This window comes from Rosenbergiella australiborealis (assembly GCF_018494035.1).
Classification (GTDB): Bacteria; Pseudomonadota; Gammaproteobacteria; order Enterobacterales; family Enterobacteriaceae; genus Rosenbergiella; species Rosenbergiella australiborealis.
Genome location: NZ_JABBFO010000015.1, coordinates 1 through 54145, shown reverse-complemented (window position 1 = coordinate 54145; position 54145 = coordinate 1). Strand labels below are relative to the sequence as shown.

Sequence of the window (54145 nt, the reverse complement as noted above, 5' to 3'; positions counted from 1 at the left end):
AAAATATCGCGATCGCGACCTTCGGCCGCTCAAAAAGAAGAACCCCTCCAGAAAGATGGGGTTCGTCAGCAATCTGACCCGCTAAAAGCGGGTAGAGAATGGGGTGATGGCACATCGATAAAATAGAAAAGACTATTACTTAGACATCACCCTTTAATAGTAGTCTATGATCAGAGGTAAGCAAGGTTTCAAGGAAAAACTTGATCCTATCACGACGAAATGTCGACGGTGTTAACTTATTATTTAGCTTAGTGAGAATAACCTATACTACTATGACCTCTCCCCGGAAGGATCGGACATTGTACCGTTTCATCCTATGCCTGAATCACAGCATAGATAGGTACTCCCCCATGATTTAAGGAGAACACTATGACAAAGATTGCGCTAGAAAGTTCTTTTTTTGAAGTGGATATCGTCGATATCGAAATCATTGAACTCTATTCCTATCGCCTTTATGACGAGCAGAATGAAGAAGCCCTTCAGGCACTGTCCGTGACTATCGTCAATAACCTATTGATGAAACTCCTTAACGCCACTGGGTAATTTTTCTCCAAAATAAGTCAGTTCGATTCAGCGTATCGACCGTTCGCCGCAGATTGCCTTATTGTGTTTAAGAGGCTCTCGCCCTACGCCCTGTATAAGGGTTAACCTCTACTCTATCTCCTGTACATCGACTCATTGTCAATCAACATAGTTTTCTTAACGTGACTTCGCTTCCTTACCTCGGCATGAACTAAGCATTCTAGTCAAAAGCGGCTACGCTTACAGAATGCGACACTTTTTGGGTATTAATAATGGAAGAGAGAAAAAACGAAAAACACTACGATCAACATCAGCAACATACCGACCATAATGACGATGAAAACGAGCTTCCTTCTCAAGCCATGGCCACCCATGAACTGATCCGTGAAGAGGGGGCGAAAGAACTCGAGCGTGATATCTGGGCACTTTTATGTTCAGCGATAGCAGCAGGACTGTCGATGAGTGCTTCATTTCTGGCAAAAGGCGTTTTTCATGCTGAAATCGGCCACCTTCCAGGAGGGATACTGATTGAGAGCATCGGCTATACCTTCGGTTTTATTATTGTCATTATGGCCCACCAGCAGCTCTTTACAGAAAATACCATTACCCCTGTCTTATCTGTTATGCAAAAGCCGACGGCTAACAATCTGATCCTGCTGATGAGATTATGGGCGGTCGTCTTATTGGGTAATCTAATCGGCACCGCGATTGCCGCCTGGGCATTTGGTTATATGCCGGTGTTTGATCCTGCCATTCAGCAAGCCTTTCACGATATTGGTATGAAAGTGATGGCCAATAGCCCTACGCAGATGTTTGCAAAAGCAGTTATCTCCGGGTGGATTGTCGCAACGATGGTGTGGATGCTACCTTCTGCAGGTAATACCAAAATTTTAGTGATCTTTGCCATGACTTGGCTTATCGCCGTCGCTGATACGACTCATATCGTGGTAGGCACCATTGAAATCCTTTACTTGGTATTCACTGGTGCCATTCCGTGGCAGGAGTTTATTTGGCCTTTTGCAATTCCTACTTTACTGGGGAATATCTGTGGGGGAACCTTTATCTTTGCCCTGCTCAGCCATGCACAAATTCGTATGGATATGCAAAAAGACTCATCGGTCACTGTCGAAAAATCCTCGTAACGCCGATGTCACTGCTCAGCCTCTACACTGGGCAGTGACATAAACACGGCCACTAACGTAATAACCCCGCCACAACGGGGAGTCAGTCACCGACTTCCTGCGACATTTATCTCTCTACAGTGACGCTTAACCGGCCATAAGTAGTGGGTACGTCGAGCTATCATGGGTTTATCAGCGGATATAACTGAAAATGATAAGAGCCAAGGGCCATGCTGAACAATCATTTAAGCGACTTTGCCCCATCGGGACCCCATAAATTAAAAGCGTTCAACATATAGACATACTAATCAGTGAATTAACGCTCCTACACCGACATATTCATCACTTCATTGTAAGCAGCAATCATCTTATTACGTACTTGCACACCGAGTTGTAGAGAGACTGTGGCTTTTTGTACTGACACCATTAGCTCATCGATTCCAGCCCCACTCTCCCCTAACTCAACACGTCGAATTTGTTGGTCAGCGTGCTCTTGGTAGTGATTAATTGAATCAAACATAGATGAAAAAACATCGGAAAAAGCGGGGCTGTTTGTCTCAAAAGGTTTCTCATGGGCTAGCATCGTTGTCGTCAGGGATGACGGAATGGGTGAGGTACTTATCATAGTGAGTCTCCTTTTCTACTCGTTTATGAGCATGACTGTAGCATGCTAATAAATGCTTAAATCTAAAAATTAGCCATGAAAACACGCCATCATTACGCTATTACTTCCTACGAGAACTCAAATAATAAGGGTGATTAATAGTCATTATTTATTTGTGTCGATGAGGAGAATCATGTGCTGTCACATCACGCCAAGTGTTGGGCTATGTTAGGAGTGTCTGCATGAGCACTGCCACCATGCCAATCACCTTACGGAGTAAGCTCCAACCCTTTCTTGCTCTATTACGCCAGCAACAAAAGGCGGTACTCATCGTATCGGCCGCGTTCTCGATTGCGGTGATCACCGCCCTCGCCCTCTGGGCACGCAGCCCAGACTATCGAACGCTTTATAGCTCTCTTTCAGAAGCCGAAGGGGGCAACATCATTAGCGTATTAGCTAAAATGAACGTGCCCTATCAGCTCGATAGCCATACCGGCGATATTCGTGTTCCGAGTCAACAAGTTCGTGAATTACGTTTACACCTCGCAAGCCAAGGTCTACCGAAAAGCAGCACTAGCGGGTTTGAGCTGTTGGATGATGAGAAGTTTGGGCTAAGCCAATTTAACGAGCAAATCAACTATCAGCGAGCATTATCCGGAGAGTTATCTCGCACCATTGAAACCTTAGATCCTGTCATCAGCGCCCGGGTACACCTAGCAATTCCCCGGCCGAGTGTCTTTGTTCGTGATAAATCCCGCCCCAGTGCAGCAGTGACCCTAAAGCTCCAGCCGGGGCGAGTGCTCGATGCCTCACAAATTAATGCGATTGTGCATCTTATTGCCAGTAGTGTGCCAGGTATGAGCACCGACCAGGTCACGGTCGTCAATCAAGCCGGAGAATTATTGTCTGGGGTTGGCTTGGCAGCCCAAACGCAGAGTACGACTCAGTTAAACTACACACAACGTGTCGAAAAGAGCATTCAACAGCGTATTGAACAACTACTGCGACCGATGCTCGGTCAGCATAATCTTCGTGCTCAAGTTACCGCAGAGATCAATTTCGATCGCCAAGAACAAACTGACGAACGCTATCAGCCAAATAACGATAGCAAACAACAATCAATTCGTTCCGCACAACGTAGCCAAAGTGAGCTCAATCAGCAGACAGCCCAAGGTGTTCCGGGTGCATTATCCAATCAACCCGCACCTGCTGCCCAAGCTGCCATCACCGATGAAAAAACAACTCACGCAAAATCTAAAGACGCGACAGCGACGGCGAAAGCATCGCCCTTACAAGTTAATAGTGAGAGTACCGTTAACTATGAACTCGATAAAACCGTTCGCCATACCCAGTTAAGCACAGGAGGAATCAAGCGTTTATCGGTAGCCGTCATCGTTAACTATCAAGAAAATGAACAAGGCAAAGAAGAGCCGCTTTCAACAGAGCAAATCGAACAAATTACCGGGCTTGTTAAGCAAGCGATGGGCTATTCAGCCGAACGTGGCGATAGCATCAATGTGGTTAATACCCGCTTTACGGCTAATGAGTTAGACGATGATGCGGGACCTTGGTGGCAACAACCAAACCTGATATCGCTAGCCCTTCAAGCCTTACGCTGGTTGGTAGTGATCATTATTGCCACCGTGCTCTATCGTAAAATGATTGCCCCAGCATTACGCCAGCTTCAACAAGCAATAAGCCCACCCGTCATTGAACCGGCGGCAGAAAAGGCGCCCACTGACCCGACTATCAATGAGGTGGCACGCAAAGCACAATTACGGATTAACGCCGAACAGATGAGCCAACGTATTCGAGCAATGTCAGAAAATGAACCACAAGTCGTCGCCTTAGTGATCCGTGATTGGATGGGGAGTGAACTATGAAAATGACCGGCACAGAGCGAAGCGCCGTATTAATGATGACGCTGGGTGAAGAACGCGCGGCAGAGGTGTTCAAACACCTTAACCAGCGGGAAGTCCAGCACTTGGGCAGTGCGATGGCGACAACACGTCAAGTTTCTCATCAACAACTGACCCATGTCCTACAACAATTTGAGCAAGATGCCGAACAGTATGCGGCGCTCTCAATTAACTCTAATGATTACCTGCGTAGCGTACTGGTGAAGGCTCTTGGCGAGGAGCGTGCCAGTAGCTTGCTTGAGGATTTACTCGAAACCCGAGATACCACTTCCGGAATGGATACCTTAAACCTGATGGATCCCCCTTCCGCCGCCGATCTCATTCGCGAGGAGCACCCACAGATTATCGCCACCATTTTGGTCCATTTAAAGCGTTCACAGGCCGCCGATATCCTCGCCCAATTTGATGAACGACTACGCCAAGATGTCATGCTACGTATTGCGACCTTTGGGGGGGTACAACCTGCGGCACTCGCCGAACTCACGGAAGTTCTCAATAATCTTCTTGATGGTCAAAATATTAAGCGGGCGAAAATGGGCGGTATCCGCACTGCCGCAGAGATCCTCAACTTAATGAAATCTCAGCAAGAAGAAACCATTATCGATGCCGTACGCGCGTTCGATGGCGACCTCGCACAGAAAATTATTGACGAAATGTTCCTGTTTGAGAACTTGGTGGACGTGGACGATCGCAGCATACAGCGCCTTTTACAAGAGATCGATGCCGAACAATTACTTATCGCGCTTAAAGGTGCCGATAACGCGCTTCGTGATAAATTCTTAAATAACATGTCAACGCGAGCTGCCGATATCTTACGTGATGACCTTATTAATCGAGGCCCTGTCCGTCTCTCCGATGTCGAAACGGCACAAAAAGGTATTCTTCTTATCGTTAGACGTCTGGCAGAAAGTGGGGATATGGTAATTGGAGGCGCAGATGAAGCCTATGTCTAAACATGACGCAGAGATTGCATGGCAAAAATGGCAGCCACAACACTTTGATGATGCTAAACATGAAGTCGTAGCGGTTCCGGCAGATCCCTTACCGATTAATGAAACGGAGCCTGTACCGGTACGCGATCACCAACAAGAGTTAGAAGCATTTCGGGCCTCTATACGTGAACAAGCCTGGCAAGAGGGGTATAGCGCAGGGAAGGCACAAGGAGAACATGAGGGGTATCAAGCGGGGCTTTTGCAAGCCGAACAAGCGGCGAGCTTGACCCAAAAAGAGAGGTTAGCCCCGCTTGAGAACCTTGTTCAGCAACTGACTCTCTCCTTCGACCTCCTTGAAGAAACGGTCAGTCAGCGTCTCATTCAATTAGCTTTAGAAATTGCCCACCAGCTTATTGGCGACGAAGTAAACCACGACTCGCGAGTGGTGTTAACGCAAGTCAAACAGTTATTGGCGCAAGAAGCCCTATTAACCGGTAAATTAACATTAACACTTAACCCACAAGATCTCAGTTCCCTTGAGGAATACTTATCAACATTAGACGATCATCCACGCTGGGAAGTGGTGGCGGATAATTGCTTACCCCGTGGCGATTGCCGCTTAGTAAGCGAGGAAGGCGAACTCGAAAGTGCCCTCTCAACCCGTTGGCAAGCACTCTGTGAACGCGCACAGCAGGGAGCATTCTAATGATTGCATTACGTCGATGGATGGCCCACTTAGCGCGTTTTGAACAGAGCCTAGACACATCCTTAGCCCCTCGCCATTATGGCTATTTGACGCGTGCCACGGGCCTTGTTCTACAAGCCAGTGGCCTACAATTACCGCTAGGTAGCCTTTGTTGGATTGAGCGTGAACACGGCAGTACGGTCAAAAAATGCGAAGCGCAAGTGGTCGGTTTTAAAGATAATCAGCTTTTTTTAATGCCGCTTGAAGCACTCGAAGGTCTTCGTCCGGGGTGTCGTGTCTACCAAGCACAGGGAAGCTCAGGCCGCTTACCCTTAGGGCCAACTTTACTTGGACGAGTGGTGGATAGCTGTGGCCGTCCTTTGGATGAATATCCCTTGTTCAGCACCGATCAGGGTGAACTGACAACATCGCCGCTCAATCCCTTACAGCGTCAGCCCATTGACCAAGTGCTGGATACAGGAGTACGGGCAATTAATGGCCTACTTTCCGTTGGCCGTGGTCAACGAATGGGACTATTCGCAGGTTCAGGGGTAGGAAAAAGTGTCCTGCTCGGCATGATGGCACGTTATACCAGTGCAGAGGTGATTGTCGTCGGATTAATTGGTGAACGGGGTCGTGAGGTTAAAGATTTTATCCACCATATTCTGGGCAAGGAAGGATTAGCGCGTGCGGTGGTCGTTGCAGCTCCAGCAGATGTTTCACCTCTGCTTCGCTTGCAAGGTGCCACTTATGCGACGCGTATCGCCGAAGATTTTCGTGACCGTGGCCATAATGTGCTGCTGATCATGGACTCGCTCACGCGCTATGCCATGGCACAGCGCGAGATTGCCCTAGCAATTGGTGAACCCCCCGCGACCAAAGGCTACCCACCGTCAGTATTTGCCCAACTTCCGGCATTAGTGGAACGGGCGGGAAATAGCGACAGCCGCAATGGATCAATCACTGCTTTCTATACCGTATTAACAGAGGGAGATGATCAGCAAGATCCGATTGCCGATGCGGCACGCGCTATCCTTGATGGTCATATTGTCCTCTCTCGACAACTGGCTGAAGCGGGCCATTATCCCGCGATTGATATTGAAGCCTCAATCAGTCGAGTCATGCACGACATTGTTTCACCAGAGCAACTTCACCATGCACGAGAGTGCAAACGGCTACTCGCCCTCTATCAACGTAACCAAGATTTAATCAGCGTAGGCGCTTATACCGCCGGTAGTGATCCGCAATTAGATCGCGCAATAGAACGTTACCCAGATATTTGTCGTTATCTACAACAAGAGATTACCGAGCGTTGTGATTACGCCGAAGCCTGTACCGAACTTGCCACGCTTATTTCGTCGACGGAGAATCACTAATGGGACATAAAAATGTATTAGAAGTGTTGCGAGACCGTGCTACACATCGGTTGGATGCGGTCGCACAACAACTGGCGACCTTACACCATGAGCATCAACATGCCGTGCAACAACAGCAATTACTTTACCACTACCAAAAAGATTACCAGCTTTTGCTGAGCCATGAATCGCAAGGGGGAATTTACGCTTATCGGCGTGAGAATTATCACTCATTTCTTGAGACTGTCGCGAATGCGCTCGTGGCACAATCCACTGCCCTAAATACCCTCGAACAACAGCAACAGCAACTTCTTGGTGATTGGCAACAGTCGCGCAAAAAACTTAACGCATTACAGGTATTGATTGAACGGCGAGCGCAGCGAGACACGCTATGCGACTTTCGCGCCCAACAAAAAGCCAACGATGAATTTGCCAACCGCCGTTTTCAAGGAGCAGAATAATGGCCCTAAACCTACTCCCCGTCCTCACTCTGCCTGGGAAAAACTCAGCCTCTCTCCCCACTTCCAGTGAGGATGATCTTTCTTCCCTTACCGCGATACAGACCACAGTATCATTTGCCGATCTATTACGTTCCCCCGCAACAATACCGGCAGAGACCGAAAAAACCATCAAAGAGAGCGTACTCCCCGATAGCGCAGAAAGCGCTATCCCTTCACCCGACACACCGCTGCTGACTCTCGCAAATCTCGCCGTACCGGAGAGTGATCCAACGCTAATTACCCCTTCGTCAGAAGAACTAAGCGCTTCCCCCATCTCACCGCGCGATATTGCCGCCCAACAACTGCATGTGATCACTACACAAGTCTCAACGTCGCCGATAAAAAAAGTCTCGCTAACCGCTGAATCGCAGAGTCCCGCGATGCATCAACGGGCTCAGGACGAAACATCCTTATCGATATCCACCTTGGCCAAGGCACCCAATACTGTACAATCAAGCCTAATCACCGCGCCGTTGACGGCTGAACAGTCTTCATTCAGCGAGAGAGCCGCTTCGCAACCAGCGCCCACCCCCTCACACATTTTCACGCCTGCTCAAACAGCCTCGATACTTGAGCGACCAACACTTAGCAGTCAAGAACTGCGAGCGCCCTTAGGCTCAAGCCAATGGATACGCGATCTCTCACAGCAATTTATCTTTCATAAGCCGGGGGTGCAGACCCTTCATTTAACCCTGCATCCCAAAGAGCTCGGTGACGTAAAAATGTCATTAACCGTGCATAACGCGCACGCGGAGTTAATGATGTTATCTAATCATGGGCAAGTCAGAGCCGCGTTAGAGGCCGCCATACCACAATTGCGTCAAGCATTAGCCGATAATGGAATTCAATTAACTCACAGCCAAGTCGGTCAAGAGACTACTTACCAATCGCCGTCACACTCTGACGCTCATCAATCTCCCACCTCACCCCAAGAGAGAGAGGAAACAGTATCCAAAGACGTTGATAATGCGATAAAAAAAGCCGAATGTTTAGCGCCACTCCGGCGTGAAGGCAGTCACATTTCACTTCTGGTCTAACCGCGGGCTCAGTCGGTCAAAGACTGAGCCAATTCTCTGAATATTTGTCAAAAAACCCTTTGTTCCGTCGATTGGCGCTTTCTCAAGGTTGAGATAATCAGTGCCACAATATTTTTCGTTATTACAAGGATAGAGGGACTCATGTCGACCACACCCGAAACACCCAAAAAAACGTCCCGTAAATGGATCATTCTTCTTATTATTATTGTACTGATTGCATGCGGTGTCGCCGGTTATGCGCTATGGATGATACGTGGGCTATCATCCGCATCCCCGGCATCCACCACGGCGCCTGCGACCGCAGAAGTCACCGTCCCCCACCCCCTCTTTTTCCCGCTAGAACCTTTTACCGTTAATTTGGTAGATCGTGCTTCGCAAGAAGAGCGTGTGCTTTATGTCGGTTTTACGCTACGACTCACAGACACGCAAACCCAAGAACGCCTGATGAAATATTTACCAGAAGTGAGAAACCGTATTCTGCTGCTATTAAGTCATCAACAACAAGATGTCCTACAAACTGAAGAAGGAAAAACCGCGTTAGCCGCGCAGATCCGAACAGCATTAAATAGCCCTTTTGCTCAAGGATTACCTGAGCAAAATATTGCGGATATTCTCTACAACACCTTTATCTTGAGATAGTGACTATGGCTGATACCAGTTTATCCCAAGCAGAGATTGACCAATTACTTAACGGTGACTCAGGCAAAACGGAAACCTTAAACGAGAAAAGCTCGCTAGATACTGTCCGTGATTACGATCCGACGACACAACGGCGTATTGTGCGTGAGCGTTTGCAAGCGCTCGAAATTATCAATGAACGCTTTGCTCGACAATTTCGCATGGCGGTTTTCAATTTACTCCGCCGTAGCCCAGATATCACCGTCGAATCGATTGATATTCAACCCTATCAAGAATTCGCACGGAACATGCCGGTGCCAACTAACCTGAATCTGTTACATATGAAGCCGTTACGCGGTACGGCATTAATCGTTTTTTCACCCAGTTTAGTGTTTATTGTGGTTGATAATCTATTCGGGGGTGATGGACGCTTTCCCACAAAAGTGGAAGGTCGTGAATTTACCTATACCGAACAACGCGTTATTCGCCGTTTACTGGGATTAGCACTGGATAATTATCAAGAGGCTTGGCAGGCCATCTATCCACTGACCATGGAATATGTCCGCTCAGAGATGCAGGTGAAATTTACCAATATCACCACCTCTCCCAATGACATAGTGATCAACACGACCTTTCAAGTTGAGATCAATAATTTAGTCGGGCATTTCAATATCTGTATCCCTTTTTCCATGATCGAACCGTTGCGCGAACTATTGGTCAATCCTCCCTTAGAGAATAGTCAGCAAGAAGATTGTCTGTGGCGTGAAAATTTAGTCTCAGAAGTACAACAATCGCCATTAGAAGTCACCGCACGACTGACCGAGCGCACAATTACCTTACGACAACTGATGGGATTAAAGGTCGGCGATGTATTAGCCATAGAGCCTCCTGACCCGATAATCGCCACCGTCGATAATGTCCCGGTTTTTACTGCCTCTCACGGTATTTATCGCGACCATTATGCACTCAGTGTTAACCAATTAATCACGCCATTGCTCTCAACACTACAAGAAGGAACTTCCCATGAGTGAATCGCCATCCACCACAGAAACTAATGAATTAAACGACGATCCTTGGGCACAAGCGCTTACTGAACAACAACTCAGTGAAGAGGAGACCTTAGCGCAAACCCCGCCTACCTCCGTCCTCCCCGAGATGACTGAACCGGCGGATCCGCTGCAAGATATTAATTTGATTATGGATATCCCTATCCAACTTACCGTGGAATTAGGGCGAACACGGATGACGATCAAAGAACTGTTACGTCTCACACAAGGCTCGATCGTCCCCTTAGAAGGATTGGCGGGAGAACCCCTGGATATTTTGATTAATCATTACCTTATCGCACAAGGAGAAGTGGTCGTGGTCAATGATAATTATGGTGTCAGGATCACTGACATTATTACCCCCTCTGAGCGTATGCGCCGTTTAAGTCGATAATAAAATGATGCCTGTTTCAAGTCTTTTACCGCTGGCCGAGACGTCCGCCAGCCAGATGATCCTACACTCCAGCGCGGCGTTATGCGTCGTCATTACGCTGCTGTTCGCTATGAAAAAAATATTAAAATCTCTTACTCGCGGTGGCCGAAATAGGTCACCGCACCTGCTCGCTATTCAAGAAACCTTGGTCCTGGGGCCTCGTGAACGCCTTATGGTTGCCAAGATTGGTGAACAACACATTGTTATTGGCGTCACCCCTCACGCTATTCATCCTCTGTGTACACTCGACCCTTCGGTGGCCACACAAAAGACCGAGCCTTCCTCTGCTTTCGCTGCACAATTCGCACAGCTTTATGCAAGGAAAACACCATGAATTATGCAATTCGTCTCGCGGTTTTGGTCGCAACCTTAACCCCTCTATTCCCCCATCAAGCCGTAGCACAAGCTCAGCATACTTTATTCAATATGGATAAAGATTGGTCGTTGCCCGTACAAACCTTAATATTTATTGGGGCGCTCAGTTTTATCCCTGCCGCCCTACTGTTAATGACCAGTTTTACTCGATTAATCATTGTTTTTGGCCTGCTACGTAATGCGTTGGGCACCGCGGCAGCTCCCCCTAATCAGGTCATTATCGGCCTATCGTTATTTCTGACATGGTTTATCATGGGGCCCACTTTCGATCGAATTTGGCAAGAAGCGTGTATCCCCTACCAACAACAAACCGTCACCTTCGTCGAGGCGGTTGAGCGGGGTAAGAAACCGCTCATGGAATTTATGCTACATCAGACTCGGGAAGCGGACTTGGCGCTATTCACCCGCCTTGCCCATCTACCCGATCCCGAAACTGCTTCTGCTGTCCCCTTTCGGGTACTGGTGCCGGCCTATGTAACCAGTGAATTGAAAACCGCCTTTCAAATCGGTTTTACCCTATTTATTCCTTTCTTAATCATCGATCTTCTCGTCGCTAGTACCTTAATGGCTTTAGGGATGATGATGGTTCCTCCCGCTACCTTAGCGCTGCCCTTTAAATTAATGCTGTTTGTCATGGCCGATGGCTGGCAACTATTGATAGGTTCACTGGCGCAGAGCTTTATTAGTTAAGTTACGAGGTCAGGATGATGACACCGGAAGTAATTACCACCCTAGGTCAAACCGCGATGCAAGTCACTTTATGGCTTGCAGCGCCTCCGTTGCTTGCCGCACTGATCACGGGGTTAATCATTAGTCTGTTACAAGCAGCGACTCAAGTGAACGAGCAAACGCTCTCGTTTATTCCGAAAATTATCGCGGTGATCACAGCACTGCTGGTGAGCGGACCGTGGATGCTCACCACTATGACCGATTACCTCAGGTCTATCCTCACCGCTTTCCCACAATGGGTCGGTTAGTATGGACCTTCTCAGCCTAACAACTCTGCTTGATCGATTGCCGCACTTTTTCCTGCCCTTTTGCCGAATAGTTGCGTTCTTTTTCTCTGCGCCCTTGTTCTCTGAAAAGTCAGTCAGTGTCCGTCTACGAGTAGCGTTAGCCATGTTATTAAGCTTTCTGCTGGCACTCTCCCATCCTGATACGCAGATTACGCTTTTTTCTGTACAAGGGGGGTTATTACTCATCAATCAGTGTGTTATTGGTGCAGCACTGGGTGTCAGTATGCAATGTATCTTTGCCGCGGTGCGCTTAGCAGGAGAAGTGGTCGCGCTACAAATGGGGCTCTCTTTTGCTTCCTTTTTTGACGCGGCTAGCCACAGTTCACTCTCTGTTGTCTCACGATTACTGGCCTATTTCAGCCTACTTTTATTTGTGAACACCGGAGGGATTTTATGGATGATCGAGCATCTCGCTGAGTCGTTTGAACATCTTCCTTATACTGCAACCGATTCGTTAACCGCGCGTTTTTTTGGCGTTGTGGAACTTGGCAAGTGGATATTTTTACACGCATTACAACTCTCTCTTCCACTGATCTTTACCTTGCTCGCCGTCAATATTGCGCTGGGGCTATTAAACCGTATGACACCCCAGTTCTCTGCCTTTGTAATTGGCTTTCCTCTGACACTACTTATCGGGATTTATGCACTGTATCTAAGCATGCCGTTACTGTTAGAGAGCGTGCAACACATCATGCAAGTGATTGACCAGCGGCTTTTTACTCTAGTCAGTACGGCATAACAACGCGGTAAGTGGGCGCTAGGCCTTCTTACCGGAAAAAGGGGCCATGATCATTCTGACGCCCGCCAAGACCAAAGCACCAAGAATCGCGCCCACCAGCAGGCTGCCAATATTTGACAGGACACTTTCTGCGAGGCTGTTTAAACCCGCAGGCAAAACAAGCGCCAAGGAATGGGTGATATGAGCGATCCCGTGATGGAGCCACGGCCAACCGTGGATCAAGATACCACCGCCAACCAAAAACATCGCCAGCGTGCCGACAACCGATAAACATTTCATCAGTTTGGGGGCTAAGAGGAGCAAGAACTTACCCAACGCTTGTGCCAGCACATTTTTACGGACTTCTAACCAATAACCGGCATCATCGATTTTAACGATGATACCCACAAGGCCATATACCCCAACGGTCACCAGTAAAGCGATACCCGCCATGATAATAATTTGATTAAGCAGCGGCGCGTGTGAAACGATACCTAAGGTTAACGTCACAATCTCCGCCGAGAGGATAAAATCAGTACGCACCGCCCCTTTGATTTTATCTTTCTCATACTTCGCCGCATCTTCCTCGCTCAGTTTGGCTAAGCGTGCTTGGCGCGCTTCAGGGCTCTTTTTATCTTTTTCAGGAAAAAGCCAATCCAAGACTTTTTCGATACCCTCAAAACAGAGGTAGGCCCCACCAAGCATCAGTAATGGCGTAATTAACCAAGGCACAAAGGCTGAAATCAACAGCGCGAGAGGAACTAAAATCACCTTATTAAGTAAGGAGCCTTTAGCCACTCCCCATACTACTGGCAATTCTCGATTGGCCTTAACGCCACTGACTTGTTGGGCATTTAACGAGAGATCATCACCCAGCACACCAGCCGTTTTTTTGGCCGCAACTTTTCCCATCACCGATACATCATCGAGTAAGGTAGAAATATCGTCTAATAATGCAAATAAACTCGTTCCAGCCACAGTCGGGTCCTTATCAGTCGCGTTAGAGAATCGGACTATCTTGACAACATGAACAGGTATTTTCCTCAACCGCTGTCATATCAGCAAAACCCGGCGTATCCCACTCAATACGAATTGGTCTTCCTGCCGGAAAGGCATGATGGATATATTTATAGACTGGCGTCTCGGTCAATCCCGATATCTCTTCAGTGGCAACACACTCTTCACCCACATAGATCTTAGCGGTTGCTTTACTTGCCACCATCCGCTCATCTTGCAAGGCATAAAGACGGGTCACCGTCAGGCGTATACTCGGCATAACTTCCCTCGTTTTATCGTAATAATTATTCCATTAACTTTACACAATTCACGGAATCCTGCCACTGCTGCGCGAAAACACCACGTAAAGCCAGTATCTGTCGATTGTTTTTCAATGAGAACTCAGTATCATTTGTCCGCCAATAAAAAACGCGTCGTCGTGGAAAATACAGACCATTATGCAAGCAAATAGTAACGTTCCAAACCATCGCCATGCCTCTTCCCTCTCTCAAGCCAAACGCGCCGCTTGGGGGAGTTTTGCAGGGGCTGTCGTCGATTGGTATGATTTTTTATTATATGGCATAACTGCCGCATTAGTCTTTAATCACCAATTTTTTCCACAAATTAGTCCCGCGATGGGAACCTTGGTTGCCTTCGCAACCTTCGGTGTCGGTTTTTTATTTCGCCCTCTGGGTGGAGTTGTGTTTGGTCATTTTGGCGATCGCTTAGGCCATAAGAAAATGTTAATCATTACTGTGTGGTTAATGGGAATAGCAACCGCCGGTATTGGCCTTCTTCCCTCTTTTGCCAGCTTAGGTTGGTGGTCGCCAATATTATTAGTCACCCTACGAGCTATCCAAGGTTTCGCCGTCGGCGGGGAATGGGGAGGAGCCGCGCTCCTCGCGGTAGAACATGCCCCCAAGCACCGTAAAGCCTTTTACAGCAGCGGCGTACAAATGGGCTACGGTGTTGGGTTGCTGCTAGCCACAGGCTCAGTCAGTCTTATTAGTTACCTTACCAGTGAAGCGCAGTTTGCCAGCTGGGGGTGGCGTATTCCCTTTTTACTCAGTGCAATCTTAGTGGCCATTACATTATGGTTACGAACCGGTATTGAAGACTCACCGACAATCACCGATACACCAGCGCCATCCCGTTTACCGGTGTTAGAAGCCATAGTGCGTCACCCTTCAGCTTTCTTTTTAATTATAGGGTTACGTTTATGCGAGTTATTAACGATGTATATCGTGACCACCTTTGCTCTAAATTATTCCACACAAAATCTCGGTCTTCCGCGTGAACTTTTTCTGTCCATTGGTTTGCTCGTAGGTGGCGTGAGTTGCCTCACCATACCTTGTTTTGCTTGGTTGGCTGACCGTTTTGGACGTCGTCGTATTTACGTTATCGGCGCGCTTTTAGGCGCTATCAGTGCTTGGCCATTCTTTATGGCGCTTGAGCAAGGGCTAACACTGCCCATCATCTTATTTTCTCTTCTACTGGCCAACGTTGCGCACGACATGGTGGTGTGTGTGCAGCAACCGATGTTTACTGAGATGTTCGGGGAACGGTACCGATACAGCGGTGCCGGCGTCGGTTATCAAGTGGCCAGTGTGGTAGGTGGTGGTTTTACACCATTTATCGCCGCAGGCTTAGTCAGCCTCAATAGCGGAAGTTGGCATGGCGTTGCCCTCTACCTAACCTTGGGTTGTGTGCTTTCACTGATCACTGTCAGTTTTGTGAAAAAAAATTCAATCGTGAAGTAATCATGCGAATACGGATAACCTGATTGGCTGTCCGTTTGCTAAGATAACGAAATGCCGAATTATCCCCTTAATCGAGATAACAATGAGCCCTATGAATATACCGAAATCTACTCAACTGCCCGAGAGCGATTTGCTGTTTGCCGCGCCCCCTCACCAAGACAATGAACAGGCCGCACGCAGCGAGCAGTTACTTAGTGTCGCGCGCCAACAGCTTCGCCATGAAGATCATTTAGCCGATAAGCGTACCCGATCTTATATGTGCTTATTTATGTTTCTGTATTTAATGCTCGGGGCTTCCTTAACGCTCCCTACCCTACCGGCCAATTTTACCCGTTATAATTTGCACTATGCCATTGAGGCCATTCCCGTCTTAATTTCGTTTTCCGGCTTTTTTATTTCCGTGCTATTTTTCTTCTCAACCCGCCGTGCGTGGCGTCGTAACCTGAGCTGGCAGACAGCTATCAGCAAACTTGAAACACAAACCGGTCAGCAACTCAGTCATTATATTGCTGCACTCAATCGTGGCCCGCAAAACTATTCCCATACCAACACACAAAGTCTGCTAGCGCTATTTGTCTGTATCACCTGGGGGGTGCTGTATAACTTCTTCACCTTTACGACCAGCGGCGTGATTGGCAGCGTAATCTCACTGTTTATCAGTACAATGGTCTACGTAATGCTAGATATTCAATTATTGAAGGCGTCGCAAGAAGTGATGCCCGGCGAGACTCAGCCTTCCGATTAACGGATTTCACTCCTCTTGATGACCCGCACGCTTTCGCGGGTCACACTTTGTTAAGGTTTAATTATCGTGTGGTATATGTTAGCGGTGACCCTATTATGGGGGTCTTCATTTAGTCTGACGGGACATATCCTTGCCGGGCATGTAGATGGTTTTTTCTCTGTATTTATCCGAACACTTATTGCAGCCATCGTCTTTGTACCGATGATGAAATGGCGAGGCTTACCGACTCGCCTGATTGTCGGTTTATGGGTATGTGGAGCGCTCCAATTTGGGATTACTTATGCGTTAGCTTACCAGAGCTTTCGACTATTAACCGTCCCAGAAATGCTACTCTTCACGACCCTCACCCCACTTTATATCGGTCTCATTAATAATGCGTTGGATCGTCAATGGAACCCGTGGACACTTCTTGCGGCGCTCTTCGCGGTATCCGGTGGTATGGTTATTCACTACCACGGGTTAACAGGCGATTTTTGGCGGGGTTTCTGGATTTTACAACTTGCCAATGCAACCTTCGCTGCCGGGCAAGTTATTTGTCGCCGCTTACTGCTGAGCCGCCGCCCCGATTTAACGATGCCAAAATTGCTGGGACACTTTTTCTTAGGCGCTGTGATTATCTCCGCCATTCTCTTCGCCCTATTTGGCAATACGGCACAATTACCTCACACGTCATTGCAATGGGGCTTGCTGGTGTATTTAGGTCTTATCGCCACAGCATTAGGTAGCCTTTGGTTAGCAAAAGGCAGTACACAGGTTAGCGTAACTGCCTTAGCCATTTTTAATGAGCTGCATGTTCCGATTGGGCTAGTGATTAACCTGCTTTTTTGGGGAAGTGATGTCCCGGTTATACGCTTACTCGCCGGTTGCGCATTGATTGCCGTAGCCGTAGCCATCAACTATTATGGCGCAGCGAAACTACGCGCGCAGGCGCTGTAGCCATACCAAAGAAGATGAAAGTCGTTGAATTGACTCTTTTATCAGCAGTCAAACGGCAAAATCGAAAAACAGCTTTGACAAGCTTTAGGCGGGGCGCTATTATCTGCCCCGTCTTCAGGACAATTCCTCTGTAGTTCAGTCGGTAGAACGGCGGACTGTTAATCCGTATGTCACTGGTTCGAGTCCAGTCAGAGGAGCCAAATTTAAGAAACCAGATGTCTACTGACGTCTGGTTTTTTGCTTTCTATCAATGGGTTAGCCCTTCAAGCTTGTCTACTCCCGTCTATTAAAAACCACTCGAAGCCACACCCTTTTGCTGGTAAATTACACGGAGACATACTCATTTATGCGAACAGAGGCTAATTTTTAAAACCCGATTTACCATTGGCCTGACGCCATTGTTTTACTTCCTGAACAACGCCTTCTGGACTATCATCTTTCCCATCCTCTGGATAGAAGATAAGGTCGGAACCTGATGGATGTTCAGCAAGTCGTCTAAACTCCCTAACTCGACGATTATCGTCCTCTTCTGTTGGCCCTTCGGCATTATAAATTTTACGAACTAAATCTAAGAATTCGCTTTCTGTATAATCAGATAATATTTTTTTATCACCCATATTATCGACATTATAAACCTCTCCACCTTTACTTATTGGAATAATATGATGGATTTCATAGCGTTCTCTTCCTCCAGCACGATCCTGTTCCCGTGTGAAAGGGGAGTTTCCATTGCGTATATGAAGTTTGTTACTCCCCCGGAACTGATTTGAAAGCTCAGGATCTTTTGAAACCTCCACCAAAAAGCCTTGCGGAACTGGTCAAAATTTTCAAAGGTTCGCCCTCGTAGCTTATCTGCTATCTGACTTGGAACCGGAGAACCATTCCCCGTGTTAGCATCCGACAACCAAATACTACTAACCTTCTGGCCTTTACCCGTTACCTGACCGGAATTGTTTCGCAGATATATATAAATCGGAGGAATATCCGATATAGGCAGAACAAGAATGTAATCCGCAAAATTCTTTTCCTCCGGCGTAGTGCTGGTTGTGGCCTCAATACTGGTATTTTCCGGCAACGGATCAACAACTACCGGGTTTGGTATCCTTACCGGGTTCTGGTTGTCTGTATTTGAAGGAACATTGACACCTGAACTGTCCGGCGTCCAGAAAAGCTGGTCAGTTGCAGCATACCAATCCTGACCTCTTCATACTGCGCCCAGAACAGCAAATCCATGATGGGAATGATGTTGTAATCGAGTATTCTCTTGAGGTTGCTGACCCCAAAGCGAAAATCTCTGGCTGGAGGCTAAGGAGCCTGTAGTTGTTCTTTCCACTCAGGCACCATGACTTTCAGGTAATTGATGATTTCTTCGGGTGATGTTTCTGCCAGATTAATTTGAACCAGCATCAACCCTTCGTTATTTACCCCGGCTTCCTTCAGATAATGCGAGCCTTCCCTATGAGGTAGGGGTTTTCAATCTCTTGAAAAAGTTGTTCTACTGTCAAATCCTTAAGCACACTGTAATTTTCAATGTTGAACCACTCATTAACAGCGCAGGCGATCTCCACGTTGGTCATGAGGTATCTATCCTTCTGGCTTTACTTATCCCTTTGATATGTTATGAGTAAACATATCGGATTTGATGGCGGTAATCTATTGAATGGATCAGGGAAAAGCAGCGGAACAATCAGTCCAGATATGAAGATCGTTCAGTGAATTTCAGCAAAGTATGCTTTCATAACCCATTGGAATATAATTGCGATAACCAGGTAACGGAGTACCCCCAGTGAGCAATGCATTATTTCCTTTAACGATCTTCACGACCAAGCGCCGTTTCAATGATTTTTCTACGGACGATATGCGTTATGGCGACATCCCGGAAGACAGACTCAGAAAAGAGTTTGGGCTTAACAACATATCGAATGTGGTTGAGCCCTATACCCTAACCCGACTAACAGCATTTGATAATCCGCAATCAAGGTTCGCAGGAACTTATGGTGGCATTCACCGTGGCGATAAGCTGAGTGTCCAGCAATGCGCGCAGCTATTATTCGAGGAAATGCAGGTTACATCGCTCCCCTTTTCTTTCATTGGCCCGCACAGATATTTAATCAATCAGATGCTAAGGAATTTGCAGCTTTCACGAGGATTAGATTTCCATAATCCACAGTTGGATATAGCTTATCGGGACAAGTTGCATTCTGACTATGCCACAAGGCAAACTAAGACAGTTTTACACGATAATATAGGATTATTCATTGACTATAATAATAAAGGCTTCCCGCATAATAAATTAGAAAAACTTGCGAGCGCCCTCAAAGATTCTATACTGCCAAAATTTGACTCTTTACTACTTGATAAAATTAATGGAATGGGAATTACCATCCACGATGTTTATGCAACAAAAATCGAAATTCTCCGCCTGGATGTTAATGATCATAGTTGGAAAGAAAATGTCAGATTCACAGGTCAGGACCATTTTGGTCTGGATGTTAGTGATATACGCAAGCAAAAATTCAATCAGTTTCAATTCTTCAGAATATGGTTTGTTCTACAAAGATTTAATAAATTCGGCTTTCGCCCATTCCTGACAAATATGCAAGCTGTAATTAATATAGAAGGAAAACGATAATGCGGAGGTTATTAGTTTCAGTAATTTTTTTACTGTTAATTTTCGCTAGCTATCTTATTATCAGAAAGCCACATGTCTCTGTTATTGATGCACATTATGATGGTAACACTGCACAGGTTATTGTAGATGAACTACCTTTCCTTAAATCAAAAAAATAGAATGGTGGAACGAAAACAAAGAAAACATAATGAAAAAATACAACATTCCATCAGGTAAGAATACTCCTTTCCAAATCACTATTTATGCATTTGGTTATGGGTATAAAGAAGAGGAAGAAGAAGACAGACGTTGCTTTCCAGACATTGAACCACCTAAAAACTGTATTGATAAAAATATAATTATGTCGATAAGCCGTACACGTAATGGCAGTATAAAGTATGATTTTTAATTAAAAAATTTATATCTAATTTTAGATGGTATTGGATTTTTTTCTTACTAATCAGCCAGGTTTTTTATTGAGCGAGATTCTGTGTTGCCGACAATCCCATGTTCCAGAATATTTACTCTTACCATTCAGAGAACGATATTAATGAGAGCCAGTCAGAAACAGAAAAGATCGCTTCTCAGGATCAAGATGAATTAACCAAACCCGTTTTAAACCCTCATCCAGAAAAACCAGAGGATAACAGCACAGAAGAAGATAACGTATTTTATATGAAGGACTGGGATCTCCCCGACTTCCAGTTACCGCATACATAACTATAAGGAAAACCATAATGCTAAAAAAAGAAATAAATACAATACTTAACATCCATAGTTACAGAATACATCCGAATAGAGATAGAGTATTTTTTTAACTTTTCCACAAAAATAGTCAGCAATCATCAATCGAAAATAAATTTCATGGTTCCATGCCTTATTAGTAGGTAATGTCCTTATTAATTCAGCATTCACATTATAGATATCTATCGCTGTTTCATACTTTTTACATATTTGAGATATTTTTTCAATGTTTTCAGATGAGATATCATCAGTAAATAAATGAAACTTAAATTTTTTATTTTCATTATTGATAATTACTGATTCAATTGATACCCCTGCACCCAATATAAACTTATTATCCGCCCCATAAGCAATGTTTAATTCTTCTTCACTCTTCAAGGAAGAAAACTCAATCTTATTTTTAATTAATTCTCGCCCGAAAAACATTGAAATAACCTGTTTATATTTGTAACAAGATGCAACTTTATATTAAGAGAGTGTAAGTTTCCACAAGATTGTGTAAGTAACCACTTTTTAATTTTAATGTTAAATCTTTAACTTAGATATTTAACATCTATCGAACGATAATTTAAGATAAAAACGTAACATCTATAAACTTTATGAATTTTTATACGAAAATTATTTACATCTATAAAAATAACCTATGAAAGGAATACGTTATAAAATAAAAAAGGAAAGATTAGAGGATAGGCAATAACACCTTGAGTATCGTAAATTAACCATTCTGTTCCGATGGTCATTAAGAACGGGTGATTTACAACTCAGTAAACACATGATTATTGATAGTCGCGGATTTTTTGATATTAGTTGGCCTCATCGCTCAGGCACCTTTGTAACAACAATAGTACAATCGCCCGATTTTTCTTTATCAATCACCAAGCGCTTACTGCTTTTTAGCGCACAACTCATCTTCCCTTTGCGCGCGCTCACCACACAATTATGCATAAACTCAGTGCAACCGGATGAACAATGCTATGCTTTATTAACGGACAGATTATCACCTTAATGTGAAAATTTGTGCGGTTATCCTTTAATGATGATCATGCAAACTTGTCATCTGACCAAAATTCAATAAGAATTTCACCGAAGAGTGATCTATTTCATGTTTTTTATAGAATTCGTCTACGCTTATACCACCAGAAACTTTTCACTAGCCAATGAGCGAATGGAGCGAAAGTGATACAAAATCCAAAACTTTACCCCCAACGTTCAACGGATGAACCTTCATCAGAACAGCTTTTCAACTGGGCGCGTAATGCGGTGCTTGGTCAAAAGCAACAACTGCATACCCCTAAGGACGAATCCGCACTACAAAAACTCCTTGAAGAGAGTTCAGGCCCAATCCGTATTGTGGGAAGTCGGTTGTCACCAGGAAGGATGGTCGCCCCACAATCCGAAGGCATATTAGTCGACTTAAAACACTTTCGCGGTGTTATCGCGCTTAATAAGGACAGTGTTCGCGTAGCCGCTGGGACCCCTTTACAAGAACTGTTTAAGATGTTGCAGCAGAACGGCCGTATGCTTAATTGCTCACCAGGTGTTATTGCTGTGCAAACGGTTGGTGGTGCGCTTGCGACCGGAACACACGGTCAAGGTTTAAAACAAAGTGCTATCACTGATGAGGTCTTAAGTTTCACCTTAATTCTCGCCAATGGTGAAAAACGCGTTTTTACCCGTGACGACCCTGAGTTTCCTGCCGTAATGGTCAATATTGGTTGCCTTGGAATTGTAACGGAAGTGACCCTTGCCACCGTCCCTGAAACCTATTTCACCTGTGAAAAAGTGGCGGTAAGTGCCGATACATTAGAAAACGATATTTTAGCGTGGAACCAACAGCACCAATTCAGTAAAGCGTGGTGGTTTGTCGACGACAACCTACTTCACGTCTGGAACATTGATCCTGCTTCGGACAGCGATATTCATAGCTATCAAGACAATGACCAACAGGTGGTGCGTCACTCTTCTCAAGAAGATGAGAGCTTAAATGCCGCAATCGATCAAACCCTCGCATTAATGCATGCCGATACCCAAGTTCACGGTCATGGCGGTAAACAATTTCGTACTGTAGCCCGCTTTAAAGACTTTACTGATGTAACGGGTGATATTTATCAACTCCTTTGTCGTGGCATAGCGGTACCGCAGATAAATGTGGAGATCGGGGTACCTTTGGCCGAAACGCCAAAGATCATCCGTCATATCAAGCAATGGTATGCCGAAAATCAGCCACATATGCATTATCCGATTATTCTACGCTGTACCGGAGCTTCTGATGCTTGGCTCAGTCCAGCATATCATCAAGAGACCTGCTACTTCGGTTTCGTTGTCTACTACGCAGATGATGGCTCGTTATCTCAGGATGGGTTACATTTTCTAACTGAAGTAGAAAAAATCTTAGCAACCTACGGTGGACGTCCTCATTGGGGTAAATATTATGATCCTGAGCACTATACTTGGTCAGAACTTTACCCGAAATGGCAAGATTTTGAACGGGTGAAACGTCGTCTTGACCCACAGCAACGCTTTAGCAATGACTATATCGGTCAACTTTTTGATTCGACGACAGGAGAGCACTAATGAATGCATGGGCAACCCTGCTTACTCAGGAAGAGTACCTTGTTGGCGTTATCGCATTACAGCGATCTTTACGCCAACAAAAGACAAAATGGCCTCTTCTGGTCATGGTGACCGAAGCGATCACGACCGAATCTCGTCAGCAGCTTACTGAGGAAGGGTGTCGTGTGGTGGATATCACACCACTGTACCCTAACGCTGGATTAAGTGAACATTATGCCTCGGCGCAATTTGGCGAAGTATGGTCGAAACTGCGTGTTTGGGCTCTGACGGATTACCAACGCATTGTCTTCTTAGATGCTGATATGCTTGCCGTTCGTAATATGGATGAGTTGTTTGACTTACCCCTTGCTGACGGGCATATCGCTGCCTGCCATGCTTGTCGCTGTAACCCAAACCAGATAGCTAGCTATCCGGCAAATTGGCAGCCACAAGCCTGCCATTACACGTGGCAAGAGCAAAATCAAGCGGCCCCCAGTACCTTAGATCTGTACTTAAACGGTGGATTCTTGGTGCTAAGCCCCAACGAGGAGATAGCAACCTATTTAGCGGACAAAGTGCAAGCAATTACCGATTTAAGTCAATATCCGTTCTCAGAACAGGATCTGCTTAATGAGGTCTTCGCAGGGCGCTGGACACCGTTATCCTATGGCTACAACGCATTGAAAACGTTACCTTTTCAGCATAAAGGGTTGTGGAAATTTGATGAGGTGAAGAACATTCACTATATTCTTAAAAAACCTTGGCAAAAACCCAAACACCCGACGGTCGCAGAACAGGACAGAGACACCCCACTCGATACGTTGTGGTGGCAAGCCTACCAGCCTGAACACTGAGTTAGTCTCGCGTTTTGGCTAAACCCGATAATACGGGTTTAGCCATTAAAATTTATTACCTCTGCGTCAGTCTAGAACCAAGTAACTTTTCAATTTTTTCGTTACTTACTGCTGGGCTAAACAAAAACCCTTGGCCGATAAGATAACCTTCATTAATCAAAGTATCGCACTGTTCTTGTTCTTCGACCCCTTCGGCAACCACTTCCATCCCAAGACAATTGGCCAGCAATAATAAGGCTTTAATAATCGCTTTACCTTCACGTCCTTGATCCAAACTATTCACAAAGCTGCGGTCGACTTTGATCACATCAACCGAGTAATCTTTAATATTACTGAGGGTCGAATAGCCCGTACCGAAATCGTCGAGGGCGATGCGGACACCGTGTTCTCGTAACTGTTTTATCGCCCTAATCACAAATTCAGCACCACTTCCGACAATCATATGCTCGGTGATCTCAATTTCAATCAGTCGCGGGTCAATGCCATAGTCGGCTATCTGTGCTAAACACTTTTCTGCGTAATCATCCCACATAAATTCAACCGGTGAGGCATTCAGAGAAACCGGCACCAACATCAATCCTTTCGCCACCCAAGATTGCATATCTTTAAAGACACGAGTGCGGATCTGCTCACCGATTTTTTCAACTAAGGCGCGATTTTCAAATGCCGCCCAAATAGCACCCGGCGAAGCTAATTCACCGTTCGGTTTAATAAAGCGTAACAATGCTTCTACACCGACTAACTTCCCATCGTGAAGCCTGACTTTCGGCTGATAGTAGGGCTCAATCGTTGCGTGATCGATAGCGTACTGTGCCAATTCCAACTGTTCGGCAATACGGGTAACACTGCTCATCAACTGACTGTGATACTGTAATACCCCGCCAGACCGATTTTGTTTAATTTCCGTCAACGCAATATTCGCCGCTTTCATCAACATATCGCTATTTTCCACTGAGCCCGGCCATGTCGCTGTACCAATGCTCATTGAAAGACGTATGGATTGACCGTGATAACTGATAGGTTGGGAAATGGTGTTAACCATATCTTGGGCGATCTGGTTAATTTCATCGACGGTAATAGTATTGGGAATAACTATCGCAAATTCATCGCTGGATAGTCGTGCCACATACCCCTGGCCGGCTAGTTGCTTGGTTAATCGTTTGGCGACAACTTTAAGAATATGATCACCCGTATGATTACCACGGATATCATTTAAGCGCTTAAAATGGTCAAGATCGGCATGTAATAGTGTGACCGATTGTTGAGTGACTTTTGCAATGCGGATCGTTTTTTTCAGATACTTTTGAAAGTGGCGGCGGTTGGGGATGTTGGTCAGCTCATCAAATTCAGTAAGGTGTCGTAACTTAGATTCGGCTAAAAATTGCTGCGTAATATTTCTCGAAACACAGAGAATAGATTCCAATTTTCCCTGAGTGTTAAGCTCTGAGGTCAACAACGTATACCAGTAACTGGTTTCCCCCAACTCATTCACTCGCTTACCAAAAAATTCTGATTTCCCTTCAAAAGCGACTTTTTTTAGTGCTTTTCGCGCACTACGCCTTGTGTTAGCGGGAAGTAGCGGTAACCACGCCATACCAAATCCGCGCTTAGGGTCAACGCCCAGTGCAAGGCAAGCCGCATGATTCATATTTTCAATCCGCCAATCTGGCGTCAAAATTTTTATACCATCAATGCTAGCATTCAGCATAGCTTTGTAAGCATGATGAGTCTCTGCAGAGCAGGGATCGATTGAGCTATCATCCGAAAATGGCGGTGAGATAGCCGAAGGCAAAGTATTTAACATTAATTCCCCAAAAAGTTTAATCCTTCCCTTACAGGATAAATCATGCTTATTTTGCAAGAGTGGTATTTCCGCCGACGCGACAAGATGACAGTAAACAAAACAAAAACAATAAGAATAATCCTACTTAGCTACCTAAGGACATTTAGGGGCTTTTTTATTCATTTTCCAATAATGAGTTAACCAGGTTCCACTGGATAATCGCCACCAAAAACATATCCCACGTACTGCCCAATCCATAACCATTCCTAACCAAACACCCAGAACACCGAAACCAAGCCAAATACCTAACATATAGCCCATCACTACCCGAGCGCCCCACATGCTAAACATGGAGACATACATGGCAAACCGCGCATCACGTGCCCCTTTTAAACTGGCCGGGAGCACCCAAGAACAAGCCCAAATAGGCATAAAAGCCGCATTGAGCCACAATAGATGCTGGGTGACGGTAACAACATCCGGGTCATTGGTGTAGAACCGAGCCAATAATCCCGCAAACGGAATTGTCGACCAAGCAATTAGCGTTAACCCTATTGTTGCCAGCCAGAAAACATGACGAATCTGTTTTTCTGCTTGATAAACCTGATTTAATCCTAACCGTTTGCCTGTGATGATTGTTGAAGATGAGGCCAAGGCATTTCCCGGTAAGTTAATCAAGGAAGCGATTGAAAAAGCGATAAAATTGCCCGCAATATCATTCGTTCCCATGCCTGCCACATAGACCTGCGTCAGTAACTTTCCGCCATTAAATAAAACCGATTCCACACTTGCTGGAACTCCAATACTCAACACCTCTTTCAATATTGACGTGTTCCAACGGTAAAAGTAGCTGTTAATCGGGATCAGTAAGTGGCCGCTTAATCGATGTGCGAGCACAATAATAATGATCAGTGCGCCGATATAGCGCGATAAAGTCAAGCCCAACCCTGCGCCGCTAAAACCTAGGCCTTTCCACCCCAAACACCCATAAATAAGTAATGAGCTAATAATAATATTGAGGATATTCATGCCCGCATTAACCAACATAGGTACTTTCGTATTACCCGCTCCGCGCATTGCGCCGCTGCCTATCAACGCGATAGCCGCAGCGGGATAGCTCCATGCTGAGATATGAAGGTAGTTTAGCGCCATTATTTTGACTTCAGGCTCGGCATTACCCGCAATGACATCAATAATTGCTGGCCCAAAAAACTCAATCACTAACGCCAACAAAAATCCCATCACGGTCATCAAGCCTAAAGATTGTCGTGCAGCCGCGCGGGCGCGCTGACCATCACCCCGCGCTAAACTAAAGGCCACCACCACTGTAGTGCCCAGATCAATCGCCGCAAAAAAGGCAATTACCACCATATTGAAACTATCGGCCAACCCTACCCCAGCCATTGCGGCTTTCCCTAACCAACTCACTAAAAAAGTGCTCAACACCCCCATCAATAATACGCAGAGGTTTTCGATAAGGATAGGAACCGCAAAAGGCGTTATTTCACGCCAAAAAAGTGTACGGTAGCGATGTCGTTGACCGTACCAAGGCGTACGTTTAATGATTTGAGGAAGAGAAACAACCAACCGCTGCACCATGCGTATCCTTTATTTAAAACGGAGAAGAGCGGTAATAAGAAAAATACCCAATAACTTCGTATGCTTCCTAATAACTTTAGACCTAAAAATATAACAACTCAATCATTTTTAACATTTACAATACATCACTCAGCCTCTTTTTCGCCCCATTTGTACTTTATAAAACGACAGGTTACAGTGATTGCTAGGTAATTTATGGCGATAGCCTGATGAAAAGAGAGGTTCATAATCATGTCACATTCACCGGTTGCAATCGATCGCGCCCTTGATCAACTCGAATCCTATTATGCAAGTGCTGTTTCTGCACTCAGAGGAGCATTACAGCATTATTTAACATCAGGCAAACTCCCCGATAATGAAACGCGACAATCGGGGTTATTTTGTTATCCAGAATTGGTTTTACATTGGCAAGGGGAACAAATCCCTATCCAACGTGTGCGTGCATGGGGACGTTTTACGCATGCGGGAACCTATAGCGCCACCGTTACCCAACCTGCCCTTTTTCGCCGTTATCTCACTGAACAACTTGAAATGCTCAGTCATGAATACCAGTTTACCCTTGAAGTCAGACCCTCTAACGTCGAGATCCCCTATCCTTACGTAATCGATGGGCTAGGGCTAACGATTGAACGCCCTCAAATGGCCGCGATGACGCGCTATTTTCCGACCACTGATTTAGCCAATATCGGCGATGATATTTCTGACGGCTTAATTACCCATGAGCAAGAATTTCCCCTTGGTCAATTTGAAGCACTGCGTGTTGACTTTTCCCTCGCACGTTTAAAGCATTACACGGGTACCCCGGCTGAAAGTTTCCAGCCCTATATTCTTTTCACTAACTATACGCGCTATGTGGATGAGTTTATTCGTTGGGGCAAACAGCAAGTTGCCGATCCAAACTCCCCTTATGTTGCTTTAGTCTGTGCGGGCGGTAATGTGATCAATGCAGATAACGTGAACCAAGAACTCAGCCAAGACGCGTGGAAAAAACATCAAATGCCAGCATGGCATCTTATTACCGAAGACCAACAAGGTATTTCATTAATCAATATTGGTGTCGGCCCTTCTAATGCCAAAACAATTTGCGATCACTTGGCCGTATTACGCCCACACGCATGGTTAATGATTGGCCACTGTGGCGGACTCAGAGAGAGTCAGCGCATTGGCGATTACGTATTAGCCCATGCCTACCTTCGTGATGATCACGTACTCGACAGTGTGCTGCCAGCGGATATTCCTGTGCCGAGTATCGCAGAAGTCCAACGTGCGCTCTATGACGCAACACGTCATGTTTATGGAGATGAGGATAGCCTGAGTATTAAGCAACGATTACGAACGGGGACGGTGGTCACGACCGATGATCGAAACTGGGAACTGCGTTATGCGGCTTCCGCGCTGCGCTTTAATCTTAGCCGTGCTATTGCCGTCGATATGGAGAGTGCCACCATTGCCGCACAAGGTTACCGCTTTAGGGTCCCTTACGGGACGCTGCTCTGCGTTTCGGATAAACCTTTGCATGGTGAAATCAAATTACCGGGGCAAGCAAATCGCTTTTATGATGGGGCAATATCAGAACATCTACAAATAGGTATTTGTGCCGTGGATTTACTGCGTGCGGAGGGAGATAAACTTCACTCACGTAAGTTAAGGACTTTTGTCGAGCCCCCCTTCCGTTAAATAGCAGCGTTAGGGGGAATGCCCCTAACGCTGACATATTTAGGCGTTAAGCCAGCCTAACTTAATGACAAACAGTACCGTCAAGACCAGTAATGCTGGGTTAAGCTCCTTAAACTTTCCGGTGCAAAGTTTAATAACTGTCCAGCTGATAAATCCAAAAGCAATACCATTAGCAATCGAGTAGGTTAATGGCATTGCTAATGCGGTAATGGTGACTGGGGCAGCTGTTGAAATATCCTTCCAATCGATCTCAGCCAGTCCCGAGGCCATCAACACCGCTACAAATAGTAGTGCGGGGGCCGTCGCGTACACCGGCACACTGCCTGCCAACGGAGAGAAAAAGAGCGAGAGCAGGAATAAAATCCCAACAACGATTGCCGTCAACCCCGTGCGTCCACCGACAGCTGCACCCGCGCTAGACTCTACGAAACTGGTGGTTGTTGATGTCCCGAGTAAAGAACCAAACAGTGCGGCAATACTGTCTGACAGTAATGCACGGCCCATTTGTGGAATATTACCACTCTTATCCACTAAGCCTGCTTTACGCGTTACACCAATCAAGGTGCCAGAGTTATCAAAGACGTCAACGAATAAGAATGCAAAAATAACACTCACCAGACCAACATTAAACGCACCAGCAATATCAAGCTGTAAGAATGTTGGAGCCAAGGAAGGCGGAGACGCAATCACACCACCAAATGGCGATAATCCGGTAAGAATAGAGATAGCAGTAATCACTAAAATTCCGATTAATATCGCCCCTGTTACACGGCGTGCTTCGAGAATCACAATTAAGAAGAAACCGGCGATGGCGAGTAACGGCCCAGGTTTTGTAAGATCCCCCATTCCAACTAACGTTGCAGGGTTATCGACAACAATTCCTGCACCTTCTAAGGCGACGATAGCAAGAAATAGCCCGATACCGGCGGCAATCGCTGAACGAAGCGGAAGTGGAATACTGCGAATAATCCACTCTCTAATTTTAAAAATAGAGAGACAGAAGAATAACACGGCTGAGATAAATACTGCCCCTAAGGCGACTTGCCAGTGATACCCCATATGTAACACAACAGTATAGGTAAAGAAGGCGTTAAGACCCATACCCGGAGCCAAAGCAATCGGTAAGTTCGCAATCATCCCCATTAATACCGAGCCAATTGCCGCCGCTAAACAGGTCGCCACGAATACAGCGCCCTTATCCATGCCGGTTTGCCCGAGAATAGAGGGGTTAACAAAAAGAATATAAGCCATCGCCAGGAAGGTGGTCAGGCCTGCAATAATTTCTGTTTTTACGTTGGTGTTGTTTGCCTTTAATTTAAAGAGCTTTTCGAGCATATTTTTTTCTCAAATTATCGTCGTTTATACACGATACGCCTCAGCCGTAGTGACGGATCGCGTGCTCAAGGTGTTAGAACGCACTCGCTACGTAAACGTTTTCGTTCCGGCGCAAGATCCTAAAGGGGGGAAGCCGCCTGAGCAATAGTTTTTTATCACTTTGCCTAATAAAGTTGCTGGACGGCCCGAGGGTTAAGCAGATTATTATGCGGTTTGTGACATCAATTGTGTCGACGACACGGCAATACGAGCAAACTCACACTGCTTAAGGATCGATTGAGCATGATGATATAACACCTGTCCCGCATCTGTTGGGATCACTCCCCGTTTGGTACGAATCAACAATTGCTGATTAAACTCGCCTTCTAATGTGGCTAATTGCTGACTAAGCGCGGGTTGGGCGATATGAAGTACTTCACTTGCCCGAGTCAGGCTTCCTGTGTCGACAATTTTAACAAAATATTTTAAGCGTCTTAGGTTCATTGTTAACTCCTACTAAGGATAAGTGGCGTCGAACTCGCCGCAAGTGATGATATAAAGCAATTATTAGGCCAACTTTGTAAAGTTGTGTCTTTCAGGCCGCTTACTGCGTTTAGGGATTACCCACTCGTCGCCATTGCACCTTAATAAAGCATAATGACCAACTTTTAGTGCAGGGGGATTGAACAGAGAATCTCCATCTTGGCTATTTCACCAGCAAACACACCACATTTAGAAAAAAGAGCTTTGACAAGCTGCGTGAGCAACACTATTATCTGCCCCGTCTTCAGGACAATTCCTCTGTAGTTCAGTCGGTAGAACGGCGGACTGTTAATCCGTATGTCACTGGTTCGAGTCCAGTCAGAGGAGCCAAATTTAAAAAGCCCGCTCAGGTTATCCCGAGCGGGCTTTTGGCTTTATCATCTCTCTGGGTTTCGTGCTGGATACCCGTCCAACCCTTTGCGGGTTCAGTCGCGATCTTCGTGTTGCGTCATCGTCCTTCGCCTCTCATACCGTAGCGACTACAAGTTGTGGCTCAGATTGCTTAAGTTCAGCTTGGCGGGTCGATTGCTGTTTTTCTCGTCTATAAAGACTCACCACCTCCCCGACAATCAATAACGCCGGTGCCTTAACGTGGTGTCGCTCAACCAATTTCGCCAAGGTATCCAAGCGACCAACAATCACTCGTTGCTGAGGTTGCGTACCACGTTCTATTATCGCAACCGGGGTAGTAGCCGATAATCCATGCGTGATTAATTGCTGACTGATTTGCCCACAATGGGCAATACCCATATAAAACACTAGCGTCTGGCGTTTTGCTGATAATGCTCGCCAATCGAGATCCGGTTCTCCCTCAGCACTATGTCCCGTGATAACTTGTACCGACTGTGCCACATGGCGATGAGTTAGGGGAATACCACTTGCCGCCGCGCAGCCCATCGCGGCGGTAATACCGGGAACTATGTGGCAAACCACCCCACGTTGCTGGCAGTACAGCATCTCTTCTCCCCCGCGCCCAAAAACAAAAGGATCGCCACCTTTAAGACGTACCACTTTTTTGCCATCCTGTGCCAAGGCTACTAATAACTGATTAATCTCATCCTGTGCGAGGGTATGGGCATGGGCAGATTTACCAACATAAATTTGCAATGTTGCAGGAGGAATAAGCGCGAGAATTGGCGATGAAACTAAGCGGTCAAACACCACCACATCGGCCTGTTCAATGACCCGTAGTGCTTTTAGCGTTAACAGTTCCACATCACCCGGTCCTGCACCGACCAACCACACCTCCCCGCCTGTAACGGGATTCTGCTGATTGGCATTAGCCATAATCTGTACCAAGGCACTCATAGAGGATGACACCCCTAAGATGTTGTCGAACTTATTCATGATGACCTCCCACTACGAGCGTCTCGTGGCGCGCGCTAGCGATAATTTTTTTCAGTTCAGGAATACAGGAGCCACAATTGGTCCCACATTTGAGCGTCGCACCCAATTGTTCAGCACTGTGGCAGCCACCACGTACCGCAGCAATAATCGGGATCTCCCCCACCGCAAAACAACTGCAGACGATAGTGCCCGTCAGCGTTTTTCTGTCTTGTCCACGCCCGGCAAGCAATGCCAATCGGGATGGGGCATCAAAAGAGGCCTTAGTAAATGCCGCGACCACCGCCTGTCTGTCGATCATCGGTGGCGAAGGCTGGCTATAAAACGCCAATTGTAAGACCCCCTCCTTCCATGCCAGCATACTCATCCCCGTCTCTCCCCTATCTGCACACTGAATGACCCATTGTTCGGTTGCGAACTGCTTGGCTATCCACCCTACCCAATCTTCGGGTTTTGTCGCATCCGCTAAAGTGAAGTGGGTCACGCCCGGTTGTGTAATTCGACTCCAGTAGGCTACTTGAGGGGGGGCGGTGGGGTCACGGCGTAAAAACACTTCGCCATACCATGCCGCCGTCCAGCGTTGGAGGCGAACGGGTGTATGCTTGCTTTCTGGTTGACCGGAAAGCGGATCGGTGTGCGCTGCAATTAAGGCATCGACCCGTGCTTGCTGACTAAACTGACTATTCCAATGCATAGGGACGAATAGGGTGCCACGGGCTTGTGAGCGATCCGGCTGGGCACGCAACAGCAACCAGCCGTGGGGCGATGATACCCGCAGTAAATCCCCCGACTGTGCGGCCGGGCAGTCGTCGGGATGAAACTGACAAAAAGGTTCACTGAGGTGTTGCATTAATCGCGCAGATTTACCGGTGCGAGTCATGGTGTGCCATTGATCCCGAATCCGCCCCGTATTCATAAGTAATGGGTAAGTAGCCGTTGGATGAGTGATCGGTAATCGCGGTGTAATAGGAATAAGCCGTGCCTTACCATCAGGATGATAAAATTTTCCATCGGTGAAGAGCCGTGTTAGCCCCTGCGGATGGCGCTCGTTAACCGGCCACTGTATCGGTAACATCTCATCCCACTGGGCATTGGAGAGGTGTGCTAATCCGCTAATATCAAAAGCACGCCGTCCCTGATTCTCGAACCCCGATAGTCGTGCATGTTCTCGAAAAATATCCGCCGGATGCTGATAGTTAAACGCCTCCCCAAACCCAAGCCGGCGCGCAACTTGGCTAATGATCCACCAATCCGCCTTCGCTTCGCCAGGTGGGGCGAGGAAATTACGTTGACGTGAAACACAGCGTACCGAATTAGTCACTGTGCCATTTTTCTCCCCCCACCCCAAGGCTGGTAAACAAATATGTGCAAGATGCGTAGTGTCGGTATCGCGCATAATGTCTGACACAATCACCAGCGGGCAACGAGACAGTCCAGCACGGACACGATCAGCATCAGGGAGCGAAACAACCGGATTGGTTCCCATAATCCATAGCGCCTTGACCTGCCCCACCTCTATCGCTCGAAACAGGTCGATAGCCGTTAATCCGGCAGTTTGTGCAACATTATCGCTGTGCCAAAAACGACCAACACGATCAATCTCCTCCGGCGTAAAACCCATATGCGCCGCCAGCTGATTAGCCAAACCACCGACTTCGCGGCCTCCCATCGCATTGGGTTGACCGGTTATCGAAAAGGGGCCACACCCTACTCGACCAATTTTACCGGTTGCCAAGTGCAGATTAATGATGGCATTACACTTATCTACGCCAGAAGTGGACTGATTAATCCCCATCGAATAGAGCGTGACCAAACGATCACTGTCTGCAATCCATTGATAAAAAAGCTGTAATTCAGTCGACGACAGACCACAAAAGGCGGCGGTTTTGGCTAACGTCCATGACTCAACTGCCGCCAGTGTCTGCGTTAATCCTTGAGTGTGCTGCTGTAAAAAGTTTTCGTCTAAGTGCTGCTGCTCGGCCATTGCCTGCAATGCCCCACAAAAAAGGGCGGCGTCACTGCCGGGACGTAAAGCTAAATGCAGATCGGCAATATCACAGGTTGCTGTCTGACGCGGATCAATAACCACAATACGCATCTCAGGCCGTGTTTTCTTCGCGAGTGCCAATCGTTGATAGACTACCGGATGTGCCCACGCCGTATTGGAACCGGTCAGGATCACACAATCTGCCTGTTCGAGATCTTGGTAGTCACAAGGCACAGCATCAGCACCAAAGGCACGCTTATAGCCGACCACGGCTGAGGCCATGCATAGCCGTGAATTCGTGTCCATGTTCCCAGCGCCAATAAAGCCTTTCATCAGCTTGTTGGCAACATAATAGTCCTCGGTAAGCAGCTGCCCGGAACCATAGAAGGCCACCGCCTGTGGACCATATTGTGCAATCACGGCTCGCAGCCCGTCAGCCACTGCATCAAGCGCTTGTGACCAACTAACCGCAAGACCATTTATTTCCGGTTGCAATAAACGCCCTTCCAATCCCAGCGTTTCACCCAACGAGCTGCCTTTAACACACAATCGCCCAAGATTAGCGGGGTGCGTCATCTCGCCGTGCGCGACAAATTCAGCTTCCTGAGGCTGCATACGGACGCCGCATCCTACGCCACAATAGGCGCAGGTCGTGGTCACTGCGCTAGCGGAGTGACTCATAGGCTAACCTGATGGATAACATCGGCGTGCTGCTCGCCCGGTTGCAACATATGCGGCTTTACCCATACTCGCCCGTCATCAATTTTTACCGGCCAAACCTCTAGTGCGGTCTGCGCAGCATCGACACTGCTACCATCAAGGAGGCTAAAGCGCTGCTTATAAAGTGGCGAGATCACTACCGGCTCCCCTTTAACATCGCCCACTAATCCACGGGCTAGCACGTTGGCATCACTGTCCGGTTCATGGTTGCTTAAAGCAAAGACTTTCTGTGGATGTTCAGGTAGATGGAATAAGGCAATCTGTTGTCCGGCCAATCTGGCAGCCATACCTGCGTTGTTGGGGATCTCATCTAATGCACAGATGTCCACCCACTCATCAACAGCTGTTGTTGCGATGCGCTTTAAGCCTAGGGCCAAACGCTCTTCATGCGTGGCGGGGCGATTTTGCTCACGCTCCTGCACCATGACGATGGCTTCGTCCGGTTCTTCACTGTTCACAAAGGGTTTAAACAGCGCCAAACGATCTGGATCGGCAAGGGTGGTTTGCCACTCACACTGATAAGTGCCAACCACCTGACTCATCTCATCTTCAAGGTCGGTAGCAATATGCAAACTATCTTCGAGCACGACTTGGCGTAGATACGCTATCCCACCTTCAAGATTATCCATCCAGGTACTGGTGCGCTGCAAACGATCGGCGGTACGAATATAGAACATCAAAAAGCGGTCAACCGTACGAATAAGTGCTTCAGTGCTCATATCTTGTGCCAGTAGCTCGGCATGACGCGGTTTCATTCCCCCATTGCCACAGACATAAAGGTTCCAGCCCTTATCCGTAGCGATCACGCCGACATCTTTACTCTGCGCTTCAGCACATTCGCGGGTACAGCCTGAAACCGCCATTTTAATTTTATGCGGAGCGCGAAGCCCCTTATAACGACTCTCGAGTTGCAGCGCGAGTGATGTTGAATTTTGGACGCCATAGCGACACCAGGTCGACCCCACACAGGATTTTACCGTGCGTAACGATTTCCCATAAGCATGGCCGGTTTCAAAACCTGCATCGATCAATTGCTGCCAAATAGCCGGTAACTGTTCGAGACGAGCACCAAATAAATCAATACGTTGCCCTCCGGTAATTTTCGTATAGAGGTTGTATTGCTTAGCAACCTTACCGATGGCCATCAAGCCTTCAGGCGTGATTTCACCCGCCGGGACACGCGGCACTACCGAATAAGTCCCATCTTTCTGGATATTCGCGAAGAAGCGGTCGTTGGTATCTTGTAAAGGTAAATGCTGGGGTTTGAGAAGGTAATCATTCCAACACGAGGCGAGAATCGATCCCACTAACGGCTTACAAATTTCACAGCCGTGACCCTGACCATACTGACTTAATAATGCATCCCACGTCCGAATATGACCGAGGCGAACCAGATGATAGAGCTCTTGGCGCGAATAAGCGAAATGCTCACAAACATCCTTCTTCACTTCAACACCCTGCTCAGTCAGGGCAAACTCCATCACCTGTTTGGTCAATGCGGCACAACCCCCGCAACCTGTTGCTGCACGCGTACAGGCCTTAATCGCAGCCATGTCGCCACAGCCCCCTTTAACCGCCTCACAAATATCAGCTTTACTCACGTTATGACATGAGCAAATCTGTGCACTCTCTGGCAAGGCAGCGACACCTAATGTTTGCGGTGCAGCGCCTGCGCTGGCAGGTAAAATTAATTGTTCAGGATGGCGAGGTAATGGCATATCGTTTAGCATCATTTGCAGTAGCGTACTATATTCACTGCTGTCGCCAACCAGTACAGCGCCCAGTAGACGTTTGCCGTCTTGCGACACTACGATTTTTTTGTAGACTTCGCCTGGTCCATTAATCCAGCTGTAGCTCTGGCTACCCGGTGTTCGACCATGCGCATCCCCTATCGATGCGACCTCGACGCCCAATAGCTTGAGTTTAGTGCTCATATCCGCACCGTTAAAAGCAACTTCGCTGCCGGACAGCGTCTGAGCCAAGGTACGAGCCATTTGATAGCCGGGAGCAACCAAACCGAAGATTTGTCCCTTCCATAGCGCACATTCACCGATAGCAAAAATCGCGGGATCAGACGTGCGACACTGATCATCAATCACTATTCCGCCCCGAGGCCCTACCGCCAAGCCACAGGCTGTTGCCAAACGATCGTTGGGTCGGATCCCTGCTGAAAATACAATCAAGTCGGTTTCCAAATGGCTACCATCGGCAAACTCCATACGATAGAGGCACGTCTCACCGGCGACGATCTGTTGGGTCGCTTTGTCTGTGTGTACCTGTACCGCTAATGCCTCAACCTTACGGCGCAGCATCGCGGCTCCCTCATCATCCAGTTGCACGCCCATAAGACGTGGAGCAAACTCGACCACATGCGTTTCTAGACCAAGATGCTTGAGCGCATTAGCCGCTTCAAGTCCTAATAAGCCACCCCCTACAACTACCCCTACCTTGCCCTGTTCCGCACTGGCTTTGATCGCTGCCAAGTCGTCAAGGGTGCGATAGACCTGACATCCCGGTAGGTCATTTCCTGCAATAGGTGGGACAAAGGGATAGGAGCCGGTGGCCAGGACTAAGCGATCGTAGGGTGTCTCGTGCCCGTGTTGGTCAATCACCACACGCCTGCGCGTATCAATGTGTTCGATGCGTTGACCCAGTCGCAGTTCAATACCGGTTGTCTTAAAAAAACCCTCCTCCACCATCGATAATGACTCAGCACTGCGTCCAGAAAATAGCTCGGAGAGGTGTACGCGATCATAAGCTGGCGAATTTTCATCCGAAAAAACAATGATTTGGTAATCTAAATGTTGCTTATGTTCAACCAGCTGTTGCAAGAAATGGTGACCTACCATACCGTGCCCGACCATGACTACTATGGGTGTAGACATTGCAATGCTCCTCGTCACCTTAAGGGGTAACTGTTCTGTTTTGGTTAATTGAGATTCAACAACATGGGATACCTCTACCGGACTGAACAAGCGGGTCGAATCGGTGAGGGAGTCAGGATGTTCAAGGGAAGATAAATACCCAGCGCTATCACTCGTATCGCCCCACAGCAAGACACCTTTTAGTTGGTTATCGCGAAATAACAGGCGACGATAATGGCCTTCAAAAGGATCAAAAGTGCTGTGGACTTGATCAGCGTCTCCACCCGTTAGCTCCCCAACACTAAATAGGTTTAGACCCGTGACTTTAAGACGTACTGGTAGATGACTTATTTTCGGTAACGTCGCCGGAAAACCGGCGAGATGTGCGGCTAGCGTCTCGGCCTGTTGCCAGCAAGGGGCAACCAGTCCGGGCGTAAGTTGGCCTGGCTGGCAACATTCACCAATCGCCGAAATACACGGATCAGAGGTTTGTAATGTGTGACTGACCAGTATGCCACGGTCACAGGCTAATCCTGCTGCCTGAGCCAGAGCGATATTGGGACGTACCCCAGCGGCGACTACCACACGCTCCGCGGGCAGACGCCGTCCATCATTGAGCATCACCGCCTGTACATGGTTATCGGTATTCCCCAAATAAGCGGCGGTATTTGCCTGTAATAATGTCTGCACACCGCGGAGTAACAAACTGTCGCTCAATAGCTTAGCCGCAAACGCATCGAGCTGCTGATCCATCAGGTGCGACCCTCGATGTAACAAAGTGACCGCCATACCACGCATCGCTAGCCCTACCGCAGCCTCAATCCCTAATACTCCCCCGCCAATGACCACGGCCGGTTGTCCGGCATACTGTTGATGCAAAATACCCTCGACATCCTGTTGACGACGAAAGCCATAAATACCGGCTAAGTCATTGCCGGGTAACGCAGGCATAAAAGGTTGCGAACCTGTAGCAATCACCAGATGGTCATAGGCAAGTATATGTTCGCCCGCCTGAATTTTTCGGGTATCACGGCAGATGGCGCTTACTGTCACGCCACGAAGCAGTGTGACATTATGACGCGCGTACCACTCAACATCATGGGTGATGATCTCCGAGAAAGACTTCTCTGCGGACAATACGGGGGTTAACAATATACGGTTGTAGGCAGTGTGGGGTTCGTCACCCACCACCACAATATGAAATTGTCCTGCCGCATGTTGGCATAACCGTTCGACGAGCCTTATACCGGCCATGCCATTCCCAATCACGATCAGTGTAGGTCTATCCATTGCGACGATCCTGACTGTGCTATCAGGCTACTGCCCGATGTTTTTCATGAAGAAATTGCAACACTTGCTGACGGTATTGATGAAATAATGGGTCATTAGCTAGCGCTAGCCGCGAACGCGGTCGCTCTAGGTCGACATGTAAAATTTCACCGACCTTCGCCGCCGGACCGTTGGTCATCATCATAACTCTATCTGAAAGCAGCACAGCCTCATCAACATCATGAGTGATCAATAAAAGGGTGGTATTGAGTCGCCCTTGAATGTCCATAACCGCATCTTGTAGATGTGCACGAGTCAGCGCATCAAGTGCCCCAAAGGGTTCATCCATAAGCAATACTTTTGGCTTCATCGCTAACGCACGTGCAATGCCGACACGCTGTTTCATCCCGCCTGAAATCTCATTAGGACGCTTATCCATTGCATGCCCCATATGCACCAATTCAAGGTTAAGGACTATCCAATCGTGCATCTCAGATTTGCTCATCTCGCCCTTAAATACCTGCCTTACCGCCAATGCAACGTTGTCATAGGCTGATAGCCACGGAAGTAGCGAGTGATTTTGAAACACCACGCCACGCTCCGGTCCAGGGCCGATAATTTCTTGATTATCGCAAAGTAATACCCCTTCTGATGGCCGACTCAGTCCAGCAATGAGGTTGAGTAATGTTGATTTACCACACCCCGAATGGCCAATAAGGCTAACCGTTTCGCCTTTAGCGATAGCAAAACTCACGTTATCGAGGGCTAAAAATACCCCTTTCGGCGTAGCAAAACGTTGACTTACGTTCTCGACGCGGATAATACTTTTTTCCGTTTTCATCTCGGGCTCCTGTTATCGATTCTCATAACTAAAACGACGCGCTATCGCCATGAGGCCAAGCTCCAGCAGCATACCCACCACACCAATCAACAAAATGGCAACAATGATGTTTTCAACGTTAAGGTTGTTCCACTCATTCCAGATCCAAAAGCCGATACCTACGCCCCCCGTTAGCATTTCCGCCGCGACGATCACCAACCACGCAATCCCTATCGATAAGCGCACACCGGTTAGGATGTAGGGCAATACAGCAGGAAAGAGAATTTTTCGCATCACGGTGAATTCGCTCAGTTTCAGTACCCGTGCAACATTCAAGTAATCCTGTGGGATGCGCTTTACGCCCTCCGCGGTGTTAAGGATCATCGGCCAGATTGAGCAGATAAAAATCGTCCACGCCGACGCAGGCTCGGCACGCTGGAACAACAGCAAACCAATCGGTAACCATGCCAAAGGGCTGACGGGACGCAGCAGCGAAATAATGGGGTTAAACATGTTGGCCACAAACTGAAAACGACCGATCAGAAAGCCCGCAGGAATACCGACGATAACCGCTAAACCAAAACCGATAGCAACCCGTTTAAGCGAGGCTAATACGTTCCAACCGATACCCATATCATTGGGCCCCGCAATATAAAACGGGTCGGAAAATATCACCTTGGCCGCCTCCCAGGTTTTGAACGGCGTGGGGAACCCCTTGCTATTTAGGGCCGCAATCTGCCAAATAACCAGTAGCACAACTACGCCCAACAGACCGGGGATAATCTTTTGCATAACACGGCGTAAAACAGCCGACTTTCCCTCGCTAGCCGGCGATTTATCCACCTTCGTTTTTGCGGTCGTTCGCCCGACAACTTCTGTATTCACCGATTCCGCTAAGGTGACAGGGGTTTTTGAATGTGTAGACATCGTGAGCCTCTCTTAGCGTTTCATCGCAAAACTGTTGGCATACTCGGCAGGCTGACTGCCATCCCAAACTTTGCCATCCATTAACTTACTGCTTCGGCAATCACTAGACGGTAAAGCGATACCCCCAACCGCGCTGGCTGCCTGCTTATAGATATCAATACGGTTAATTTTTTTCGCAACAGCGAGATAGTCGGGCTCTTTATCGATCAGCCCCCAACGTTTTTGCTGGGTCAAAAACCACATACCGTCGGACAGATAGGGAAAGTTCACCGCGCCATCGTGAAAGAAACGCATGCTATGGGCATCTTTCCATTTTTTTCCAAGCCCATTTTCGTAGTCGCCAAGCATCCTTCCCTGAATGGTATCAACGGCCGTATTGATATAGGCGCGCTGCGCGACGACTTGCGAGGTTTCGATACGGTTAGCATCAGAGGTGTCAATCCAGCGTGATGCCTCAAGAACGGCGGCGGTCAAGGCTCGCGCGGCATTAGGATTGGCTGCCACCCATGAAGCCGTGGTACCGAGCACTTTTTCAGGATGATCGGGCCAAATAGCTTGGGACGTGATGGCCGTGAAACCAATCTCATCAATAATTGCCCGCTGGTTCCAAGGTTCGCCAACACAATAACCACTCATATTGCCAATTTTCATATTGACGACCATTTGTGGTGGCGGTACCACGACATTACGCACATCATTAAAGGGATGGATCCCTGCGTTGGCGAGCCAGTAATACAGCCACATCGCGTGGGTGCCTGTGGGGAATGTTTGTGCAAAGGTATAGGTACCTTTGGGGCTGGCATCGACCACTTTTTTAAGCGAAGCATCCTCGGTAACTCCGGCTTGCTGAAGTTGATGACTCAGAGTAATTGCCTGCCCATTATTATTAATCGTCATCAGCATCGCCATATCATGCTGTGGACCAGCAGCGCCTACTTGTAGACCGTAGACCAATCCGTAGAGAACATGGGCAGCATCAAGCTCACCGGAGATCAATTTGTCGCGAACAGAAGCCCAACTCGACTCTTTGCTTAGGATAATTTTGATCCCGTATTTCTCATCGAATTTTTTCACCGAGGCCATAACTACCGATGCGCAATCGGTAAGAGGAATAAACCCGACACGGATCTCTTTTTTTTCTGGCGCATCGGTGCCCGCCGCCCAGACACTATTCATAAAGCCGGGGATCATCATACTGCTACCGAGGGCAACGCTCCCGGCAAGAAAGCCACGGCGGCTGAACTGCCCGGAATATTTTTTGTCGTCTTGCTTCATTGCAGCTTCCTGTTAGGTTGAAAAATAGGCAAAAAAAAACGTCCAGTTAGCATTTAGTTTCCTAAACGCTAACGGACGCCATTATCCGTAACTCTCACTAAACCGCCGTTGGCTTAGTCGTTATCTATTAAGCGTAAATGCAGCTTATATGCCAACTTTCCAACTTATTGATATGTCGACGAGTAGCCGTTTTGTCATCGATACTTATGTCGGTTCGTGCACTGTATCAGAGCACAACCGGTTTTAGGTGGCACGCCGATAGTGCAGCCAGACCGCGCTTTTACGCTCCCCGCTTTGCCAAGATGTCAGCCACCGCAAACATCGCCTCAGTAATCTCCACAATCTTTTTATTCTGCTTCATTGCCATATCACGTAATGTCTTATGTGCCTGTTGCTCCGTCATACCGTGATGGTCGATTAATAACCCTTTAGCACGTTCCAGAAGTTTTCGTTCGGCAAGAGTGGCACGTAACACCGCCAATTCGGTATCTTGCGCTTGTAACTGTCGTGCCTGCTGTTCAACGAGCTCAAGAATAGATAGATTTAACTGCGGGGATAGGTGCGAGGCATAGTGATGATCAGCGAGTGGGATCTGCACAATCTCTTGGTTTTGCTGTTCATAGGCGGTCTGTGCATCCTGTAGACGTTGACGGCAACAGGCCATCAATACTGATTCTAGCTCATCCTCCAGCTGTTTCATCCCGTCAATACGTAACGTCGTTAATTCAAACCAGCGCAGCGCAGCATCGAGAGACTGAGTATTAGGTGTCGTTTGAGTACAGGCAATACGACGAAAACGTTCAAACTCGCTGCTGTCGCGACTTAATTGTTGTTGCCAAAGTGCAAGGCTACGCGTATCCGCAAACTGACTAAAGGTCTGAAAGCAACGCTCTTGGCCGTCAATTAACGCGATAAGCTGTTGATGCATGGCCGAGTCAAATTGACCAGCCGTAAAGCCCGCTGCCGCCAGCGCACGCTCCTGCCCCGCCAGCTCCTTACCTTGAATAAAACTGAACAATGCCAAGAGTGCTCGTGAAATGGAAGGGTCCCCCGAGGCATCGGCAGTTTCATAGACCAGTGCCAGTAAGGTGCTGATCACCTCGCAATACTGACGCATAGCCTGAGGTTGCGTGACCCTCTGCCTCTGAATGTTCTGGCGCAATAGCGGTAAGGTACTCAAACTATGCAATACAGCGGCGATGCGGCTGTACAAACGAGAAGGATTAGAAAGACTCAGTTCAGTCATATTCAGTGCTTGAAGGTGTTGGTCGACGGCTTGCTCCGCCGTTTGTACCTGTAAGCAATGGTCATTTAGGCGATCAGCCCAGGTTTCACCTTGCGAACATAAATAAATATTGGCGGTACCGCGCTCACGCTGCAGCATATGAATAAGTTGACTGACAGCGCCAACTAGCTTTCCCATCTGCAATAGCTGTTGCAAACAAGTAATTTCACTTTTCTTTGAGGCCTGAAGAAAATCAAGAGCAGTAAGCGCCATAAGTAAATCTAACCAAGGAAAACGATGTATCTCCGAAGCAAAAAATATGCCATTGAACGTGGTGGGTCGAAGGTTAGCCCTGCTGATGGTTAATTCATTGAATCCCGAGTATCCGATGACTCAAGGGGATGACTTGCTCTAATCACTTCCTTAAGGATAGGATGACCCGAAGATAGCCCTTTGCAGCGTTATCAAAAAAATGCTTAGGTAATAAGAAAGCATTTACCGTTAACTCAGTCAGCGATTTTCCCTTTCCACTGACAGTAAGCAAAACTACACTTATAACTTTGCGCTATTTACTCCCTAAAGGATCGTCTTTATGAAATCACGTGCTGCCGTTGCTTTTGCACCGAATCAACCGCTAGAAATTGTTGAAATTGATGTTGAATCCCCAAAAAGAGGGGAAGTATTAATTAAAAATACACACACTGGCGTTTGTCATACCGATGCCTTTACGCTTTCAGGGGAGGATCCGGAAGGTTTATTTCCGGTAGTATTGGGCCACGAAGGTGCAGGCGTGGTGGTTGAAGTCGGCGAAGGCGTCACCAGCGTACAAGTCGGTGACCACGTGATCCCACTGTATACCGCTGAGTGTGGCGAGTGTGAATTCTGCCAATCGGGTAAAACTAACTTATGTGTCGCCGTGCGTGAGACGCAAGGAAAAGGGGTGATGCCGGATGGCACAACCCGTTTTTCCTATCAAGGAAAACCTATTTATCACTATATGGGATGTTCAACCTTTAGCGAATACTCCGTCGTCGCCGAGGTTTCTCTTGCCAAAATTACGCCCGATGCCAATCACGAGCAGGTCTGTTTACTGGGCTGCGGTGTTACCACCGGTATCGGCGCCGTTCATAACACCGCTAAAGTGCAAGAAGGCGACTCTGTGGCGGTCTTTGGCCTTGGCGCCATCGGCTTAGCGGTGATCCAGGGGGCACGCCAAGCGAAGGCAGGTAAAATTATTGCGATTGATACTAACCCTGCGAAATTTGAACTGGCAAAACGCTTCGGCGCCACCGAGTGCATCAATCCGAAAGACCACGAAAAGTCGATTAAAGACGTCTTATTAGAGAAAAATAAATGGGGCATCGATCATACATTTGAGTGCATTGGTAATGTCGACGTTATGCGCCAAGCATTAGAGAGCGCACACCGTGGCTGGGGTCAATCAATCATTATTGGTGTGGCCGGTGCGGGCAAAGAGATTGCAACCCGTCCATTCCAGCTGGTCACCGGCCGTAGCTGGAAAGGCTCCGCCTTCGGCGGTGTAAAAGGTCGCAGCCAGTTACCCGGAATGGTGAAAGACGCGATGGCCGGAAAAATTGATCTCGCCCCTTTTGTCACCCACACCTTATCCTTAGATGAAATTAATCAGGCTTTCGATCTGATGCATCAAGGAAAATCCATTCGTACCGTGATCCGTTACTAAGGGGGCGAGGATGTCCACGTCTGATCTTTCTCGGCGAGAAAAACATTATGCCTTCGGCGGCTGGCAAGAAGTGTGGCAACACACCTCCCACACCCTGAACTGTATGATGAACTTCTCGGTTTACCTCCCGCCACAAGCGGCGACAGGCCCTGTTCCCGTCCTCTACTGGCTATCGGGATTGACCTGTAACGAGCAAAACCTGATCACTAAAGCTGGTTTTCAGCGCTACGCGGCTGAACTCGGAGTGATGGTGGTCGCTATGGATACCAGCCCACGCGGTAGTGACGTGGCGGATGATAGTGCTTGGGACTTGGGACAAGGCGCTGGCTTTTACATTAATGCGACTGAGCAGCCTTGGGCTAGCCACTTTCGGATGTATGAGTATGTCGTCGATGAATTACCGAATATCATTGCGGCGCATTTTCCAACCAATGGCCGACAAGCTATTGCTGGACACTCAATGGGGGGGCACGGCGCGTTAATGATCGCGCTTAAAAATCCGGGACGGTTTAGTAGCGTTTCCGCCTTTGCCCCGATCGTTGCGCCAAGCCGGGTAGCATGGGGGCAAAAAGCCTTTAATGCTTATCTGGGTCATGATACTCGCCACTGGCAGCAGTGGGATTCACTCTGCTTGGTAGAGCAGGGGCAACCCTTACCCCCTGCGTTAATCGATCAAGGCTTAGACGATCCTTTTTACCCGGAACAACTCACTACCGAGTTGTTGGAAACAGCCTGTCAAGCACGTGGAATGATCGCGCATTTCCGCTACCATGAACATTATGACCATAGCTACTATTTTATTAGCAGCTTTATTGAAGAACATATGCGCTTTCACGCCACAGCCTTACAGCTGTAAACGGCTAAACGGTTGATTAGTTGTACGTTTCGATGATAAAACCGCCAGTTGCACTACCAACTGGCATTTTTATTTTGACAAGTTACCACCCAAGCCGTACATTACGCCCCAAGCAATTCCTCTGTAGTTCAGTTGGTAGAACGGCGGACTGTTAATCCGTATGTCACTGGTTCGAGTCCAGTCTGAGGAGCCAAATTTAAGAAGCCAGATGTCACATGACGTCTGGTTTTTTTATTTTTATCAATGGGTTAACCGCATTGATCCGCATCCCTAAAAAAATCTCTAAACCCGATCATTGTGATGGTAAAGATGATGTCTCACGCAGCTATTTATCGGTATAAGTGGGATGCTTGGCTTTGGCGGCAGTAAACCCTGCTATATCCCCTTGCGTACGCGCTATATCAGCGGCTTGGTTGGATGCTCAAGCACCTCTGCCAACTTCTTTTTGAACTGCTCTCGGATGGTTGCTCCCAACTTTTTCCACTCTTTCAGTGCTCTCGGGTCAAAGACCAGTTCATAACTCATCCAGACTTACCCTGCCCCCTTTCTGTGGGTTTGCAAGGCGCTCCCCGACTGTTTTTATTAGTTCGCTCTCTGTATCGCTCACCGTGACTGCTTTAACCGGTATCCCCCCCTAATTATCACTGTATTTATAGGCGTATTAAGAGGGTTGGCATGAATATAGCGCGTCATTAACAACTCTGATCTATCATTACTCTATCGATCACTCATCATTTTTACTCTTCAATTAAAAAGTGGCTTGGCCGTGCCCGCTTGAATTCTGTAATTATCTCAATACCACGCGCCATCCCTGAGAACTTTTTATGTTGAAATACATAAAGGAAACCTCGACAACGATGAATCGTAGAAAATTTATTTCCTCCGCGGCAAGTTTGGCCGTATTAGCCTCCCCATCTGTCCGCGCAACCGGTAAAAACTTGACTACCTCTTCGCGCAACCCCCTCCCGCCCGTTAAAACGTCATCCGGAACTATTATTGGACAATCGCAAGCGGGAGGGGGACGGGTCTGGAAAGGTATTCCCTACGCCACACCGCCTATTGGCGATTTGCGGGGGCGATCACCTACGCCACTGCACTATCAACATTCCCCTATTTATGCCTTTGATTATGGGAATGAAGCGGTGCAAGTAGGCTTAGTCCCGAGTGATGATCAAAAACTGGCGGGGAGTGAGGACTGCTTGTATCTCAATATCTGGTCACCGGCCGTTACGGCTAATACACTTCCTGTCATCGTCTGGATACACGGGGGCGGCTTTGTACAGGGGTCGTCACTGGATGAGCCATTCGATGGCTCCGTTTATGCGCAGACCGGCGAAGTCGTTTTCGTCAGTATCAATTACCGTCTGGGAGGATTTGGTTATTTAATGCCGGGACGTTATGAAGGCTACTGCAATTTAGGTCTTGAAGACCAAATGGCAGCACTGCGCTGGATCAAAGCAAACATTGCTGAATTTGGTGGTGATCGCAATAATATTACCGTTATGGGCGAATCTGCCGGCGCTATGTCTATTGGAATTTTAGCCGGCACGCCCAGTGCAGCCGGATTATTTGATAAAGCGATTATTCAAAGCGGTGGGATGCGGCCGGTATGGACAAATGAAGACCGGCTAACAATGCAGTCGGCCCTCTGTCAGGAATTGAAGATTTCCGAAAACGAAATAGAGAAAATTTTCACACTCAGCACAGCAGAACTGAATAAGGCCTTTATTAACCTAGCCGCTAAATCGGGAAATCCTTTAATGGGTGGAGAGGCTTTCCACCCCGGAATAGATGGCGTCGTGTTGCCCGACCATCCGCTGAAAAATGTTAGACCTATTCCTCTACTGATCGGCCATTGTGCCAATGAAGGCCACTTATTTTTTGAAGTTGGCCCTAAAACCCTGACATCAGGCCTTGTAAGTAAAGTGCGAGATAAAGTAGGTGAAAATAAGTGGGCGACGATCCAAGACACTTACCAACGTAGCGCCGATCAGCCTGGCAACCAATGGGTAATAGATTTGTTCAGCGACTGCTTTGTCGGCGTTGCCTCACACAGACTCGCCCTCGCCGTCAAGGAAGTCGGCGGACAAGCTTGGTGCTACCGCTACGACTACAACAACGCAAGTAAGTTGGGCGCCACGCATGCTACCGATATTGCCTTGACCTTTGGACGTCCCGAGGGCACGCCGGCTCCATTACCCTGGACACCACAGACCCATTTATTGTCCTCAACGATGCGAGCCTCCTTTATCCATTTTGCTATTCATGGGGTTGCGAAAACCGCTGGGGTCGATGAGTGGCCCGAGTATGATAAAGACACCTTACACTTTGTCAGTTTTGATACGTCTGTTCAATTGAAACAGGATTTTCTTGGTAAGTCTCGACGCCAGGTCTGGGAAAATGTCAGTATTTATGCGGTGTGACGCACTAAATATCAGGATATTCGCTGATTTTAACCGCGGCGTTCACTAACGCCCGAGACCCGACTAAATAACCATCCTGTGGGTCTTGGTGGAAATCGGCGAAAGACTTAAGGGGGCGATGCCCCCTACTTTGTGGCAAAGCAGGCGATCCCACGTAATTAATAGGCCCTTTCGCTTCATTCCCCACCACGTTTCCATCACTCTTTAGGAAGACTCTGCGTACAAATATCCACAAAGGATTTAACATTGATATTGCCAACACTTGCGTTCCAGCAAAGATAAAGGGAAGTGGTGAATGGCGGTTCAGGAAGATTAAATACTGTCACATCATCACGAAGAGCAGCGCTTTTTGAAAACGGGATAAAGGTGATTCCCATACCTACTGCCGTCAAGTCAATGGCCGTGCTGACATCACGGGTCTTGATAATTTTCGTCGGCACGATTCCCTTTGATGCATACATCGCGAGTACCGCGCCAGCTAAGCCAATGCCAACCGGATCGTCCTGAATAATTAACGTCTCCTCTACTACATCCTGAAGTCCCACGTCCCCCCTCAGCCGTAGTGGATGTTCATCCGGCAGCACGAGGCTGAGGGGGGTTTCATGAATTTTTCGACAGGTTATCAGCCGCTGCTGAGGTACAGGCCCTCTAACTATCCCTAGATCTAACTCGCCCTCGCGAATAAGCCTAAACTGTTGCTCGACATTATATTCTTGTGGATCAATACGAATAAGGGGAAAACATTTATTGAAATTCCTTATTGCGCTGACTAACAACGGTTCAAGTACCGAAGTCCCCACATAACCCAGTCGTAAAAAACCGCGGCATCCCTGAGTCACCTCTCTAATGACTGTCTGCATGTTTTCTAAACGTTTTACTGTCCGTTCAGCTTCATCCAATAACAGTCGCCCTTCTGCCGTGAGGCTGACTGTTCTTTTATCTCTATCAAAAAGTGTGATCCCCCAACTTTTCTCTAGCGCCTGTATATGCTGGCTTAGTGCGGGCTGGGTGAGGCAGACTTCGGCAGCGGCCTTAGCGAAATGCAAATGTTTTGCTAAGGCGAGAAAAGAGTTGAGCTTGCGATAATCCATATACCTCCTAATAACGGTTACTTATTAAAAAACCCTAAATCCTAATTAGAAATTTATCATAGAGTTCTTTATTGTCATTAGATACACGATTTCACTCTCCAAAACGTGATGAGCGTAATCGTTGACATGACAAAGGCAACGGTTCTCGTCTTAGAGTAAGCCTTATGCACAGACTCGCCCTTAACGCTGAAATGAGTCGTCATCTTCGCCGAAAACACCCGCTTGCTTGCCTATCATGACTCGGGGATCAAGCCGTTACGTGCTCTATAAATGAAAAATCATGCCATGTCGCTGAAAACGCTGGCGGACATTTGTAATAGTGATTCAGAAAAAGACCGTAACCGCGCGATGGAGATCCTGGGTAACGCGCGGCAAAACGCCATATACGTTTATCGCAATACCTAGGCACCAGTAGAGACGCACTCGTTACGACATCACTTTTCTCACACCCCCTGTTAGGAGAAACAATGACAGACATGACACGCTCCACGGAAAACCATGAGAATTATGACCTTCGCTCTGTTATCGAACGGCTGAAAAAATATGATAACGAGTATGTGGAAACGAATGAACCTGTCGACCCTGCGGCCGAGCTATCAGGTGTCTATAGGTATGTGGGGGCGGGCGGAACGGTAATGCGTCCGACACGCACCGGACCCGCGATGGTATTTAATAAAATAAAAGGCTATGACGACTTTCGCGTGCTTATTGGGCTTCTCTCTTCCCGCCAACGCGTAGCCAGAATATTGGGGGCTCCTAAGGAGGAGCTTGCCCGCCTTTTACGCGATGCAGTGCATAAAGCTATCGACCCGATTGTGATTGCGAACGAACAAGCTGTATGCCAAGAAGTTATTCATCTTGCTTCAGATGAGGGCTTTGACCTACGAACCTTACTGCCCGCACCCACCAATACCCCAGAAGATGCCGGTCCCTATTTCACGATGGGGATGTGTTATGCGGCCGATCCGCAAACGGGCGAACATGATGTCACCATCCATCGTCTTTGCGTACAGGGGAAAGATGAAATTTCAATGTACTTTGTACCCGGTCGACATCTCGACCAATTCCGAATCAAAGCGGAGCAGGCTGGCAATGCCCTTCCTATCACTATCAGTATCGGCGTTGATCCGGCGATTGAGATCGGTGCCTGCTTTGAACCCCCCACAACACCACTCGGCTTTGATGAACTTTCGATTGCCGGTGGATTACGTGGACGTGCGGTTGAGCTTGTGCAAGGGGTAGCCGTCAATGCACGCGCCATTGCCAATGCTGAGGTAGTGATAGAAGGCGAATTGATACCCGATTATCGAGTACGGGAAGATCAACATACGAATACCGGGAAAGCTATGCCTGAATTCCCAGGCTATACCGGCGACGCGCAGGCGGCGGTACCGGTTATTAAGGTGAAGGCTGTTACGCATCGCAAACACCCGATCCTCCAAACCTGTATCGGCCCTAGTGATGAACATACTAATCTTGCGGGCATTCCGACCGAGGCAAGTATTCTTGGAATGGTTGAACGCGCGCTGCCCGGCTTAGTAAAAAATGTTCACTGCCCTTCACCCGGCACGGGAAAATATATGGCCGTCCTACAAATTAATAAGCGCAGCTTACAGGATGAGGGACGTCAACGTCAGGCCGCTTTGCTAGCATTCTCAGCATTTTCAGAGCTTAAACATGTTTTTCTCGTGGATGAGGATGTTGATATCTTTGATTTAAATGATGTTATCTGGGCGATGACCACCCGTTATCAGGGAGATGCTGATACCATCTTTATTCCCGGCGTGCGTTGCCATCCCCTTGATCCGTCACAAGATCCCGCATTTAGTAGCTCCATACGCGCCCATGGGATCACCTGTAAGACTATTTACGACTGTACGGTTCCTTATCACCTTAAGGCTAATTTTCAACGGTCGCAATTTATGGAGGTCGATGTCGACCGCTTCTTGCCGGGATTTAGCAACCTGACTCAATAGCTAAAATCGTATAATGATACATGGTGATAGGCAGTAACCCCTTACCAAGCCCGGTGATACCGGGCGAATTGTTGTGGATGATCCCTAGAGGTCGTATCGCGACTGAGCCTATTTGTTGATTTTCTCTAGCGCTTTATCGAATTTGTCCGAAGATGTGACACTCAAGGAGCTCTTCTCAACAACAGCTTGCTGCGACGTTCACCCGAACAGATTACACCATTTTTCCCTGCACATTCCGAGAGTTAGAACAATTTTTTCCCTACTATATTTACCGAGTCAGCTATTTTTTCCCGACGCGCATTTTCAGCCTGCAACACACTACCACCTTGCCGTGGCATCACACTTGCACCCGAGTATGTTAACAACATTGCTGTCCCTGTCATGACTCGATTTTAGCCGCAACCCGTGCGGGCGGCATAGCGCCCGCTCGCGCCCTTTGGCACGGCCGCATAACCGGGTATTGAGTTGTGCATGACGACGCCACACTGGGGCGTTGGCTGGCGAGACGGGAAAGAGCAAAAAGGAACGACTGCGAGCCGCCGCCGGGCGGGCACGGGACAACTTAACTTACAGAGACCTTACGGGCTATCCGGCGATACGGGAGGCCAGCATCGAGCTGTGTGGATCAACGTCATTATCCAGACGGTATCAGTCCTTTCATCCAGCTCGTAGATAAGCCGGTAATGTTCATGAGGTATCAGCTCCCGCGTGCCAACTATTTTTCCCAGCGTACCTTCATACCTTGCCTGCTGCTCTGCCTCGCCGCTCTGCGAACAACCTTTCAACCTCTTCGTTATCCATTCCTTCACTTGACCGAATGGACTGACGCCCTTTCTCCACTTTTTGTTCTAGGTATAGATCATAAGCCCGACTTTCGCTCTGTCGCCGGATATATTCTCGCATCAGTTCACGTATTACCTGAGAGGCCAGTCTGTCACTGGCTTTAGCGGCGGCGATAAAGTCTTCCCGCAAGGAACTTTCCAGCTTCATTGTGAACACTGATTCTTTCGGCATGGTTGTTTCTCCTATCCCGCTTAAGTACTGATCAAGTACATACTCTATCATTACTTACGACCCATCTTGTTTATTTTTTGTTCGCCTATCTGCTCCACCGGATGCGTACTCGTATAGCGGTTTTATTCACCTCACCAGAGGTCGTTTGGCAATGGATTTCCTCGGCCAAGTAAGGTGCGGTTCCGCTTGCCAATGCCTTAGCGATTAGCGTGCTGAACGGCAAGGGGATATGGCTGGAACTTAAGCCGCTTTGAGCTGAGGCTACAAAGAAAAATACCAACCTGAGGGTTAGGATTTGATTCATTTATGCTGGAAATTGTAGTGCTCAGGCACCTGATAATCCTCAGGAATATCAGGCCATATGGATTCCTTTAAAAAACTATCGGCATCGTCTTTAAAAGTTTCAAAAAAACTTGATAACCCCATTGCATATACTCTTATGTACACTAATGACGCTTGTATTGCCACTTTATCATTATTTACTTTAGCCTTATTAAGCAAATCTTTTGCATCTTTAAAACATTGAAAATTTCGCTCAAATAAAGCATCAAGATCATCTGTATAATCTATAAGTAGATCACCCTGATCTATTGGTGACTTAGCTATTACTTCTGACAAAGATAAAAATGTATTTTTAAGATCGTTAAAAAATATATCATTACTCATTTTGCAAGCCTCCGCCCCTCCGCTTCCTTAGTTTTGTTAACGTTCACTGAGCCATCAAGATTTAAAAAAAACTAAAATTGCCTTTACTATCAAAAACCTCCAAATTATTTTTGTGCACTCCATCCAGATAAAACTGATCACCTTTACGAATATTTTCGTTGATATTACCAGAAGACTTATAAACCGTTTGACCCTGATAAATTTTACTGGTTTTCTGAGCAGCCTCTTTCATTTGACTACCAAAACCCGGCTGCTTGAAGAACTCCCCCATATTTCCCACAGCACCGGCATTAGGCACATGCGGCACTTTTCCGGCCATCTCCAGCCTGTCAGGCACTTTCCCTTTTTTACTAACCAGCGCCCGGACGATTTCCACTGATACCGTCATCGTATCGTAGCGGGTTTCAACATCCGACCAACTAAGCTTACCGCCGTTGGCATCAACGATACCTTTAATAACTACGTCACGGGTGATACTGTCAGGATCTAATCCTTTCAGGATGCTTTCAATATTTGCCTCATCCTGCGGATACAAATCTCTGTAAATCATCGAGTAAGTTATATTATCGCCATACTTCGCTAATGCAGACTGCGCCTCGTTAACCAGCCCGCCACAGGCCGCGCTGCCTTTATTACCCTACGTACACGCATCTTTAATGGCCTGATCGCGGTCTTTATCCGTCTGTTTTATTCCGGCCAGCTCTTTCTCTTCTGCGGGTGTCAGCGGCTCCTTCAGTGTATCGCGTTTCTGCTCCAGTGCTTTCTTACGCTCGGCTTCATCCACACTCAGCCAGTTATTCTCAACAATATGTTCGTGATCGCATTAAGCATCAGTCTTTACCATCGATTATCCTTAAAGGCCACTGGATACAGGCGCTGGGATTTGAGACGGACAGGAAGGTTGAAGTCAGTTATCAGCAGGGAGAACTGATTATACGGCTGGCTGAGGAGTGATTAGTCAGTAAAACGATCCCGGCTTGATGGCCGGGA

At 47.4% G+C, this 54145-nt stretch carries 51 protein-coding genes, 3 tRNA genes and 4 pseudogenes; 34 read left to right on the top strand and 24 right to left on the bottom strand.

Features of this window, described 5'->3' with window-relative positions; all coding sequences use genetic code 11:
- Window positions 1–369 precede the first annotated feature (369 nt).
- Entirely contained in the window at window positions 370–543 is a 174-nt protein-coding gene (locus tag HGT73_RS13270; RefSeq protein WP_214215740.1) for a hypothetical protein, read from the top strand.
- Between the two features lie 251 nt (window positions 544–794).
- A complete protein-coding gene (locus HGT73_RS13265; protein WP_214215739.1) occupies window positions 795–1664 on the top strand; it encodes a formate/nitrite transporter family protein in 870 nt (289 codons plus the stop codon).
- 304 nt (window positions 1665–1968) lie between these two features.
- On the opposite strand, the gene fliE is transcribed toward HGT73_RS13265, so the two are convergent.
- A complete protein-coding gene (fliE, locus tag HGT73_RS13260) occupies window positions 1969–2268 on the bottom strand; it encodes a flagellar hook-basal body complex protein FliE (RefSeq protein ID WP_214215738.1) in 300 nt (99 codons plus the stop codon).
- A 221-nt stretch (window positions 2269–2489) separates the two neighbouring features.
- On the opposite strand from fliE, the gene fliF reads away from it, so the two are divergent.
- The 13 genes from fliF to fliR all read left to right on the top strand — a co-directional run bounded on the left by fliF (window position 2490) and on the right by fliR (window position 12902).
- Window positions 2490–4130: a flagellar basal-body MS-ring/collar protein FliF gene (gene fliF, locus HGT73_RS13255; RefSeq protein ID WP_214215737.1), complete on the top strand. Its 1641-nt coding sequence runs from the start codon at window positions 2490–2492 to the stop codon at window positions 4128–4130.
- The gene (fliG, locus tag HGT73_RS13250; RefSeq protein ID WP_214215736.1) at window positions 4127–5119 is read left to right on the top strand and encodes a flagellar motor switch protein FliG; all 993 of its coding nucleotides are present in this window, start codon (window positions 4127–4129) and stop codon (window positions 5117–5119) included. The genes fliF and fliG overlap by 4 nt, the downstream gene beginning before the upstream one ends.
- Window positions 5112–5804 carry a flagellar assembly protein FliH gene (locus HGT73_RS13245; RefSeq protein ID WP_214215735.1) on the top strand — a complete coding sequence of 231 codons (693 nt, stop codon included), beginning with the start codon at window positions 5112–5114 and terminating at the stop codon, window positions 5802–5804. Before fliG ends, HGT73_RS13245 begins: the two co-directional genes overlap by 8 nt.
- A complete protein-coding gene (gene fliI / locus HGT73_RS13240) occupies window positions 5804–7159 on the top strand; it encodes a flagellar protein export ATPase FliI (protein ID WP_407073168.1) in 1356 nt (451 codons plus the stop codon). The genes HGT73_RS13245 and fliI overlap by 1 nt, the downstream gene beginning before the upstream one ends.
- Window positions 7159–7599 (top strand): flagellar export protein FliJ, encoded by a 441-nt coding sequence (gene fliJ, locus HGT73_RS13235; protein ID WP_214215734.1) that lies wholly within the window; start codon window positions 7159–7161, stop codon window positions 7597–7599. Before fliI ends, fliJ begins: the two co-directional genes overlap by 1 nt.
- The gene (locus HGT73_RS13230; protein ID WP_214215733.1) at window positions 7599–8675 is read left to right on the top strand and encodes a flagellar hook-length control protein FliK; all 1077 of its coding nucleotides are present in this window, start codon (window positions 7599–7601) and stop codon (window positions 8673–8675) included. Before fliJ ends, HGT73_RS13230 begins: the two co-directional genes overlap by 1 nt.
- Before the next feature lie 141 nt (window positions 8676–8816).
- Window positions 8817–9314 carry a flagellar basal body-associated protein FliL gene (fliL, locus tag HGT73_RS13225; RefSeq protein ID WP_214215732.1) on the top strand — a complete coding sequence of 166 codons (498 nt, stop codon included), beginning with the start codon at window positions 8817–8819 and terminating at the stop codon, window positions 9312–9314.
- Between the two features lie 5 nt (window positions 9315–9319).
- A complete protein-coding gene (gene fliM, locus HGT73_RS13220; protein ID WP_214215731.1) occupies window positions 9320–10324 on the top strand; it encodes a flagellar motor switch protein FliM in 1005 nt (334 codons plus the stop codon).
- Window positions 10317–10733, top strand: a complete 417-nt coding sequence (gene fliN / locus HGT73_RS13215) for a flagellar motor switch protein FliN (protein WP_214215730.1) — start codon at window positions 10317–10319, stop codon at window positions 10731–10733. Before fliM ends, fliN begins: the two co-directional genes overlap by 8 nt.
- Before the next feature lie 4 nt (window positions 10734–10737).
- Window positions 10738–11106, top strand: a complete 369-nt coding sequence (locus HGT73_RS13210; RefSeq protein ID WP_214215729.1) for a FliO/MopB family protein — start codon at window positions 10738–10740, stop codon at window positions 11104–11106.
- Window positions 11103–11837 (top strand): flagellar type III secretion system pore protein FliP, encoded by a 735-nt coding sequence (gene fliP / locus HGT73_RS13205; protein ID WP_214215728.1) that lies wholly within the window; start codon window positions 11103–11105, stop codon window positions 11835–11837. The genes HGT73_RS13210 and fliP overlap by 4 nt, the downstream gene beginning before the upstream one ends.
- A 17-nt stretch (window positions 11838–11854) precedes the next feature.
- The gene (gene fliQ, locus HGT73_RS13200; protein WP_214215744.1) at window positions 11855–12124 is read left to right on the top strand and encodes a flagellar biosynthesis protein FliQ; all 270 of its coding nucleotides are present in this window, start codon (window positions 11855–11857) and stop codon (window positions 12122–12124) included.
- Between the two features lies 1 nt (window position 12125).
- Window positions 12126–12902 (top strand): flagellar biosynthetic protein FliR, encoded by a 777-nt coding sequence (gene fliR, locus HGT73_RS13195; protein WP_214215725.1) that lies wholly within the window; start codon window positions 12126–12128, stop codon window positions 12900–12902.
- 18 nt (window positions 12903–12920) lie between these two features.
- On the opposite strand, the gene HGT73_RS13190 is transcribed toward fliR, so the two are convergent.
- Together HGT73_RS13190 and HGT73_RS13185 are read right to left on the bottom strand one after the other, a co-directional pair.
- The gene (locus HGT73_RS13190) at window positions 12921–13859 is read right to left on the bottom strand and encodes a DUF808 family protein (RefSeq protein ID WP_214215723.1); all 939 of its coding nucleotides are present in this window, start codon (window positions 13857–13859) and stop codon (window positions 12921–12923) included.
- A gap of 22 nt (window positions 13860–13881) precedes the next feature.
- Window positions 13882–14157, bottom strand: a complete 276-nt coding sequence (locus HGT73_RS13185; protein WP_214215721.1) for a hypothetical protein — start codon at window positions 14155–14157, stop codon at window positions 13882–13884.
- A gap of 178 nt (window positions 14158–14335) precedes the next feature.
- Between HGT73_RS13185 and shiA the strand changes: the two genes are divergently transcribed.
- The 4 genes from shiA (at window position 14336) to HGT73_RS13165 (ending at window position 17518) form a co-directional block, all read left to right on the top strand.
- On the top strand, window positions 14336–15637 hold the full coding sequence (shiA, locus tag HGT73_RS13180; RefSeq protein WP_214215719.1) for a shikimate transporter: 1302 nt from the start codon (window positions 14336–14338) through the stop codon (window positions 15635–15637).
- A gap of 91 nt (window positions 15638–15728) precedes the next feature.
- A complete protein-coding gene (locus HGT73_RS13175) occupies window positions 15729–16382 on the top strand; it encodes a RipA family octameric membrane protein (protein WP_214215717.1) in 654 nt (217 codons plus the stop codon).
- 66 nt (window positions 16383–16448) lie between these two features.
- Window positions 16449–17318, top strand: coding sequence for an EamA family transporter (locus tag HGT73_RS13170; RefSeq protein WP_214215715.1), 870 nt, complete (start codon window positions 16449–16451; stop codon window positions 17316–17318).
- Window positions 17319–17442: 124 nt separating this feature from the next.
- Window positions 17443–17518, top strand: a tRNA-Asn gene (locus HGT73_RS13165).
- Between the two features lie 159 nt (window positions 17519–17677).
- Here the strand turns inward: HGT73_RS13165 and HGT73_RS13160 are convergent.
- From HGT73_RS13160 to HGT73_RS13150, 3 genes and pseudogenes are all read right to left on the bottom strand, one after another.
- On the bottom strand, window positions 17678–17935 hold the full coding sequence (locus tag HGT73_RS13160; protein WP_214215743.1) for a bacteriocin immunity protein: 258 nt from the start codon (window positions 17933–17935) through the stop codon (window positions 17678–17680).
- A gap of 57 nt (window positions 17936–17992) precedes the next feature.
- Window positions 17993–18432 (bottom strand): annotated as a pseudogene (locus HGT73_RS13155) (S-type pyocin domain-containing protein); the annotation flags it as partial.
- A gap of 53 nt (window positions 18433–18485) precedes the next feature.
- Window positions 18486–18895 (bottom strand): annotated as a pseudogene (locus tag HGT73_RS13150) (DUF6387 family protein); the annotation flags it as partial.
- A gap of 209 nt (window positions 18896–19104) precedes the next feature.
- On the opposite strand from HGT73_RS13150, the gene HGT73_RS13145 reads away from it, so the two are divergent.
- The 3 genes from HGT73_RS13145 (at window position 19105) to HGT73_RS13135 (ending at window position 20649) form a co-directional block, all read left to right on the top strand.
- Window positions 19105–19950: a DUF3289 family protein gene (locus HGT73_RS13145; RefSeq protein WP_214215714.1), complete on the top strand. Its 846-nt coding sequence runs from the start codon at window positions 19105–19107 to the stop codon at window positions 19948–19950.
- Window positions 19951–20137: 187 nt separating this feature from the next.
- Window positions 20138–20338, top strand: coding sequence for a DUF943 family protein (locus tag HGT73_RS14880; RefSeq protein ID WP_244968571.1), 201 nt, complete (start codon window positions 20138–20140; stop codon window positions 20336–20338).
- 98 nt (window positions 20339–20436) lie between these two features.
- Window positions 20437–20649, top strand: coding sequence for a hypothetical protein (locus HGT73_RS13135; RefSeq protein ID WP_214215712.1), 213 nt, complete (start codon window positions 20437–20439; stop codon window positions 20647–20649).
- Between the two features lie 45 nt (window positions 20650–20694).
- Here HGT73_RS13135 and HGT73_RS13130 read toward each other — a convergent pair whose 3' ends face one another.
- Window positions 20695–21099, bottom strand: coding sequence for a glycosyltransferase (locus tag HGT73_RS13130; RefSeq protein ID WP_214215710.1), 405 nt, complete (start codon window positions 21097–21099; stop codon window positions 20695–20697).
- A 750-nt stretch (window positions 21100–21849) separates the two neighbouring features.
- On the opposite strand from HGT73_RS13130, the gene HGT73_RS13125 reads away from it, so the two are divergent.
- Entirely contained in the window at window positions 21850–23247 is a 1398-nt protein-coding gene (locus HGT73_RS13125; RefSeq protein ID WP_214215708.1) for a D-arabinono-1,4-lactone oxidase, read from the top strand.
- Window positions 23247–24080 carry a glycosyltransferase family 8 protein gene (locus HGT73_RS13120; protein ID WP_214215706.1) on the top strand — a complete coding sequence of 278 codons (834 nt, stop codon included), beginning with the start codon at window positions 23247–23249 and terminating at the stop codon, window positions 24078–24080. The genes HGT73_RS13125 and HGT73_RS13120 overlap by 1 nt, the downstream gene beginning before the upstream one ends.
- 55 nt (window positions 24081–24135) lie before the next feature.
- Here the strand turns inward: HGT73_RS13120 and HGT73_RS13115 are convergent, their stop codons facing one another.
- Complete coding sequence (locus tag HGT73_RS13115) at window positions 24136–25884, bottom strand: sensor domain-containing protein (protein WP_214215704.1); 1749 nt, start codon at window positions 25882–25884, stop codon at window positions 24136–24138.
- A gap of 132 nt (window positions 25885–26016) precedes the next feature.
- Window positions 26017–27462, bottom strand: a complete 1446-nt coding sequence (locus HGT73_RS13110; protein WP_214215702.1) for an EmmdR/YeeO family multidrug/toxin efflux MATE transporter — start codon at window positions 27460–27462, stop codon at window positions 26017–26019.
- Between the two features lie 231 nt (window positions 27463–27693).
- Between HGT73_RS13110 and HGT73_RS13105 the strand changes: the two genes are divergently transcribed.
- Window positions 27694–29139 (top strand): AMP nucleosidase, encoded by a 1446-nt coding sequence (locus tag HGT73_RS13105; protein WP_214215701.1) that lies wholly within the window; start codon window positions 27694–27696, stop codon window positions 29137–29139.
- Window positions 29140–29178: 39 nt separating this feature from the next.
- Here the strand turns inward: HGT73_RS13105 and HGT73_RS13100 are convergent, their stop codons facing one another.
- Both HGT73_RS13100 and HGT73_RS13095 read right to left on the bottom strand, forming a co-directional pair.
- On the bottom strand, window positions 29179–30474 hold the full coding sequence (locus tag HGT73_RS13100) for an NCS2 family permease (RefSeq protein WP_214215699.1): 1296 nt from the start codon (window positions 30472–30474) through the stop codon (window positions 29179–29181).
- A gap of 237 nt (window positions 30475–30711) precedes the next feature.
- A pseudogene (locus HGT73_RS13095) lies at window positions 30712–30957 on the bottom strand (LysR family transcriptional regulator); the annotation flags it as partial.
- Window positions 30958–31250: 293 nt separating this feature from the next.
- On the opposite strand from HGT73_RS13095, the gene HGT73_RS13090 reads away from it, so the two are divergent.
- Window positions 31251–31326 (top strand) — tRNA-Asn (locus HGT73_RS13090).
- 135 nt (window positions 31327–31461) lie between these two features.
- Here HGT73_RS13090 and cobA read toward each other — a convergent pair.
- The 7 genes from cobA to HGT73_RS13055 all read right to left on the bottom strand — a co-directional run bounded on the left by cobA (window position 31462) and on the right by HGT73_RS13055 (window position 43700).
- Window positions 31462–32304: a uroporphyrinogen-III C-methyltransferase gene (gene cobA / locus HGT73_RS13085; RefSeq protein ID WP_214215742.1), complete on the bottom strand. Its 843-nt coding sequence runs from the start codon at window positions 32302–32304 to the stop codon at window positions 31462–31464.
- Window positions 32305–32335: 31 nt separating this feature from the next.
- Window positions 32336–35008, bottom strand: coding sequence for a nitrate reductase (locus tag HGT73_RS13080; RefSeq protein ID WP_214215697.1), 2673 nt, complete (start codon window positions 35006–35008; stop codon window positions 32336–32338).
- Entirely contained in the window at window positions 35005–39201 is a 4197-nt protein-coding gene (gene nirB, locus HGT73_RS13075) for a nitrite reductase large subunit NirB (protein WP_214215695.1), read from the bottom strand. The genes HGT73_RS13080 and nirB overlap by 4 nt, the downstream gene beginning before the upstream one ends.
- Before the next feature lie 22 nt (window positions 39202–39223).
- On the bottom strand, window positions 39224–40021 hold the full coding sequence (locus HGT73_RS13070; protein ID WP_214215693.1) for an ABC transporter ATP-binding protein: 798 nt from the start codon (window positions 40019–40021) through the stop codon (window positions 39224–39226).
- Between the two features lie 12 nt (window positions 40022–40033).
- Window positions 40034–40927, bottom strand: coding sequence for a nitrate ABC transporter permease (ntrB, locus tag HGT73_RS13065; protein WP_214215691.1), 894 nt, complete (start codon window positions 40925–40927; stop codon window positions 40034–40036).
- A 12-nt stretch (window positions 40928–40939) separates the two neighbouring features.
- Window positions 40940–42202, bottom strand: a complete 1263-nt coding sequence (locus HGT73_RS13060) for a CmpA/NrtA family ABC transporter substrate-binding protein (protein WP_214215689.1) — start codon at window positions 42200–42202, stop codon at window positions 40940–40942.
- 280 nt (window positions 42203–42482) lie between these two features.
- Window positions 42483–43700: a nitrate regulatory protein gene (locus HGT73_RS13055; protein WP_214215687.1), complete on the bottom strand. Its 1218-nt coding sequence runs from the start codon at window positions 43698–43700 to the stop codon at window positions 42483–42485.
- A 319-nt stretch (window positions 43701–44019) separates the two neighbouring features.
- Here HGT73_RS13055 and HGT73_RS13050 point away from each other — a divergent pair, with 319 nt between their 5' ends.
- The 4 genes from HGT73_RS13050 (at window position 44020) to HGT73_RS14965 (ending at window position 46326) form a co-directional block, all read left to right on the top strand.
- On the top strand, window positions 44020–45129 hold the full coding sequence (locus tag HGT73_RS13050; protein ID WP_214215685.1) for an S-(hydroxymethyl)glutathione dehydrogenase/class III alcohol dehydrogenase: 1110 nt from the start codon (window positions 44020–44022) through the stop codon (window positions 45127–45129).
- Window positions 45130–45139: 10 nt separating this feature from the next.
- On the top strand, window positions 45140–45985 hold the full coding sequence (gene fghA, locus HGT73_RS13045) for an S-formylglutathione hydrolase (RefSeq protein WP_214215683.1): 846 nt from the start codon (window positions 45140–45142) through the stop codon (window positions 45983–45985).
- Window positions 45986–46102: 117 nt separating this feature from the next.
- Window positions 46103–46178, top strand: a tRNA-Asn gene (locus HGT73_RS13040).
- Window positions 46179–46200: 22 nt separating this feature from the next.
- Window positions 46201–46326 carry a hypothetical protein gene (locus tag HGT73_RS14965; protein WP_276516256.1) on the top strand — a complete coding sequence of 42 codons (126 nt, stop codon included), beginning with the start codon at window positions 46201–46203 and terminating at the stop codon, window positions 46324–46326.
- Window positions 46327–46399: 73 nt separating this feature from the next.
- On the opposite strand, the pseudogene HGT73_RS13035 reads toward HGT73_RS14965, so the two are convergent.
- Window positions 46400–46510: pseudogene (locus HGT73_RS13035) on the bottom strand (type II toxin-antitoxin system RelE family toxin); the annotation flags it as partial.
- Window positions 46511–46842: 332 nt separating this feature from the next.
- Between HGT73_RS13035 and HGT73_RS13030 the strand changes: the two are divergent.
- Window positions 46843–48408 carry a carboxylesterase/lipase family protein gene (locus tag HGT73_RS13030; RefSeq protein WP_214215682.1) on the top strand — a complete coding sequence of 522 codons (1566 nt, stop codon included), beginning with the start codon at window positions 46843–46845 and terminating at the stop codon, window positions 48406–48408.
- Between the two features lie 197 nt (window positions 48409–48605).
- Here the strand turns inward: HGT73_RS13030 and HGT73_RS13025 are convergent, their stop codons facing one another.
- Window positions 48606–49499 carry a LysR family transcriptional regulator gene (locus HGT73_RS13025; RefSeq protein WP_214215681.1) on the bottom strand — a complete coding sequence of 298 codons (894 nt, stop codon included), beginning with the start codon at window positions 49497–49499 and terminating at the stop codon, window positions 48606–48608.
- Between the two features lie 467 nt (window positions 49500–49966).
- Between HGT73_RS13025 and HGT73_RS13020 the strand changes: the two genes are divergently transcribed.
- Both HGT73_RS13020 and HGT73_RS15110 read left to right on the top strand, forming a co-directional pair.
- Window positions 49967–51475 carry a UbiD family decarboxylase gene (locus tag HGT73_RS13020; protein ID WP_214215680.1) on the top strand — a complete coding sequence of 503 codons (1509 nt, stop codon included), beginning with the start codon at window positions 49967–49969 and terminating at the stop codon, window positions 51473–51475.
- Window positions 51476–51946: 471 nt separating this feature from the next.
- Window positions 51947–52147 (top strand): hypothetical protein, encoded by a 201-nt coding sequence (locus HGT73_RS15110; RefSeq protein ID WP_214215679.1) that lies wholly within the window; start codon window positions 51947–51949, stop codon window positions 52145–52147.
- A gap of 63 nt (window positions 52148–52210) precedes the next feature.
- Here the strand turns inward: HGT73_RS15110 and HGT73_RS13010 are convergent, their stop codons facing one another.
- The 4 genes from HGT73_RS13010 to HGT73_RS12995 all read right to left on the bottom strand — a co-directional run bounded on the left by HGT73_RS13010 (window position 52211) and on the right by HGT73_RS12995 (window position 53939).
- On the bottom strand, window positions 52211–52489 hold the full coding sequence (locus HGT73_RS13010) for an antitoxin of toxin-antitoxin stability system (protein WP_214215678.1): 279 nt from the start codon (window positions 52487–52489) through the stop codon (window positions 52211–52213).
- 300 nt (window positions 52490–52789) lie between these two features.
- Window positions 52790–53155, bottom strand: coding sequence for a hypothetical protein (locus HGT73_RS13005; protein ID WP_214215677.1), 366 nt, complete (start codon window positions 53153–53155; stop codon window positions 52790–52792).
- Between the two features lie 61 nt (window positions 53156–53216).
- Window positions 53217–53705: a hypothetical protein gene (locus tag HGT73_RS14870; RefSeq protein WP_244968570.1), complete on the bottom strand. Its 489-nt coding sequence runs from the start codon at window positions 53703–53705 to the stop codon at window positions 53217–53219.
- A gap of 87 nt (window positions 53706–53792) precedes the next feature.
- Window positions 53793–53939: a hypothetical protein gene (locus HGT73_RS12995; RefSeq protein WP_214215746.1), complete on the bottom strand. Its 147-nt coding sequence runs from the start codon at window positions 53937–53939 to the stop codon at window positions 53793–53795.
- Here HGT73_RS12995 and HGT73_RS12990 point away from each other — a divergent pair.
- A complete protein-coding gene (locus HGT73_RS12990) occupies window positions 53873–54109 on the top strand; it encodes a SymE family type I addiction module toxin (protein ID WP_338111618.1) in 237 nt (78 codons plus the stop codon). The two genes, HGT73_RS12995 and HGT73_RS12990, sit on opposite strands and share 67 nt — an antisense overlap.
- Window positions 54110–54145 lie beyond the last annotated feature (36 nt).

Bases quoted from the DNA above. Each gene is read 5' to 3' on its own strand.
- HGT73_RS13270 (WP_214215740.1), top strand. From the start codon at position 370: ATGACAAAGATTGCGCTAGAAAGTTCTTTTTTTGAAGTGGATATCGTC.
- HGT73_RS13265 (WP_214215739.1), top strand. From the start codon at position 795: ATGGAAGAGAGAAAAAACGAAAAACACTACGATCAACATCAGCAACAT.
- fliE (WP_214215738.1), bottom strand. From the start codon at position 2,268: ATGATAAGTACCTCACCCATTCCGTCATCCCTGACGACAACGATGCTA.
- fliF (WP_214215737.1), top strand. From the start codon at position 2,490: ATGAGCACTGCCACCATGCCAATCACCTTACGGAGTAAGCTCCAACCC.
- fliG (WP_214215736.1), top strand. From the start codon at position 4,127: ATGAAAATGACCGGCACAGAGCGAAGCGCCGTATTAATGATGACGCTG.
- HGT73_RS13245 (WP_214215735.1), top strand. From the start codon at position 5,112: ATGTCTAAACATGACGCAGAGATTGCATGGCAAAAATGGCAGCCACAA.
- fliI (WP_407073168.1), top strand. From the start codon at position 5,804: ATGATTGCATTACGTCGATGGATGGCCCACTTAGCGCGTTTTGAACAG.
- fliJ (WP_214215734.1), top strand. From the start codon at position 7,159: ATGGGACATAAAAATGTATTAGAAGTGTTGCGAGACCGTGCTACACAT.
- HGT73_RS13230 (WP_214215733.1), top strand. From the start codon at position 7,599: ATGGCCCTAAACCTACTCCCCGTCCTCACTCTGCCTGGGAAAAACTCA.
- fliL (WP_214215732.1), top strand. From the start codon at position 8,817: ATGTCGACCACACCCGAAACACCCAAAAAAACGTCCCGTAAATGGATC.
- fliM (WP_214215731.1), top strand. From the start codon at position 9,320: ATGGCTGATACCAGTTTATCCCAAGCAGAGATTGACCAATTACTTAAC.
- fliN (WP_214215730.1), top strand. From the start codon at position 10,317: ATGAGTGAATCGCCATCCACCACAGAAACTAATGAATTAAACGACGAT.
- HGT73_RS13210 (WP_214215729.1), top strand. From the start codon at position 10,738: ATGATGCCTGTTTCAAGTCTTTTACCGCTGGCCGAGACGTCCGCCAGC.
- fliP (WP_214215728.1), top strand. From the start codon at position 11,103: ATGAATTATGCAATTCGTCTCGCGGTTTTGGTCGCAACCTTAACCCCT.
- fliQ (WP_214215744.1), top strand. From the start codon at position 11,855: ATGACACCGGAAGTAATTACCACCCTAGGTCAAACCGCGATGCAAGTC.
- fliR (WP_214215725.1), top strand. From the start codon at position 12,126: ATGGACCTTCTCAGCCTAACAACTCTGCTTGATCGATTGCCGCACTTT.
- HGT73_RS13185 (WP_214215721.1), bottom strand. From the start codon at position 14,157: ATGCCGAGTATACGCCTGACGGTGACCCGTCTTTATGCCTTGCAAGAT.
- shiA (WP_214215719.1), top strand. From the start codon at position 14,336: ATGCAAGCAAATAGTAACGTTCCAAACCATCGCCATGCCTCTTCCCTC.
- HGT73_RS13175 (WP_214215717.1), top strand. From the start codon at position 15,729: ATGAATATACCGAAATCTACTCAACTGCCCGAGAGCGATTTGCTGTTT.
- HGT73_RS13160 (WP_214215743.1), bottom strand. From the start codon at position 17,935: ATGGGTGATAAAAAAATATTATCTGATTATACAGAAAGCGAATTCTTA.
- HGT73_RS14880 (WP_244968571.1), top strand. From the start codon at position 20,138: ATGAAAAAATACAACATTCCATCAGGTAAGAATACTCCTTTCCAAATC.
- HGT73_RS13135 (WP_214215712.1), top strand. From the start codon at position 20,437: ATGTTCCAGAATATTTACTCTTACCATTCAGAGAACGATATTAATGAG.
- HGT73_RS13130 (WP_214215710.1), bottom strand. From the start codon at position 21,099: ATGTTTTTCGGGCGAGAATTAATTAAAAATAAGATTGAGTTTTCTTCC.
- HGT73_RS13120 (WP_214215706.1), top strand. From the start codon at position 23,247: ATGAATGCATGGGCAACCCTGCTTACTCAGGAAGAGTACCTTGTTGGC.
- HGT73_RS13115 (WP_214215704.1), bottom strand. From the start codon at position 25,884: ATGTTAAATACTTTGCCTTCGGCTATCTCACCGCCATTTTCGGATGAT.
- HGT73_RS13110 (WP_214215702.1), bottom strand. From the start codon at position 27,462: ATGGTGCAGCGGTTGGTTGTTTCTCTTCCTCAAATCATTAAACGTACG.
- HGT73_RS13105 (WP_214215701.1), top strand. From the start codon at position 27,694: ATGTCACATTCACCGGTTGCAATCGATCGCGCCCTTGATCAACTCGAA.
- HGT73_RS13100 (WP_214215699.1), bottom strand. From the start codon at position 30,474: ATGCTCGAAAAGCTCTTTAAATTAAAGGCAAACAACACCAACGTAAAA.
- cobA (WP_214215742.1), bottom strand. From the start codon at position 32,304: ATGAGTGCCTTGGTACAGATTATGGCTAATGCCAATCAGCAGAATCCC.
- HGT73_RS13080 (WP_214215697.1), bottom strand. From the start codon at position 35,008: ATGAGTCACTCCGCTAGCGCAGTGACCACGACCTGCGCCTATTGTGGC.
- nirB (WP_214215695.1), bottom strand. From the start codon at position 39,201: ATGGATAGACCTACACTGATCGTGATTGGGAATGGCATGGCCGGTATA.
- HGT73_RS13070 (WP_214215693.1), bottom strand. From the start codon at position 40,021: ATGAAAACGGAAAAAAGTATTATCCGCGTCGAGAACGTAAGTCAACGT.
- ntrB (WP_214215691.1), bottom strand. From the start codon at position 40,927: ATGTCTACACATTCAAAAACCCCTGTCACCTTAGCGGAATCGGTGAAT.
- HGT73_RS13060 (WP_214215689.1), bottom strand. From the start codon at position 42,202: ATGAAGCAAGACGACAAAAAATATTCCGGGCAGTTCAGCCGCCGTGGC.
- HGT73_RS13055 (WP_214215687.1), bottom strand. From the start codon at position 43,700: ATGGCGCTTACTGCTCTTGATTTTCTTCAGGCCTCAAAGAAAAGTGAA.
- HGT73_RS13050 (WP_214215685.1), top strand. From the start codon at position 44,020: ATGAAATCACGTGCTGCCGTTGCTTTTGCACCGAATCAACCGCTAGAA.
- fghA (WP_214215683.1), top strand. From the start codon at position 45,140: ATGTCCACGTCTGATCTTTCTCGGCGAGAAAAACATTATGCCTTCGGC.
- HGT73_RS14965 (WP_276516256.1), top strand. From the start codon at position 46,201: ATGACGTCTGGTTTTTTTATTTTTATCAATGGGTTAACCGCATTGATC.
- HGT73_RS13030 (WP_214215682.1), top strand. From the start codon at position 46,843: ATGAATCGTAGAAAATTTATTTCCTCCGCGGCAAGTTTGGCCGTATTA.
- HGT73_RS13025 (WP_214215681.1), bottom strand. From the start codon at position 49,499: ATGGATTATCGCAAGCTCAACTCTTTTCTCGCCTTAGCAAAACATTTG.
- HGT73_RS13020 (WP_214215680.1), top strand. From the start codon at position 49,967: ATGACAGACATGACACGCTCCACGGAAAACCATGAGAATTATGACCTT.
- HGT73_RS15110 (WP_214215679.1), top strand. From the start codon at position 51,947: ATGACGACGCCACACTGGGGCGTTGGCTGGCGAGACGGGAAAGAGCAA.
- HGT73_RS13010 (WP_214215678.1), bottom strand. From the start codon at position 52,489: ATGCCGAAAGAATCAGTGTTCACAATGAAGCTGGAAAGTTCCTTGCGG.
- HGT73_RS13005 (WP_214215677.1), bottom strand. From the start codon at position 53,155: ATGAGTAATGATATATTTTTTAACGATCTTAAAAATACATTTTTATCT.
- HGT73_RS14870 (WP_244968570.1), bottom strand. From the start codon at position 53,705: ATGATTTACAGAGATTTGTATCCGCAGGATGAGGCAAATATTGAAAGC.